This is a genomic window from Pseudomonas sp. SZ40 (assembly GCF_052958135.1).
Window position 1 is genome coordinate 57,267 of the sequence record NZ_JBQWIF010000008.1, and the last position, 57,436, is coordinate 114,702.

The window sequence follows — 57,436 nt, forward strand, 5'->3', positions numbered from 1 at the left end:
GGCGGATCTGGTGGAAACCTGTCGCGATCTTTCCGATCTGGCCGATGCCTGCATCGATCTGGCCTATCGATGGCTCTACCCCAGGCATTGCGAGCAGTTCGGCACGCCGGTCGGGCGCCGCACTGGCGAGCCCCAGCACATGGTCATTCTCGGCATGGGCAAGCTCGGGGCTTTCGAGTTGAACCTGTCGTCGGACATCGATCTGATCTTCGGCTATCCGGAAGGTGGTGAAACCCAGGGGGTCAAGCGGCCGCTGGACAATCAGGAGTTCTTCATTCGCCTGGGCCAGAAGCTGATCAAGGCGCTGGATGCCATTACCGTCGATGGTTTCGTGTTCCGCACCGACATGCGCCTGCGCCCCTATGGCTCTTCCGGCGCGCTGGTCTTCAGCTTCAACGCGCTGGAGCAGTATTACCAGGACCAGGGGCGCGACTGGGAGCGCTACGCGATGATCAAGGCGCGGGTGGTCGGCGGTGATCAGGAGGCCGGCGCGCAGCTGCTGGAGATGCTGCGCCCGTTCGTCTATCGGCGTTACCTGGACTTTTCGGCGATCGACGCGCTGCGCACCATGAAGCAGCTGATTCAGCAGGAAGTGCGCCGCAAGGGCATGGCCGAGAACATCAAGCTCGGCTCCGGCGGCATCCGCGAGGTGGAGTTCATCGCCCAGGCCTTCCAGCTGATTCACGGCGGGCGTGATCTGAGCCTGCAGCAGCGCTCGTTGCTCAAGGTGCTCGATACCCTCAAGGGGCAAGGCTATCTGCCGTCGCAGGCGGTCGACGAACTGCTCGCCGGTTATGCCTTCCTGCGTTACACCGAACACGCCCTGCAGGCCATCGATGATCGGCAGACGCAAATGCTGCCGGACAACGATGAGGACCGTGCACGGGTGGCGTTCATGCTCGGTTTCGCAGGCTGGGAAGCCTTCCACGAACAACTGATGCACTGGCGTGGGCGGGTCGACTGGCACTTTCGTCAGGTCATCGCCGACCCGGACGAGGATCAGGACATCGGCGAGGAACCCATGGTCGGTGCCGCCTGGCTGCCACTATGGAATGACGATCAGGATGAGGAAGCTGCCTGCCGGCAGCTGGGCGAAGCCGGCTTCGCCGACGCCCAGGGCGCCTGGCAGCGCCTGGTGGGGTTGCGCAATGGCAATCAGGTGCGCGCCATGCAGCGCATTGGCCGTGAGCGCCTGGATGCCTTCATCCCGCGACTGTTGGCCGCGACGGTCGAGCAGGAGAAGCCGGACCTGGTGCTCGAGCGCGTACTGCCGCTGATCGAAGCGGTGGCGCGGCGCTCCGCCTATCTAGTGCTGCTCACGGAAAACCCCAATGCACTGCTGCGTCTGCTTACCCTGTGCGCAGCCAGCCCGTGGATCGCCGAGCAGATCACCCGTTTTCCGCTGTTGCTCGACGAACTGCTCAACGAAGGGCGGCTGTTCAGCCCGCCCCAGGCCCCGGAACTGGCTGCCGAGCTGCAGGAGCGGCTGACGCGCATTCCCGAGGAAGACCTGGAACAGCAGATGGAAGCCCTGCGCCATTTCAAGCTGGCCCACGGCCTGCGTGTGGCGGCATCGGAAATTGCCGGTACCTTGCCGCTGATGAAGGTCAGCGATTACCTGACCTGGCTGGCCGAAGCCATTCTCGATCAGGTGCTGGCCTTGGCCTGGCGGCAGATGGTTGCCCGGCACGGTACGCCGCAGCGGCCCGACGGCAGCCTGTGTGCGCCGGACTTCATCATCGTCGGCTACGGCAAGGTCGGCGGTATCGAGCTGGGCCATGGCTCCGATCTGGATCTGGTGTTCATCCACGATGGTGACCCCCAGGCCGAGACCGATGGCGCCAAACCCATCGATGGTGCGCAGTTCTTCACCCGCCTGGGACAGCGCATCATCCATCTGCTGACCGCGCAGACCAACTCCGGCCAGCTCTACGACGTCGACATGCGCCTGCGGCCTTCCGGCGCCGCTGGCTTGCTGGTCAGTTCCTTGGGCGCCTTCCGGCGTTATCAGGAAAGCGAAGCCTGGACCTGGGAGCACCAGGCGCTGGTGCGAGCGCGGGTGCTGGTGGGCTGCCAGCGGGTGGCCGCGGCATTCGCCGAGGTGCGCATCGCCGTGCTGGCCCGTGAACGCGACCAGGCCAGGCTGCAGGCCGAGGTCAGTGAGATGCGCGCGAAGATGCGCGACAATCTCGGTACTCGGGCCACGGCTGCCGGCACTGCGCCGATGGCCTTCGACGCAGCGGCGGCGTTCGATCTCAAGCAGGACGCCGGAGGTATCGTCGATATCGAATTTATGGTGCAATACGCGGCTCTGGCGTGGTCGAAGCAGCACCCGGTACTGCTCGAATTCACCGATAACATTCGCATTCTGGAAGGCCTGGATCGGCTCGGTCTGCTCCGCGATGGCGAGGCGACCCTGCTGCAGGACGCTTACAAAGTCTACCGCTCTGCAGCCCACCGTCAGGCGTTGCAGAAACAGCCCGGGGTAGTGGGTGGCGACCAGTTTCACGAGCACCGACGCAATGTGATGCGTATCTGGCGTGAACTGGGCCTGAATTGATGGCCGCCGCTCGCCGTCGGGCTTCTCTATCGATACTGAGCTTATGAATATTCTGATCATCGGCCCTTCGTGGGTAGGCGACATGGTGATGGCGCAGACATTGTTTCAATGTCTTAAAGTTCGCCATCCCGATTGCGCCATCGACGTGCTGGCGCCGGAATGGAGTCGGCCGATACTCGAACGCATGCCCGAAGTGCGCGAAGCCCTGAGCTTCCCCCTCGGCCATGGCGTACTGGAGCTGGCTACGCGCCGGCGCATCGGCAAGTCGCTGGTCGGCCGCTACGACCAGGCAATACTCCTGCCCAACTCGCTGAAGTCGGCGCTGGTACCGTTCTTCGCGGGTATCCCCGTGCGTACCGGCTGGAAAGGCGAGATGCGCTATGGCCTGCTCAATGACGTGCGCCGCCTGGACAAGGCCCGCTACCCGCTGATGATCGAACGCTTCATGGCGCTGGCCTATGCGCCTGGTGCGGAGCTGCCGCAGCCTTATCCCCGGCCTTCGCTGAGTATCGATCCGGCTACTCGGGATGCGGCGCTGGCCAGCTTCGGCCTGACCCTGGACCGTCCGGTTCTGGCCCTGTGCCCAGGCGCCGAGTTCGGTGAGGCCAAACGCTGGCCAAGCGAGCATTACGCACGTGTCGCCGAGCACAAGATCCGTGAGGGCTGGCAGGTCTGGCTGTTCGGCTCGAAGAAGGATCACCCGGTCGGTGAAGACATCCGTTCACGGCTGATCCCGGGGCTGCGCGAGGAAGTGGTCAACCTGTCCGGCGAAACCAGCCTGGCTCAGGCCATCGACCTGCTGTCCTGCGCGGCTTCGGTGGTCTCCAACGATTCCGGGCTCATGCACGTGGCGGCGGCGCTCAATCGCCCGCTGGTGGCGGTGTACGGCTCGACTTCGCCGCAGTTCACGCCGCCACTGGCCGATCAGGTGGAGGTCATCCGCCTTGGTCTGGAGTGCAGCCCCTGTTTCGAACGCACCTGCCGCTTTGGCCACTACAATTGCCTGGTGCAGCTCGAACCACGCGTCGCCAATGAGGCGCTGGATCGGCTCGACACTCATCCGGTCGAGGTATAGCGCCGGATGCGAGTGCTGTTGATCAAGACTTCGTCGCTGGGCGACGTGATCCACACCCTGCCGGCGCTGACCGACGCGGCCCGAGCCATTCCCGGTATCCGTTTCGACTGGGTGGTGGAAGAGGGTTTCGCCGAGATTCCAGCTTGGCACCCGGCCGTCTCCCAGGTGATTCCGGTCGCCATCCGCCGCTGGCGCAAGCATCCGCTGCAGACCCTGCGCAGTGGTGAGTGGTCGCGTTTCAAGCAGCGCTTGCGCGACACCCGCTACGATCTGGTGATCGATGCCCAGGGCCTGCTCAAGAGCGCCTGGCTGACCCGCTACGTCAAGGCGCCGGTGGCCGGCCTGGACCGCAATTCCGCCCGTGAGCCGATCGCCACACGCTTCTATGATCGCCGCTACAGTGTGCCGCGTGCCCAGCATGCGCTGGAGCGTACACGCCAACTGTTCGGCCAGGCGCTGGGCTACAGCGTGCCCGCCGGTCTGGGTGATTACGGTTTGGATCGCGGCCAGCTTGCAGATCCGTCACCTCGCCCTTATCTGGTATTCCTGCACGGCACGACCTGGGCGAGCAAGCACTGGCCGGAAGCCTACTGGCGTGAGCTGGCCGAGCAGGTCAGCGAACAGGGTTGGTCGATTCGCCTGCCCTGGGGCAACGAGGTGGAAAAGGCGCGAGCCGAGCGTATCGCTGCAGGCATCGAGGGGGCAGCCGTGCTGCCGAAACTCAACCTGGCCGGCGTTGCGAAGGTGATCGCTGGTGCCCAGGCCTGCGTCGCCGTGGACACCGGGCTCGGTCACCTGGCTGCCGCGCTGGATGTGCCTTGCGTGTCGCTGTACGGGCCGACGTTGCCCGGCCGCGTGGGCGCCTACGGCCGTTCGCAGATCCATCTGTGTGCCAGTGGCCCGGATGCCGGCAAGGGCGATCGCGACAAGCCGTGTTTCGATGATTTGCTGCCGCAGCGGGTGTTCACCGAGTTGCACGCGCTGCTGCTGGATATGGGGATAGACTGATGCCACAGAGCGAAGGGCCGATGCGCCTGGCTTTCATCCTCTACAAATACTTTCCTTTTGGCGGCTTGCAGCGCGATTTCATGCGCATCGCGCTGGAGTGCCAGGGCCGCGGTCACAGCATCCGCGTGTACACGCCGATCTGGGAAGGCGAAGTGCCGGAGGGCTTCGAAGTGGTCGTCGTGCCGGTCAAGGCGCTGTTCAACCATCACCGCAACGAAAAGCTCACTGCCTGGGTCCAGGCGGATCTGCGCCAGCGCCCGGTCGATCGCGTGGTCGGTTTCAACAAGATGCCGGGGCTGGACGTGTATTACGCCGCCGACGGCTGTTTCGAAGACAAGGCGCAGACCTTGCGCAACCCGCTGTATCGCCGCTGGGGCCGCTACAAGCACTTCGCCGAGTACGAACGGGCGGTATTCGCCCCCGAGTCGCGCACCGAAATTCTGATGATCTCCGAGGTGCAGCAGCCGCTGTTCGTCAAGCATTACGCCACGCCGGCCGAACGCTTCCATCTGCTGCCGCCTGGTATCTCCCTGGATCGCCGCGCGCCGGCCAATGCTGCCGAGATCCGCGCCGAGTTCCGCCGCGAGTTCAAGCTGGCCGATGACGACCTGTTGCTGGTGCAGATCGGCTCCGGCTTCAAGACCAAGGGGCTGGACCGCAGCCTCAAAGCGTTGGCCGCTCTGCCCACGGATTTGAAAAAGCGCACCCGGCTGATCGTCATCGGCCAGGACGACCCGAAACCGTTCCTGCTGCAGATCACCGCACTGGGCATTGGCGATCAGGTGCAGATCCTCAAGGGGCGCAGCGACATCCCGCGCTTCCTGCTGGGCGCCGACCTGTTGATTCACCCGGCGTACAACGAAAATACCGGTACCGTGCTGCTGGAGGCGCTGGTAGCGGGTTTGCCGGTGCTGGTGACCGATGTCTGCGGCTACGCTCACTACATCCGTGATGCCGATGCCGGTTGCGTGGTGCCCAGCCCCTTCGAGCAGAATGTGCTGAACCGTACCCTCGCCGAGATGCTGGCGGATGCCGAAGGTCGCGCAGCCTGGCAGCGCAATGGCCTGGCATTCGCCGATAGCGCCGATCTGTACAGCATGCCTCAGCACGCTGCCGATGTGATTCTGGCGCCGCGTTCGTGAGCGAATCAGCCGATCTGGCAGCCATTGGCCATGCCGCCGCGTCGTTAGGCGATCGCGGCCGTTTCAACGGGTTATCGTCACCTGCAGCAATCGCCGCGAGCGCGCGGCTCCTACAGGGGGGCTTATGCGCCTGATCCTTGCTGAACCGTTCAAGTCCCTATGGGCCGGCAAGGATGCCTTCGAAGAAGTAGAACGCCTGCAGGGCAAGGTCTATCGAGAGCTGGAGGCACGCCGTACGCTGCGTACCGAGGTCGACGGCAAAGGCTACTTCGTCAAGATTCACCGTGGTGTTGGCTGGGGCGAGATCCTCAAGAACCTCGCCACTGCCCGCCTGCCGGTGCTCGGCGCCGGTCAGGAATGGAAGGCCATCGAGCGCCTGACCGGGGCGGGTGTGCCGACCATGACAGCCGTGGCGTATGGCGAGCGCGGCAGCAACCCGGCGCAGCAGCATTCCTTCATCGTTACCGAGGAGCTCGCGCCGACGGTCGACCTCGAGCAGTTGACCCTGGGCTGGGCGCAGCAGCCACCGCAGCCAGGGCTGAAGTGGCCGCTGATCCGTCGCGTCGCCGACATGACCGGGCGCATGCACGCTGCCGGGGTCAATCACCGCGACTGCTACATCTGCCATTTTCTGCTGCATACCGACAAGCCGTTCAGTGCCGCAGATTTCCGGCTGTCGGTGATCGACCTGCACCGTGCCCAGTTGCGTCCTGCGGTGCCGCGGCGCTGGCGCGACAAGGACCTGGCCGGGTTGTACTTTTCGGCGTTGAATATCGGCCTGACGCAACGCGATTTCCTGCGTTTTCTCAAGGGCTATTTCGCGGCTGCCGGCAGTGCCCGCCCGCTGCGCCAGATCCTGCGTGACGAAGCCGTACTGCTGGCCTGGCTGCAGCGCAAGGCCGAGCGCCTGCTTTCGCGTTATGCACGCAAGTATGAAACAGGGGGCAGCAGCCATGAGTGAGTGGCGCGTTACCGCGCTGGCGACCCCAGAGGCTGCCAGGGCCTTTGCCAGCCTGGATGCCGTGTTTGCCCTGCAGGGCGAACCGATCACCCGTGACCCACTGTCGGACGTGATCCGCGTGGAGTTCGACGGGCTGCGCTATTACGTCAAGCGCTACCATGGCGCGGGTAAGGGCGCTCGACGCTTCATCGGCAGGCCGCGGGTCAAGGCCGAGTGGCAGAACCTCAAGCATTTCGCCGCCTGGGGCATTCCCACTGCGCCGATCGCCGCCTATGGCCTGGAGCGCAAGGGCAGCGCATTCGACCGTGGCGCGCTGATCACCCAGGAACTGGTCGACACCATGGATATGTCGCGCCTTGCCGACAGCAACGACGCGCGCCTGCGTGATCGTGCCTGGGTCGAGGATGTCAGCTGCCAGTTGGCCAAGGCCACGCGTACGCTGCACGACCACCACTTCGCGCACAACGATCTGAAGTGGCGCAACTTGCTGGTCGACGAGCACCGTCGCCTATATTTCATCGACTGCCCAACCGGCGCATTCTGGTGGGGGCCTTTCCTGCGCCGGCGTATCGTCAAGGACCTGGCCTGCCTGGACAAGGTCGCCAAATACCACCTGTCGCGCACTCAGCGGCTGCGTTTCTATCTGCAGTACCGGCGCCGCGAGCGTCTCAACGACAGCGACAAGCAGCGCATCGGCCAGATCGTCCGCTATTTCGAGGGAAGAGAATGAAGGACTACATCGACAGCGAGGATCGCTCGCTGCTCGAACGTCACGAACTGGCCAGTTTCGAGGCGCTGTGGGCGCTCGAGCTGCACGCGGTAGACGAGCCCAACAAGGCGCCCCGTGGCGGCTGGAGCTCGGTGTACCGACTCGATCTGGATGGTCGTGGCTATTACCTCAAGCGCCAGAGCAACTACCTGACGCGCAGCTTGGAACGCCCACTGGGTGAGCCGACCCTGTCGCGCGAATTCCGTAGCATTCGCCGCTACAGCCGTCTGGGCATCCCGGCCATGAGTGCGTCGTTCTACGCCGAGCGGCGCATCGCAGGCGAGCGCAGGGCGATTCTGTTGACCCGTGCACTGGATGGCTGGCAGGACCTCGACAGCTGGTTGCCGGGCTGGACGGCGCTCGCTGCCGAGCAGCGCCTGGCCATCGTCAACGCCTGTGGCGTGCTGGCCCGTCAGGTGCATGAAAAAGGGCAGTTGCACGGTTGCTTCTACCCCAAGCATATCTTTCTGCAACCCTGTGGCGATGGCTTCGCTGCGCAACTGATCGATCTGGAGAAGACGCGTCCGCTGTTCTTTGGCGAGCGTGACCGAATCAAGGATCTCGAACCTCTGTTGCGGCGTACCAATCCCTGGAGTGATGAGGATACGGTCGCGTTCCTGGCTGCCTATTTGGGCAGCGAGCAGAACGTGGATCATTGGTTGCAGCGCCTGACGGCGCGTTTCAAGGACAAGGCTCAGCGCCCATGAAACTCGCTTTTCTGACCGACGCGGGCCGTAGCCCCGAACTGCCGCTGCTGATCGAAGCGCCGGCAGGCCAGACTCTCGAACTGCACAGCCTGCTGCGTGTGCTGCCCGGTCAACGCTATGTGGGCCGGGCGCAATGGCAAGGGCGTGCGGTGCTGGCCAAGTTGCTGGTCGGCGGCAAGGCCGAGCGGCATTACGCCCGCGAACTGCAGGGCGTCCAGTTGCTGGCGCAGCAGGGCCTCAGCACGCCCCCGCTGCTCGAGCATGGATCGATCTCCGGGGAGGGCGGCTGGCTGCTGTTCGAGTTCCTCGAGAGCGCTCGCAGCCTGGCTGACGACTGGCAGGCGGTGGCCGATCAGCCCTGGCTGAGTGATGCTCAGCAGCAGGTGTTGGGCGAGGCCCTGGCAGTGATCGCCGAGCTGCACGGCAAGGGGCTCTGGCAGGAGGACCTGCATCTGGACAACCTGCTGCGTCAGGATGGCCGCCTGTTTTTGATCGATGGCGGCGGAATCCGCGCCGAAACGCCGGGGCAGCCGCTGTCGCGAGACAAGGTGCTGGCCAATCTCGGGCTGTTCTTCGCGCAGTTTCCCGGGACCATCGACGGCTTCGTCGAAGAGCTGCTGGTGCATTACCTGCTGGTCAATGGCGAGCATGCCCTGCCGCTGGAGGTGCTGCTCAAGGCCGTGAGCAAGGCGCGGGCAACGCGCATGCAGGCGTTCATGGCCAAGATCGAGCGCGATTGCACGGCCTTTCGAGCCTCCAGCAGCGCCTCGCGCCTGCAGGTAGTGCGGCGGGAAGACGATGCGCTGCTGGCGCCGTTGCTGGCCGACCCGGACGCGGCGATTGCCGCAGGGCAGCCGCTCAAGCTGGGCGGCTCGTCCACCGTGGCCCGGGTCGAGCAGGCTGGTCGACAGCTGGTCATCAAACGCTACAACATCAAGGGCTTCGGGCACTGGCTGAGGCGCTTCTGGCGGCCGAGCCGTGCCTGGCACAGCTGGTGCGAGGGCAATCGTCTGGATTTCCTCGGCATTGCCACGCCCAAGCCACTGGCCGTGCTCGAGCGTCGTACCCTGTGGCTGCGCCGTCAGGCTTATCTGATTACCGAACACACGCCGGGTGTGGATATAATTGCCCGTTTCGCGCCCTACCAGGCAGACGAGTTGCCGCCCGAGGCGGATCTGCAGGCGCTGGAGAGCGTGTTCGCCGCATTGTTGCGTGAGCGCATCAGCCACGGCGACTTCAAGGGCAACAACATCCTGTGGCAGGCTGGCCGCTGGGCGCTGATCGATCTGGATGCCATGCAGCACCATGACAGCGCCAGCAGTTTCAAGGCCGCCTATGCTCGGGATCGCGCGCGTCTGCTGCGCAACTGGTCGGCACAGAGCGCCCTTTACCAGGAGCTGGACCGGCGTTTGCCGACTATCACCTGAGCCCGCTCCAGGCAGGCTTGGCGAAACCAAACAATCGCGTTTGTCGACGTTCGGCAAGCGCACTAAGAGGCTTTATCCGTGGCATTGACGATTCTTGGCCTTTCCGGCGCCCTCAGCCATGACCCATCCGCGGCGTTGTATATCGACGGCAAGTTGATCGCGGCTGCCGAAGAAGAGCGCTTCGTGCGCGACAAGCACGCGAAGAATCGCATGCCCTACGAGTCGGCCAAGTTCTGCCTGGAGCAGGCGGGCATCAAGCCGTCGGACGTCGACGTGGTGGCGATTCCCTTCGCTCCGATCAGCCTGTTCGGCAAGGAACGCTGGCACTACGCCAAGCGCTACTGGTATGCGCCGGATCGTGCCCTCGACGCCATTCTCATGGGTAACCGTCGCTATAAGCGCTACCGCAAGAAGATCGTCTGGTGCCTGGAGCAGCTCGGCTTCGACGCCAAGAAGGTCAAGATCGAGCCGGTCGAGCATCACCTGGCTCATGCAGCCAGCGCCTATCACTGCTCGGGGTTCACCGAGAAGACCGCGATCCTCGGTATCGATGGCAAGGGCGAGTACGCCACCACCTTCTTCGGCTATGGCGAGAACGGCCGCATCCACAAGATCAAGGAATTCTACGATCCGGATTCCCTTGGTGGCCTGTATGGCGCGGTCACCGAATTCCTCGGCTTCGAGATGCTCGACGGTGAATTCAAGGTCATGGGCATGGCGCCCTATGGCGATGCCAGCAAGTACGATTTTTCCCGTCTGGCCAAGTTCGAGAACGGCGAGCTGGTGATCAACACCGACTACGCCAACGTCATCGGCCTGCGTCGCTACAAGGAAAAGGGCAAGGGCTTCTACTTCTCGCCCAAGCTGATCGAGTGGTTGGGGCCCAAGCGCGAAGGCGATATCGCCGACGATCCCTACATCCACTATGCCGCCAGCATGCAGGCACTGTTCGAGAAGCTGGCGCTGGAGATGATGGATTACTACCTGGGCGACATCATCCGCGAAACCGGCAAGATCGCCTTCGCCGGTGGCTGTGCGCTGAACGTCAAGCTCAACCAGAAGATCATCGCCCGCCCTGAGGTCAAGGAACTGTTCGTTCAGCCGGCTTCCGGCGACGCCGGTACCTCGGTCGGCGCCGCTGCCTACGTTTCTCACAAGCGCGGCGTGCCGGTCGAGAAGATGGAGCACGTCTACCTCGGCCCGGCCTATTCCAATGAAGACGTCATCGCGGCTTGTGCCCGGCACCCGCATGCGCCGAAATGGCAGCGGATCGACGACACGCCGCAGCGCATCGCGCAGATCATGGTCGACGGCAATCCCGTGGCCTGGTTCCAGGGCCGCATGGAGTTCGGCCCGCGCGCCCTTGGTGGTCGCTCCATCATCGGGTGCCCGAGCATCGCGGGCGTGGCCGACCGCATCAACGAACAGATCAAGTTCCGCGAGCGCTGGAGACCCTTCTGCCCGTCGATGCTCGATACCGTCGCCGAGCAGATGCTCAAGGTCGACCACCCGAGCCCGTTCATGACCTTCACCTTCGAGGTCAACGACGAATGGAAGGAGCGCGTCAGCGAAGTCGTGCACGAAGACGGCACTTCCCGTGCTCAGGTCCTCAAGCGCGAATTCAATCCGCGCTGGTACGACCTGATGCTGGAGCTGGAAAAACTCACCGGCAACGGCGTGTCCCTGAACACCTCGCTGAACCGCCGTGGCGAGCCGATGATCTGCTCGCCCACCGATGCGTTGAACATGTTCTTCGGCTCGGATCTGCAGTACCTGATCATGGAAGATATCTTGGTGGTGAAGGACGGCGTCTTGAGTGGCGATACGGTCAGCGGCGAGGAGCGGTAGGGGTGTCCGTTGCCCAGGTGCGATTGAAGGCGCTGCTGTTCAACGATACTTCTTCTGAAAATCACCACGGCTGCCAACTGGTGATGCGGCAGATTTTCACCTTGGCCGGGCAGGCAGGTATCGATATTCAGCGGTCCTGCCCGATGCACCACGATTGGCAGACGGACGCCGATCTGCAGCGCGACATTCGTGCTGCGGATCTGTGCCTGGTCAATGGTGAGGGCACCATGCACGACGATGCACCGCTGGCGATGCGCTATGGAGCGCTTGCCCGATATTGTCAGGAACATGGCGTTCCCTGCTTCCTGATCAATTCGGTCTGGCAGAACAATGACCGGCTCAATGCCCACGCTCACTGTTTTACCAAGCTGTTCGTGCGCGACACGATGAGCAAGGCCGCGCTGGCCGCTGTCGATGTGTCCGCGGAAGTCGTGCCCGACCTGACGTTGTCTTACCGGCACGCTGCGCCTAGCAGGCCCCGTAGCGGCATGCTGGTCAACGGTAGCGTTATCAATGAGCGGCTTGTCGAGGCATGGCGGATAACAAAGGTCAGGCAACACCTGCGTTATGTGAGCATTCGTACTCTTGCCCCTCTGCAACTGGGCAAGGGGTTCGACTTCTATTTGCGCAAGAACCTGCGCAAGCGCCTGAAGGCTTACCGGCGCATTGCCGCTAGTTATTTCCACTCTTACCCCGCCGATCTGCCTGCTTCTCTGATCGACAGGCTGCGCTGGCGTTATGCGGTGCTGTCGACGCGTCGGTTTCTAGGTCTTCTCGGTCGATCGGAGGGGGTGATTACCGGGCGCTTTCACCTGGTCACACTCTGCCTGGTCACCGGTACGCCCTTTTACGCCTTGCCTTCCAATACCCACAAGATCGAGGCCTTGCTGGCACAGGTCGGCCTGGTTGGGCGCCTTCAGCCTTCGTACGAACAGGCTGTCAATGCCGCCGGCCAGATCGCGTTCAGCGAGTCCGAGCAGGTGAGCATCGGGATCTTCCTGCAGCAAGCCCGTGTGCAGGCCGAGGCGATGTTCGCTGAGATGGCGCAGATCGCCAGAGTCGCTCAGCAACACTGAGATCTTTTCATGTGCAGGTGGACTATCCGCCTGCGCAGTCAGCTCATCGCCCCGATGGGCGCCATCTTGCCACCCCCATAGCCGGGTCAAATCCGCCATCCCCAGGCGTAATTTCGTCATTCATCGAAAACATTGAACCTGACGATCTCGTCAGTTTTCTCAACGACGTCAGTCCAAAAGTTTGACTAGGTATTTCGGGCGCCGTGGCTCGGGAATTCAATGCCTGGTCGAACGCTGACTATCGCGCGCACTGCAACGCAGCGCGCTTCGTTACCATGGACAGAGTCGGAATCGATGGATACTAATAAGACGAGTCAGGTATGGGTGCTGCAGATATGCCATGGCTACGATGGGCCGTTTCTTGATTGCGCCCGACAGTACGGGGTGCTTTTCGCGAACACGCCATACAAGGTTTTGACCGTTTACCTGACCGGGGAATACAGCGCCGAAGTGGAAAGAGGTTCTGCTTCCGATGAGGTGGTGTTTCTTGGTTATTCCAGCAGGGCCCTGAGAGGTCTCAAGCTCGGTGCAGTTCGTGCGATTCGTCGCATTGCCGCTGAGCGTAATTTCGCGCTGTGCATTGCTCATCGCTCGAAGCCTGCTTATGTGGCACTACTGGGCACGAAGCTTCCGGTGGTTGGAATCCATCATGCGTTCGGAGATTACGAGCGCCGTTCGCGCCAGCTCTTCGCCAATCTGTTTCGCAAGCGCTTGTATCTGTTCGGCGTCTCCGACGCGGTGCGCGATGACTTGCGCGCCTGTCTGCCAAGCTGGCCATTGCAGCGAATTCAGACGCTCTACAATCGTATCGATTTGCAGGCCGTTGAGGCGGAGCAATTGTCCCGCTCTTGCGCGCGTGAGGCCCTTGGGTTGCCTGAGGGGGCCTGGGTAATCGGCAACGTCGGGCGGCTGCATCCAGACAAGGATCAGGCGACGCTCATTCGTGCTTTCGCCGACGCGTTGCCGACCTTGCCGGGAAACAGTCTTTTGGTGATTGCTGGTAAAGGTAGGCTGGAGGCCGAGCTCAAGGCTTTGGTCGAGACGCTGGGCATCACCCAGCAGGTTCGCTTCCTGGGGCAGGTTCCACACGCCCGGCGTTACTTCACCGCTTTCGATGCATTCGCGCTGAGCTCGGATCACGAGCCGTTCGGCATGGTCCTGCTCGAGGCAATGGCTGCGGGTTTGCCTGTGGTGTGTAGCGATTGTGGTGGTGGGCGTGAGGTGGTTGGCGAAAAAGGCCAATTGTTCGCCTTTGGGGACTGGCACGCGTTGTCCGATAGCCTGCAGAAAGTCGCATCGGTGAGCCAGGGTGAGCTGGATCACCTTCGCGAGGACATGCGTAAGCGGCTGCAAAGTCGATTCGTCGACTCGGCCGTGGCACCGTGTTTCTTCAGCGCGCTCTCTGCGTGGCCTGCGTGTCGGTTGTGAGCGAAACGGTACGCTCCATTCGACCCCTGGTGAGCGTCATCGTGCCTTGCTACAACTACGGTGCCTACGTCGGCGATGCATTGCGCAGCATTTTGCAGCAGGACTACGAAGCCATAGAGTTGATCGTCGTCGACGATGGTTCTACCGACGACAGTGCCTTGCGGATCGAGGAGGCTTTGCAGGACTGGCGCCGGTACCCGAACATTCGCCGTGCCGAGTTTGTCCGTCAGCATAACCAGGGCGTCAGTGCAGCGCTCAACAAGGGGCTAGAGCTGGCTTGTGGGGAGTTCGTGGCGACCTTCGATGCCGATGATGTGATGGTGCCCGGGCGTCTCGCCCTGCAGGCCGATTATCTCATTGCGCATCCCGAAGTCGGTTGTCTCGGGGGGCGTGCCTTGCGAATCGATCAGCAGGGTCAGGCCTTGCCCAAAAAAGACAAGGCCCGCCAGGTGCGCCGTTATGACTTTGCCCAGGCCCTGGCGGCGGCCTTGGTGGTTGGCGGCAATCTGGTTATGTACCGCCGCGATGCGATGATCGCTGCGGGGGGATATGATCCGGCACTGCGCGTACAGGATTTCCAGATGACCCTGAAAACGGCTCATTCTGGTTACCTCATCGATGTGCTTCCTGCTGCGGTCACGCTGTATCGCAAGCATGGCAATGGCTTGTCGGGCAATTATCTGGCCGAATACCGTTATGGCATGCAGTTGCTGGATCTTTATCGTGAACATCCGGCCTACGAGTCGGGCAAAGCCCGTCTGCTCACCAAGATCCTTGGGCCCGCAGTCACTCATGACAAGCGATTCGCCTGGAGTCTGTTTGCCGAAATTCCCCTGCGTCAGTGGGATCGTCAACTGCTCAAGCGCCTTCGCCACCTTCTGTTCAAGCGTCAGCGTGGTTAGGTGGCTGGTGCTTACTTAACGGTTGTCAGTACGGGATGAAAGAATTCGATATGCCTGTAGCGGTCCCTTACCGCTGCGGGCCACTGCTTTTGGATGGATATTGAATCATGCTGGAGATGCCAAGGGCGGGTGCGCCGGTTGCGAGCGAGCGCAAGTACCTGATTATCGATGGAATAGGTGGTGTGCCACTGGGCCGTGAACTGTTCGATGCGTTTTTGCAGGCCGGCAGCCGAGCTGTCCACTGGGATGCGCTGAAACAGAAACCCAGACAGTGGTACGGGTTGTCTTCGGCGCTCTTCAAGGCCCGTAACAAGGCCCGGGATCGGGAGGGTTTCTCGCACTTGCCGCGTCTGTCTCTGGAACCACTGCGCAGAGTGCTGGAGCAGGAGGCACCTACTCATGTCTTGGTGGTCGGTTTCCTCTACAAGCACTATGACGTCGCTCAAGTGGCCGAAATGGTACGCAGCGCTGGCGCCCGCTTCATCCTCTACGATACCGATAGTTGCAACCTCTATTCGAAACGTCGGGAGTTCCTTTATTTCATCGAGCAAGAGCTACCCCGCTATGACCAGCTATTTTCTTTCTCTGAAACGACTACGCGTTTTTTCCGTGAAACACTGGGCCTGAATGCACTGCATTTGCCGTTTGGAGCGGTGGTGGTTCCAGAGTTGGGAAAAGACAAGGATCGCGACGTCCTGTTTGTCGGTAGTGCCGATTTGCGTCGGGTTTTCCTGCTGGAAAACATCCGTGAAAATCTGGCCATACGCGGCAATCGCTGGCGCCGTAACTACTCGCTCATGTCCTCGTCGCTGCGCGAGTGCGTCGATGATCGCCCTGTCTGGGGAGAAGAGCTTCAGACGCTGTTGCAGAGCTCACGGATAGTGCTGAATATCACTCGATCGGATTTCTATGGCGCCGAGACGGGTGTGAACCTGCGAATATTCGAGGCAGTAGCTGCGGGTTGCTTCCTGTTGACCGATTATTGCGAGGAAATCGCTTCGCTGTTCACCCCTGGGCAGGATATCGAGGTGTTTCGTTCTGGTGCGGAGCTGAGCGAAAAGGTCCGTTATTATCTGGCTCATCCGCAAGAGCGCGAGCGCATTGCGCAAAATGGTCGAGCGCGCTTTCTCGAACACCATACCTGGGCGAATCGCGTCGGACGTATTCTTGCCTGTGATTGACCCATGGCTTTATCAGGCTTGCCCTGTATTTCCTGAGATTATGTTTTCTTATGACTGATTCCGTTGCGGGCTCGCCTGAGTTGCCCGCTTGTTTCGATGTGGTAATTCTCAGCTTCGCCAAGGATGAAGCCTTGCGCCAGGTTACCGAGCATTGCCTGGACTCGCTCGTCGCGTCTGAAGACCCGGCGAAGATCCGTTTCCGGGTTTGGGTGCTCGAGTCGAATGCCGACAGCCCTGTGTATCGGCAGCCTGGAGTAACGACGCTGTATCCCAGCACGCCTTTCAATTATCACGCATACATGAATCTGGGTATCAGAGAGGGCCAGGCCCCCTTCGTTGCCATTTGCAACAACGACCTGTCCTTTCATCCCGGCTGGGCATCCGAGCTGCTTCAGGTGTTCGAAAGTGATCTCGGGGTCAGCAGCGCCAGCCCGGCTTGCTCTCTGCATCATCCGCGCAATGGTTTCGCTCTGCGTAGTGGTGTTTATCCCGGCTATGGAGTGTTGCGCGAAATATCCGGCTGGTGCCTGGTGTTTCGTCGTTCGATTCTGGATGTCATTGGCGAGCTGGATGAGCGTTTCTACTTCTGGTACGCCGACAACGACTATGCGCTGACGCTGCAGTCCCATGGGCTCAGGCACGTTCTCGTTACCTCCTCCGTTGTCGATCACCTCGATAGCCGGACCTTGAGTACACATACCTCGGCGCGGCAGTGGCTGATGACCAAGCGTTCCAAGTACACCTTCGAAGAGAAATGGCATGGCAAGGGGCTGGGCTACCTGACCCGTAAAAAACTCAAGCTGTACCTCAAGTTCCCGCTCTACTATTTCGGATTGAAGAAAATCAAATGACCGGCCTTCCACTCGTGCGGAGCATCATTTGATCTCCATCGTCATCTGCAGCGCCCAGTCGGCGCGCTTGCAGGCAGTTGCCAGTAATATCGCAGCGACCATCGGGGTCGAGTACGAGCTTATCGCGGTGGACAACAGCGTCGAGGGCCGCGGGCTCTGCGAGGTCTACAACGAAGGTGCGTCCCGAGCCAGTCACGAGTTCATCTGCTTCGTTCACGAAGACGTCGAATTTCTGAGCGCTGGGTGGGGGCAGCTTGCCATCTCTCATTTCGCGGCTGACACCGAGTTGGCAATGATCGGCCTTGCGGGAAGTCGCTATAAGGCGAGAGTCCCATCCGGCTGGCACAGTGGGGACGAGGACGACCTGTGCATCAATGTGCGCCATGGCGTTTCACGTGAGGGTGCGACACTCGCCTTCGCGAAGCCGGATGCATATGCCGCAGCGAGTTGCGTTCCCGTGGTTGCCCTGGATGGTGTCTGGATGTTCGTCAGGCGCTCGGTCTGGGCCGCGGTTCGTTTCGACGAGCGTTTGAGGGGCTTTCATTTTTACGATGTCGACTTCAGTCTCCTCGTTGCCCAGGTTGGCAAGGTTGGCGTGGCTTTCGATATCGATCTGCTGCACTTTTCCCTTGGCAGTTTTCGTGAGGCCTGGGCGTTGCACGCGCTCGCCTATGCCGCAGATCCACCTGTGCAAATGCCGATGCACAGCGTTTCCGATATGAGCGAGGCGCAGATCCGCCGCAAGGAAGCATTGGCGGTGCGTTACTGGTTGCGTTTGCTGAGGCGGGCTCATCTGCCATTGTCGATTCGTTTGCGATGGCTGAGAGGTGTGAGGATTCGACGATATCCCTCGCTCTGGCGTGTGGCGCTAAGATTCCTGCTGCGCTAATGCCCGGCGTGAGTGATTTCGCGATAGCGAAAGAGCGAAGCGCCGAGGAGGTAATCGGCAAGCATGCTGACATCAACCGTCGATCTGAGCAGGGTGATGAGCTCTCCAGCGTTTGTAAATGCGGGCAGAGCCTGAGTCTCGAGATTCAGGCTCGGAGCACGGTAAACAGCGCAGGGAACACCGAACAGAGTGACTTCGAACAGACTGGTGGTGTTGAATCCCACCGCCAGATCATAGCGCTGAGTGGCTAGCGTCTGCGTAAGCGTTGAGCTGTCGTCGAGTGTCGCGCGTGCAGGCAGTGCTTCGATGAGTGCAGCATTGCCTGCAAGTAGCGGATGCAGACGAATGGTCAACTGGTAATTTTCTGGCAGTTCGGCCAATTCGCTGAGCAGTTTCACGCTGTCCGCGACATAGCGTTTGCCCGGCAGCAGGCAAAGGATATGCGGGCCAGCCGAGGTCGATCGCTCGATGGCAACTGGTTGTTGATGTGGCGGGTTGATATAGCCAGCAACCTGTATCTCGAAATCGGCCGCCTGGCCACGATCACGATGAAATGCATCTATTTCCGCTCGGCAGAACTCGCTCCAGACCAGCAGCGTCTGCGCGGTGACATTTTCATAGTTGATGATGTCGATGGGGCTTTCGTTACGGTAGCGATGATACAGACCATGTTGTAGCGAATAGGTCCTGATACCTCGCTGTCGGCAGGCGCTGACCAGAAAACACTCGGGTATATTGGCGCTGTTGTAGCTTACCAGCGAGGTTATCCGTTCGGTGATTCCATATCTTTCGATGGCTTTCATGTGCTTGATGGTGTAACAGAGCGCGCTGAATATATAGAACCGCTCAACAAAGGGTTGCTTGCAGGTGCGCACTATTTTCAATGCCGTATACATGGCCGACCAGTCCAGAGATTTGTAGGCATCTTCCTTGATGGCCGGTATGTAGCAGGTGCTGAGCTTCCTGTCGGATGCCAGCTCGCGACCGATACCCAGAGCCAGTCGTGTCTGGTCGTCGCGGTCGCAATGCCAGATGTAGGTATCTCCCGTCAATTCGTCGCGGCAGCTGTAGCGCGGCGTCAAACGAATCAACTTGATGGCCCTGCGAATTTTCTTCAGCGCAGGTCGATTATCGAAGAACAGATGGGCGAGTACCGCTGAGGCAGGGTTGCATATACTTTGTCCTGCATAAGTGGCGTGCTTGAGATTTTCTTTCGTTTTAGCGTAGAGGCTGTACATGATTCGACCTGTGGGGCAGCGGTGCGCTGTACTCGAAAAAACCGAAGCGAGAAGCAGAGCCTGTTCTTTCCTGCGAGATATGGATGCGTCGCAAGGAGGTGCGGTGTGGGGAAAACAGTAGTTTTTCAGAAGGGCAGTCTCGGGCGCAAACAAATCAATGCATTGCTGGCGCTTTTCGAGGGGCTGGTCGAGTTCGCGCCAGGCCGGGCCGTGGCGAAGATATATCGCGAGGATGATTCGATCTTCGTCAAACGCTACAGGCGCTCGATGAAGCCCTGGTGGAAGCGAATCCTGCGCCGGCCCTATCGTTCTCCGCTGCGAAGCGAGGCGATGCTGCTGTCGAGGCTGCAGGCACTGGCGTTCCCCGCCCCGAAGCCGCTCATGTATGCGGAGTCACGCCATCCCGGGTTTCATGAGAGCCTGCTGCTGACCGGTTTCCTGCCAGGTGTGCCTTTGGCTACCCTCAGCGGAGACCGGCTGCTGACAGGGGCGCGTCAGGCCCTTGCTCTCTTGGGGCGGTTGCATGCCCACGGCATCGTGCACGGCGACTGCAACCCATACAACTTTCTGATTGCAGAACATGCTTATGTTCTGGATTTCGAGCGGGGCGGAGATTACAGCCAGCAAGGCGCCGTGGAGGATTTCAGGAAGATAATGCTACGGTTGGACGATCTTGGGCTCGATGCGTCTGGCTTGTCCGAGGTTGCAGGCGCTTATGGTGACGCAGCCGGTACGCCGTCATTCGATGTGCAGGCATTGCTCGATGAGCTGCGTGGCATGGCCTTTGTGCGTAAGCCGACACGCTGGCGCCCGCCTCAGGAGCTGCATCTCGCTCGTTCTGTCGACTGAGCCTGCAAGGCATTTTGTCGCTCGCGGTGCGGTGCTGTTCAGCTCTGGGCTGGACGAGTCGGGTGACCGGCTTCCATGTCGATTTGGTTGCAGGGTCCCTGATGGTACAATCCTGCGCTTCGCCCCAGAGCCTCCATCTCATGCCTGATCCAAGCGCTAATCCATCGTCCATCTCCAGCTTCAAGCTGTATATGCGGCTGTTGAGCTACATGAAGCGTTACTGGTTGATGTTCGGGATCAGTATGGTCGGCTACATCATTTTCGCCTCTACCCAGCCAATGCTGGCAGGCTTGCTCAAGTACTTCGTCGACGGGCTCGCCGCGCCTGAAGCCGGGGCTGTCGAGCTGCCACTGCTGGGTAGCATGCAACTGCTTTATGGCGTGCCGCTGGCGTTGCTGCTGATTACCATATGGCAGGGCATCGGCTCCTTTCTCGGCGGCTATTATCTGGCACGGGTTTCACTGGGGCTCGTTCAGGACCTGCGCATAGCGCTTTTCAACAACCTGTTGACCCTGCCCAATCGCTATTTCGACAATCACTCCACGGGTTATCTGATTTCCCGTATCACCTACAACGTCGGTTCGGTTACAGGGGCGGCCACCGACGCGCTCAAGGTGATGGTGCGTGAAGGTCTCACGGTTGTATTCCTGTTTGGCTACCTGCTGTGGATGAACTGGAAACTAACCATGGTCATGGTGGCCATTCTTCCGCTCATCGCTCTGATGGTGAAAAGCGCCAGCAAGAAGTTTCGCAGCCAGAGTCGAAAGATTCAGAGTGCCATGGGCGAGTTGACACATGTTTCGTCCGAGACGATTCAGAATTATCGCGTGGTACGCAGCTTCGGTGGTGAGCGCTATGAGCGAGAGCGCTTCCATGAGGCGAGCGAGGACAGCACCCGCAAGCAACTGCGCATGACCCGTACCAGCGCCATCTACACCCCCAGCCTGCAGCTCGTGAACTATGCTGCGATGGCGTTTCTGATGTTTCTGGTGCTGTTCCTGCGGGGCGATGCCAGCGTCGGTGACCTGGTGGCCTACATCACCGCGGCGGGCTTGCTGCCCAAGCCGATCCGTCAGCTCTCGGAAGTCAGTTCGACCATCCAGAAAGGTCTGGCTGGTGCTGAAAGCATCTTCGAGCAACTGGATGAACAGCCGGAGCCGGATCAGGGCACGGTCGAGAAAGAGCGGGTTACCGGGGCACTTGAGGTGCGGCAACTGAGCTTCACCTATCCGGGGACCGAAAAGACCGTACTACAAGACATCAGCTTCACCGTCGAGCCAGGTCAGATGGTCGCTCTGGTCGGCCGCTCGGGGAGTGGCAAGTCGACATTGGCCAATCTGATCCCGCGTTTTTACCAGCATGGCGAAGGGAAAATTCTTCTCGACGGTACACCGGTAGAGGAATACCGCGTGGAAAATCTGAGAAAACATATCGCCCTGGTCACTCAGCAGGTCTCGCTTTTCAATGACACCGTATTGAACAACATCGCTTACGGTGACCTTCGGCACTTGCCCCGTGAGGACGTCGAGCAGGCTGCGAGTGCGGCCTATGCCAGTGAGTTCATTGAGCTGCTTCCGCAGGGGTTCGATACCAAGGTGGGTGAGAACGGTGTCATGCTTTCCGGTGGTCAGCGGCAGCGTCTGGCCATTGCCAGGGCGCTGTTGAAAAGCGCCCCCCTATTGATTCTGGACGAAGCGACTTCTGCTCTCGACACGGAGTCGGAGCGCTATATCCAGGCTGCTTTGGACAAGGTCATGGAGGGGCGTACAACGCTGGTAATTGCCCATCGGCTGTCCACTATCGAGAAAGCCGACCTGATTCTCGTGATGGATCAGGGCCGTATTGTCGAGCGAGGCACCCATGAGTCACTGCTGGCGAACAACGGGTACTATTCGCGCCTGCACGCCATGGGACTTGATGACGAAGAAAAGGATGATGCTGAGGTTCCTGAACAGCCACCGCGTTAACCCGGTGCGCCGGTTGCAGGCGGCGGGTCGTTGGGAGGCGTTCTGAGTGATGCTTTATTAGCGCATCACTATTGCTGCAAATCCTTGCCGACATGTTGAGCCTTTTTGGCCTCCATCTTTGGGATAATGCATTCTTTGTTGTTGGCTACGTACGTACGATAGGCGCCGTGCGGCGCGTTGATCTCATCGTGTCGGGCTGAGTTCGCAGACAGATGTCGCGTGCTCCATCTGGAAACGGGAAATTAGGCCCGCCCTCAAATTTCACGTGGAATTCACAATGAGTTACTCACTATCGCCACTGTTTTTGATGAGTACGGTGATTTCTGCGTACAGCCAAGCGTCGATATGGCTTCGTATGGCCCTGTTCCAATCCGAGCCGAGCGGCGGCGCGAGTGTTCAACGGATAACTGATCATGGTTTCTCGCGTGCCTGGCCAAGTGGGAGCGATGCATTGCAATTTTCATGTCCTGAGGCTTTCAGGGCGCTTCACAAGAAAAATGGCAGCGCTGCTGCGCGCAGTTGCAGAACGCTCAGCTACGGCCTGAGCATGTTCTTCTGCGCGCGTGCGCGCCCGATCATGGACGATATTCGGGTTATCAAGGAGTTCTGATGGCTGATGTTATACAAGAGGCCAGTACCCGCTTGGCCGCATTGCCGGCTGACTGCAGGCTTGCCCTGGTCCCGTCGATGGGGCTTGGCGACGGGTGCATTTATCTGGTTCTGGCTGCCAATCTCGCCAGAGCCGGCTATAACGTGACGGTACTGAGCAACCACTTCGGCGCACTCAATGAATGGTTGCCACTCTTCGAGGCGCGCTGTCTGCCCGCTCCTGACGAGACGTTCGCCGTCCTGGACGATTTCGATCTGGTTATTTCCGACCTGGGCAGCATGCTTACGCGTCACGGTGAGGCTGCGAGTGAACTTGCGCGACGCTATGTCTTCGTTGGCACGCTGCGTGTGGACCCTCGTTTCATCGAGCAACCTGCAACTGAGGCGTTGGCGCGGCTGCCCGCGGAAAAGTCGCTTTTGCTGGCGCCCTTGGCTGCGGCTGCGGGCCCGCTGCGTTGCCTGCCTGATGACCATGCCAGCATGGTCGAGCAGGCCGTAGCCTTTTGCCGCTCTCGCTTGGGGCTGGCTCACGCCTGCGACGATATCGGCATGCAGGTGCCTTCGACGCTAGCGCACCGTCGCCACGCGCAGCGCGTGATGCTTCATCCGCTCTCCTATAACGCAAAGAAGAACTGGCCCGCTGAGAAATACCTGGCGTTGGCCCGGCGATTACGTGCTGCTGGCTATCAACCGCAGTTCGTTCTGTCGCCTAAAGAAAGGCACGAATATCTGCATGTATTCGAACCTGAATTCGACGTGCCTGAATTCTCCGACGCCAAAGCCCTTGCCGGTCATCTCTATGAGTCCGGTTATGTAATTGGCAATGACTCCGGAGTGGGGCATCTGGCTTCTGCTCTTGGCATCCCCGTCCTGACGTTGTACCGCAAGCGTAGCGATGGGTTTTGCTGGCGTCCGGGGTGGGGGCGAGGCCGGGTTGTGCGCCCGGCCTTTTCGTTGAGTTTTCTGCGGAATCACTGGGCTTTTTTCATGAGTGTCAATCGCGTCGCTCGCGGCTTTCGAGCATTGAGCCAGCAGGTTAAGGTGGGGCAGAAATGAGTGGCTTTGCAGCGATCACTATCGTCATTCCTGCCTATAACTATGCCTCTACCCTGGCCAGGACAGTTCGCTCCGTCATGTCTCAGCTGGGCGAAGATGATGAGCTATTGATCATCGATGATGGGTCGACGGATAACACGCCACAGGTCGTCGAGGCTTTGGAGGCGGAGTTTCCCGGACGGTTCAGGTCACTACGCAAGAGCAATGGTGGATTGGCATCTGTGCGCAATCTCGGGATCGAGCTGGCGCGTCATGACTGGTTGGTATTTCTCGATGCGGACGACGAGATGGCACCGGATAGCCTGTCGCTGATCCGTGCGCACTTGGCCTTGAATGAGCAGTCTCGCATGGTCATCGGCGGACATTGGTCGGTTGATCAGGAAGGTCGCCGTCGCCGGCATTCTCCCGAGCGTCTTCCTGATGCCCCCCTGCTGCGTGTGCGGGCCTACCTGCTGGACAAGACACTGAGCATTTCCAATGGCGCCTGCGTGATGCATCGCTCGATTTTTCAGGCGGGAAATTATCCCGAGCGCTTCCGTAATGCCGAAGATATTCCGGTCTTTGCGCAAACACTGGCGACCTATCCCGTTTCGCTTTTGCCAGAGCCGCTGGCGATGATTCACAAGCACAGCGACAGTCTTCGCCACGACTTCGTGTCGAGCCTCGCGGGAGGCGTTGGGCTGGTCGATGAGGTTTTTGATCGACTGCCGGCGGCGCTGCAGGAGCTACGCGCGCCTTTCTATCAGCAGCGTTGCCTTTCCCTATTTCGTAGTGCCTACCTGGCCGGAGATTTCAGGGCAGCGAAGCAGTTCTACTGCCAGGCCGTGAGCAGTGATTGGAAGGTGCTATTCAAGCTCTCCTACTCCCGAAAGGCGCTTCGCCTCTGGATGGGGCGACCTTATGGCTAAGGTTCTGAAAGTCCTGCAACTGCAGACTCGCTATAACGCTGCGGATACCAACTCCGATCTGGGGGAGCAGATTCTGCAAGGCTTGCCAGCCGAACGTTTCGATGTGGTCAACGCTTATCTCGAGGGACGGCCGGCGGAAGATGCGCAACATTCCGGCCGACGCCAGGTGTTCTTCGAATTCACTGAAAAGGACATGAGCGGGCTGCGTCTCAAGGTACGCAGGCGCTTGCTGGCGTTCTGTCAGGAGGAGGGCTTCGATGTGGTGCTGTTGCATCGCTTCAAGACCGTCAACCTGTTCATGCACCTCAACAAGACATTGCGCATCCCGCGATGCATCGGGGTGTCACACGGTTTTGGTGAATACGATCGCTTCTATCGGCGCTGGCAGGCCAGGCGATCGATCGACGAGTGCTGGCGCTTCGTTGGCGTGTCGCCGGCTGTAGCCGATTATCTGATCGCGTTGCGCTGTGGTTTTACCAGCGCCAATACGGTGGCGATAACCAACGCCCTGGATATCGACCTGGCTGAATCTCTTCAGCTGTCGCGCGACCAGGCACGGCAAGCTTTGGAGCTACCATCCGAAGCCCTGATCATCGGTGCGATAGGTCGGTTGGTGCCCATCAAGGGACACGTGTATCTCATTCGGGCATTTTCCGCCCTGAGTGACGAGTACCCGCACGTGAACCTGGCAATCATCGGTGGTGGCCGCGAAGCTGACAACCTGGCGGCGTTGATTGCCGAGCTTGGGTTGCAAAAGCGCGTGCATCTCTGTGGTACTCGGCCAGATGCCATGCGTTATGTGAAGGCATTCGACGTTTTCGTCATGCCCTCGCTGCAGGAGGGGCTTGGTCTTGCGTTGCTGGAAGGCATGTGCGGTCGATTGCCGGTACTCGGCTCCGACATTCCTGCGATGCGGCCCTTGCTGAGCGGGGCCGGTGGGCGTTCGTTCGCGCCTGGCGATGTCTCCTCCCTGACCGAGCAACTGCGTGCCTGTCTTGCTGACAGCGAGGCTGCGCGTGCCGAGGATGGGGAGCGTGCTTATCAGTACCTGCGGCGTGAGCACGACATCGAAGATTTTCGTAACAAGTACCGTGCGCTCCTCGAGGGTGATCGGCCGGTCGAAGGAGCGTTTACATGACAGAGATTCAGACCGGGCTGCCGCTGGTTTCAGTACTGATTTCCTCCTACAACCATGCTGACTTCATCGAGGCGAGCATCCGCAGCGTCTATGCGCAGGATTATCCCAATATAGAGTTGCTGGTGGTCGACGATGGCTCGCGCGACGACAGTGTGACGGTGATCAGGCAGCTGCAGGAAGAACTCGGGTTCGATTTCGTGGCCCAGGCGAACAAGGGGCTCTGTAGCACGCTCAATGAGATGATCGCTCGCAGCGCAGGTCGCTATATCGCTCCGCTGGGCTCGGATGACGTCATGCTCCCCGAGCGTCTGTCATTGCAGATCGCATTCATGGAGCAGCATCCAGAAACCGGCATCTGTGCCGGTGGTATCGTTCTGATCGACGGTGACGGAAAGCCGCTGCCTGACAAGAAGCAGCGTCATCGCCCCGCTCGGCGGCTCGATTTCGATGATCTGTTCATGGATCGAAAGCCTGGGCCACCTGCGCCAACCTTGCTATTTCGTCGCGACGCGCTCGAGACGGTTGGTGGTTTCGATCCATCCATTCGCATCGAGGATTACTACGTAGAGCTTCGTATCGCTCACGCCGGGTACTTCATCGACATATTGGCAGAGCCGCTCGCTCTCTATCGCGTGCATGGCAGCAATACTTACAAGAACCGCCGATTGATGATCGAGACCGAGCTCGCAATCTACAAGCGTTTCGAGGAGCATCCGGGCTATGAAGCGACTCGGTTGCGCTATCTGAACGCGATGTTTGCCAAGGTCGCGAATGAAGATAGGGCGTTGGCAGGTGAGTTGTTGGCTCAGATTCCTTGGCGCTCGCGCAATCTCAAGACGCTCAAGGGGCTCTGGCGCTACTGTTTCACACGGACTGCCTGACACCTGCACTTGGCGGCAAGTGCGGGATGTCCGTCATCCTTCACTGCGTCGCCGACAGCCATTTTTTCAGGTCGCGAGAAAAGCGCTCGGCGCTGCGAGTGCTGACGCTCTTTGCGTAGCCTGCTACCCAGTCTGCGCGGTGTTGCTCGGTTAGCCAGCCGATATCTTCCGGGTATCTCAGGATGTGCTGCAAATTGCGGCGGCGCTTCCAGGGGGCCAATGCATTGCGCTCGAGTTTCATGTCCGACAGGTCGATCAGGCCGAAGCTCCCGTCTGGCAGCAGCAGCACATTTCCCAGGTGCAGTGAGCGAAAGTACACGCCGCACTGATGCAGTTCACCGAGAAAGCTTCCGAAGCGCATCACGTCTCGAGAGCGTGTCGCAGCATCTGATTTGCGCAGGTGATTGCGCAGCGTGTCGCCAGGCAATGGCTGATAGCGCACCGCGCTGAGGCGGCGTTCACTGATCATCAGCACCTCGAGAACCTTAGGGGCGGAGATACCCAGGTTCAGCAGGCCGTTTGCATTGTCTGCGAACCGTTGCGCAGGCAGATCCCACAGATCGGAAGACAGCAGCCGCTTGCGCCGGTACAGTTTGAGGAAGTCGCCCTCCTTGAGTTCGGCGACCTTTATGCCCAGGCCATCCTCTTCAATGGTTCTGGCGTCCTTGAGCAGTCCGTCCAGCTGTGCGGGTTCGATACGCTTCATGCTTGCGACTGCCTATGCCGAATGGAAAGAGCGCATAGCAGCGCCAGTGGTATCCAGATCAGGAACCAGCTCTCGTTGGGACGTGAAAGATAATTGCCACCCTCGGTCAGTCCGGCACACAGTCCGTAGATCAATAGCGCCGATGCGATCTGGAAGTGCGGCTCTGCACGCAGGCGCAGGCAACGCGAAAGCGCGAATGCATACATGGCAGTCCACAAGCCAAGACCGATAAGCCCCAGTTCGAGGAGTACCGCGAGCTCGACATTGTGCGGGTCATGCAGCAGGTAGCCAACCCCGGCAATGTCGAAAACGAATTTGCTCTCATAGCCCGAGCCAAGCCAGAGGTGCTGGCCCGCCTGACGTACCGCGTCGGCCCAGAGCTCGGGTCGATATGACATGCCGCGCTGGAGAAGTATTTCCGGAAATGCCAGGTATGCGGCACTCGCCCCGATCAGCAGGGCGCCTAGCAGAAGGATCGCGCGTTTTCCGCTCATCAGCAGCATCCAGACGCTGGTCAAAGCCAGGCCCATCAATGGGGTCCGCGAACCTGTGGCGAGCAGCGCGGCCAGGAGGGGAAGAGCCATGAGAATTGGCAGCCAGTCATGGCGCTCACTGCGTGATAACCAGGCGGCCACCCAGTAGGTGCATAGAAACCCCAGCACATGGGAGGTCAGCAATGGATTGCGCAGAGCCCCGCTACCGATCAGCCGCTCACCTGGGGTTGCGTGCTGCAGGAACCACACGATATTGACGAGAGCCGCCAGTGCGCCCAAGCCGGCGCCGATGCGCAATGTTTTCAAAAGCAGGACTTCGCTCTTGAGAGCGATCAGCGCGCAACCTGCGAATAACATGAACACGTAGAGAGGCCGCTTGGCCAAACTGCCGAGGTCGTCTTCGGCACGGGTCCAGCCCATGCTGATCAGCAACCATGCAGTCAGCGCCAGGAAACTCAGCAGGACTGGCTCGCTCAGAATCGGTTTGATCTGCCTGGGTGCAAGTACGAGTCCTAGCAAAGCTGGGGCTGCGAACATGACGTAGTAGATTTTTTTGTAATGGCTGCCGTCACTGACCCAGAACAGACCAGTGAGTAAAACTAGATAGCCGAAGACGAGCCAGCGTCCAGCAATGAAATCGTGTATCCGGATGCATATGAGATGCGGCTGCGAGTTCGATACCTGCACTAGGGGTTCCAGCATGTCTACAAAAAGGGCGTTATCTTAATCCATCACCGCACAACTACCAGCGAATGCTGTGCTAGTCTTTCGCGCTTTTTTGACGGTACGCACATGCAGGTGAGTCTCTGGAGAGCCAAACAGCCCTTCTGCTCGGACATCAGCCTGCTGGCCAATGTTTCGGTCGGGCCAGTGCGTGAACCGTATGTTGCGCTATTCAATACCACTACGTCGGAGCAGGATGCCTGATGTTCAATCCCTTTCAGCGCTGGCGCGAACGCGGCTGGCGTTCGATCAGTGCCGAATGTTACAGCGAGATCTGGTCCCGTCTGGGGGGGAGTGTCGCGACCCATCCTGAGGTGGTCTCGCGGCTTTCTGCCATGGCTGGCATTCCCGTACGGTATCTGGGCTGGCCTCTGGAGGGGCAACTGCAGGCCGCTGTTCCCGTATGGGGTGGGCGCTTGGCTTTATCTCGCGATGTGCTCAAGCGCCGCGGTCAGCGTGACCTGTTCGATCTCGGCAATGCCGAAGTGATTTTGCCGATTGCCAAAGGGGCGATGGCGCCTGTGCGGCAACGCATGCGCTACCTTTCGGCTCTCCATCAGGGCAGCATCTCGACGCTCTGCAAGCAGCCCGAAGAGCTGGCTATCGCCCGGGAGCCGGAGGAATACAGCAAGAAGTTTCGTTACAACCAGCGCCGTGAATTGCGGATGCTGGAAGAGGCCGGCGGGCAGGTTTTGCCGGTTTCGCAGCTGTCTGCAGGCGAACTGGCAGCTATCTATACCGAGTTGTTCGAGAGCCGCTGGGGCTTCGCGGTGCCAGGTAAAGGGCATCTCGCCGAGGTCTTCGAAGCGTTGCGGGACTTCCTGTGGGGAAGCTATCTGCAACTCGACGGCAAGCCTGTTGCCGTTCAGGTCTTGTACAGAGTCGAATCGCCAGAATGGATCAGCATCGAATACATCAATGGTGGAGTTGACCCCGCTTCCCGTGATTTCAGTCCGGGCAGCGTGCTCAGCTTCATCAACACGCAGTCTGCGTGGGAAGAGGCTCGCTTGAAGGGAAAGGCTTTACGTTACTCGTTCGGCCGCGCCGATGTTGAATACAAGGATCGTTGGTGCAATCGCCAACCTGTTTTTCGAGTGTAAGTGTATGGAAGCACGCAAGCAGCAGTTGTTACGTCGGCATCGGCGTAACAAGCGCATTCTCATGGTCGTTGCCTTACCGGTTCTGGTCGCCCTCGACTGGTTCGGCTCATGGGGGACGGCGCCGGTCGTTCTCGTTCTGGCATGGATTGCCCACGAAGCCTGGTTTTCCGACCATCTGTTCTATTCGCCCAAAGACGACTATCGCTACGATTTTCCGGCAGACAGCCTGAGCCTGTCGGTACGCATCGGGCGCGATGGTCGTGTTGCGCCCGCTACTGCCGCATTGCCTGACAGTGCCGAAACACTGGTGCTGGCCGTTCACGTTCGCAGCAGTTGGCTGGGACGCTGGCTGGACCCGAATGTGCTGATCGGGGAAGGCGCGCATCTCGATCGACAGGACTTCGAAAGAGGCGTCAACGGGGTACGCTTCGTCAACCTGTCCGGTTGCCTTGCGGCGCTTCGTGATGGGCGACTGAGGGTGCGCGGGCGGTTCTGCAGGCTGTCCAGCGAGGCGACTCTGCATTGCTTCAGCAATCCCGACTATGCCGGTCGTCGGGTGATGGTCATCGCTCCGCATGCCGATGACGCCGAACTGGCCGCATTCGGGCTTTACAGCCGTTGTATCGAAGCCTCCATCGTGACACTGACTCAGGGCGAGATCGAGGCGAAGTTCTATCGGCGTCTGGGCCTGAGTGACACGGCGGCTGCGCGGCTAAAAGGTCGCCTGCGCAGTTGGAGCAGCCATACCGTGCCGCTGTGGGGAGGCGTGCCGCCGAGTCACTGCGTGCAGTTGGGCTACTACTGCATGCAGCTGACGAAAATGGAGGGCGAACCCAGCATGCCCTTCGTGTCATTGGAGTCGGGCGATTCGGATATCCGTAGCGTGCGACGTTTCAATCCGTTCAGGTTGCCTGGGGATACCGATGGGTTGCCTACCTGGAACAATCTGGTGGCCGATATGGCGGCGCTGCTGCAGCATTTTCGGCCCGAGGTCGTGGTCTTGCCTCACCCGCAGCTGGATCCGCATCCCGACCATGTCCAGTCCAGCAGGGCGCTGCACCAGGCAATCGAGCTCGGTGGCTGGCGCCCGGATGTACAGCTGCTTTACGCCAACCATCTCGCCGACAATGATCGCTGGCCCATGGGCCCTGCGGGCAATGGCGTAGCATTGCCGCCCTGTATCGAGCCGTTGCCTGCCGACAAGCTTTGGAGCCCGCTACTCGATGATCAGGAGCTGGTCGACAAGAGCCAGGCGCTGGCGATGCAGCACGATCTGCAAACGCCGCTACCCTTCAAGAAGCGTTTGCGTCGCTTCATTCAATGGTGTCTGGCGGCGCGGCGCTGGCCTCAGGCGGGCGAAGACGAATTCTTCCGCAAGGCGGTACGTCGGCACGAGCTTTTCTGGGTGCGACCGCTGGATCGCTGAACGTCGCTACCAAGGCCTGACGGCGGAGTGGCCATGGCCAATGTGCTATTCTCCGCGACGATTTTGCATATCCGGAGTTTCCGCATGAAGTTATCCATGCCCCGTTTCGATCAGGCCCCCGTTCTCGTGGTGGGCGATGTCATGCTTGATCGTTATTGGCACGGCGCTACCTCGCGTATTTCGCCAGAGGCTCCGGTGCCCGTGGTCAAGGTCGAGCAGATCGAGGACCGACCAGGCGGCGCGGCCAACGTTGCGCTGAATATCGCCGCGCTCGGTGCGCCTGCTGTGCTGGTGGGTGTCACCGGTGAGGACGAGGCGGCGGAAAGCCTGCGTCAGAGCCTGGAAGCCATTGGTGTGAAAACCTACTTCCAGCGCATCGAGAGTCAGCCGACCATCGTCAAACTGCGGGTCATGAGTCGTCATCAGCAGTTGCTGCGCATGGACTTCGAAGAGCCCTTCCATACCGACGCCGATGCGCTGGCACGGCAGGTCGAGCAGTTGCTGGATGAGGTCAAGGTGCTGGTGCTGTCCGATTATGGCAAGGGCGCCCTGCAGAACCATCAGGTGCTGATTCAGGCCGCACGGGCGCGAGGCATTCCTGTGCTGGCCGACCCGAAAGGCAAGGACTTCTCCATCTATCGCGGCGCCAGCCTGATCACCCCGAACCTCAGCGAGTTCGAGCTCATCGTCGGGCGTTGCGAAGACGAAGCCGAGCTGGTCAGCCGTGGTGCTCGCCTGATGCGTGAGCTTGATCTGGGTGCTTTGCTGGTGACCCGCGGCGAGCATGGCATGACCCTGCTGCGCCCGGACCATGCGCCATTGCACCTGCCCGCCCGCGCGCGGGAAGTGTTCGATGTGACGGGGGCCGGGGATACGGTAATTTCGACACTGGCAGCCTCCATCGCGGCAGGTGAAGAGCTGCCTCAAGCCGTTGCACTGGCCAACCTGGCTGCGGGTATCGTCGTCGGCAAGCTGGGTACGGCGGCGATCAGTACTCCCGAGCTACGTCGTGCGGTACAGCGTGAGGAGGGCTCCGAGCGTGGTGTGCTGAGCCTGGAGCAACTGCTGCTGGCCACTGAAGATGCTCGCGCTCATGGCGAGAAGATCGTATTCACCAATGGCTGTTTCGACATCCTGCATGCCGGTCATGTGACCTACCTTGAGCAGGCGCGTGCCCAGGGTGATCGTCTGGTCGTCGCGATCAACGACGATGCTTCGGTCAGTCGCCTGAAGGGGCCCGGCCGTCCGATCAATGCCGTGGATCGGCGCATGGCGGTGCTGGCCGGCCTAGGTGCCGTGGACTGGGTGGTGAGTTTCAGCGAGGACACGCCCGAGCGCCTGCTCAAGCAGGTTCAGCCGGATGTGCTGGTCAAGGGTGGCGACTACGGCATCGATCAGGTGGTTGGCGCCGATATCGTGCTGGCCTGCGGCGGCGAAGTGCGCGTCCTGGGGCTGGTCGAGAACAGCTCGACCACCGCCATCGTCGAGAAGATACGCAGCCGTTGAGCATCAACCCCGCCATTCGGCGGGGTTTTGCTATGCGCTCTGTAATCCTCGATAGTAGGATCCGGGCGGGGCGAGGTGCACATGCCCGCATGTCAGACCGCTGCAGCGGTATCCAGGCGAACTCTCGGTACCTGTGCCGTGCCGGCGCGGTTGGTGCCAGGGCCAGATTTGTGGGCCTTCGGCTTGACGTTCTGCAGCGCCAGCCAGTCCTTCCAGCGAATGCGTTCATCGCGCACCAGCCAGCCATCCTGGGCAGCAAAGCTCTCGGCCAGCCACAGGCCACGGGTGTTGGCAGGCACCAGTTGGCCCTGGCGCAGGGTCATCAGCTCTGCCGTCGGCCGGCCCTGTTCAAGGGGAATCAGATAGAGGTCCGGGCGGCTGTGATCCAGCCGCGCGATCAGCTTGCCGTTCTCCAGATGCTCGTCAACGTGCAGCAGGCTGGGCTGTTTGGCTTCCTTGGGCAGGTCCAGGCGCATGTCGTAGACCAGCTGCAACGAAGCCGTTGGCACGTGCACGTAAGCGCGGGGGCGTTCCAGCAAGGTCAGGTTACCGCACTGCACGGGGCGCGCTGCGCCGGACAGTGGGCTTAGCTGGAAGTGCACGCCATCGCGGTACCTGAGCGTCCCCTCGTAGGGTGCTGGTAGCCAGGTATCGCCGAAGCGTCCGTGCAGCCAGCCTTCGCTGGTTTCCAGCAGGCACTCTTCGGCCACTTCCTGAATTGCGGTCAGCAGCGGCAGGTTGAGTTCATGAGCCGGCACATAGCCTGAGATCAGCTTGAGCACGACGTCGCCACGATCGAGGCGTCGCTGACGCACCAGCAGCCAGTATTCGCGGCCTTGCCAATTCAGGGTCAGGCGCACCGAGACGCCCAGGTTGGCCAGCTCGACGGCGAAGCGCTGACTGTCGTTGAGCTCGACCGGCTTGCGGCGTTCCAGCACTTCGCTGAAGTTCAGCGGGCGGCCAAGGCTCTGATAGACGATACCGTCGGTCGAGGCTTCGACGAACAGCGGCATGGTCTTGAACGTGGCAGGGTCTTTCCGGGAAATGATACGCGGCATGTCGGCTCCTTCTTGCGTCGGGGTCGGCCGCATAAGCGGCGTCAATGGCGTGCCAAACACGCCAGTTCATCACTCTCCTGATTCTTTGTTACCGGTGTTGGTGCCCGCGATCACTTCAGCGGCCATGGCGACGTTGTGAGCCAGGTGCAGCGGGTTGATCGTGCCGACGATGGCACTGCCGACCCCAGGGTGAGCAAAGATCAGCTCGAAGCTTGCCCGCACCGGATCGACACCGCTTTCCAGGCAGACATGCCCGCTGGCCAGGGCTTTCTTGATCAGGATGCCTTTGGCGTGACTGGCAGCATAGTCCAATACCGGGCGCTCATGCTGCTCGCCCAGGTTGTAGGTCACCATCGCGCAGTCACCCCGCTCGAGGGCCAGCAGACCGCCTTCTGCCGTCTTGCCAGAGAAGCCGAAGCCTCGGATCAGCCCGGCCTGCTTGAGTTCGGCAAGGGTGTCGTAGACGGCTTCGTCGCGCAGGATCGACAGATCATCACCGTTGGAATGCACCAGGACCAGGTCGATGTAGTCCGTTTCCAGACGTTTCAGGCTGCGCTCCACCGAGCGGCGGGTATGGGCGCTGGAAAAGTCGAAATGCGACTGACCGTTGTCGAACTCCTCACCGACCTTGCTGACGATCACCCAGTCCTGGCGTTGGCCGCGCAGCAGTGGGCCGAGGCGTTGTTCGCTGATGCCGTAGGCTGGTGCGGTGTCGAGCAGGTTGATGCCCAGCTGGCGGGCGAGATTCAGCAGTTGGCGAGCCTGATGATCGTCAGGAATGGTGAAGCCGTTGGGGTATTTGACGCCTTGGTCGCGGCCCAGCTTGACCGTGCCCAGGCCCAGAGGGGAAACGCTCAGGCCGGTCGATCCTAGCGGGCGGTGCAGACCTTGCAGATCACGTATCAAAACGAGGTCTCCCAGGCGGTGCGGCCGATGACCGGGCGCGGCAGCTCGGGCAACGGCGGATGAACGGCGGGGCGGATGCCATCCCGTTCCAGGTGGCTCAGCACACGATCAGCGAAGTCCGGCGCCAGGGCCAGTTTGGTCGGCCAGCCGACCAGCAGTGCACCCTGGTCACTGAGAAAGGCGTTGTCGGGGCGAACCAGGCCGCTTTGCGCGGGTTCGGCGCGCTCCACCCGCAGCGTCGCCCAGCGGGCTGTGGACAAGTCCACCCAGGGCAACAATTGAGAGAGCTCCTTGCGCGCCGCCTCGATCTGCGCCGCTTCGTCGCGCGCCACGCCATCGGCTTCGGCAAGGTCGCCGCCGAGGTACCAGACCCATTCGCCATCGGCCCCTGGATGGCTGGTAACGGTGATACGCGGCTTGGGGCCGCCGCCCAGGCAGTGGGCGTACAGCGGCTTCAGCGTCGGCCCCTTGACCATCACCATGTGCAACGGGCGCAACTGCTGACTGGGCTGTGCGACGTTCAGGCTGGCCAGCAGTTCGGCATTGCCGCGACCTGCGCTGAGCACGATACGCTGCGCACGGATCTCCCGGCCATCGACGCGCAGGCCAACGAGTTGCCCGTCTTCGTGCAGGGGCTCGATAGCGTCGGCGGCGAGCAGGCTGTCACCGGCGAGATCGGCCAGGCGCGCAATCAGGCTGGGTACGTCCACCACCAGCTCGGCCAGGCGATAAACCTTGCCCTTGAATTTCGGGTTCTGCAGCGCGGGCGGCAACTGCTCGCCCTTGACCTGATCGACACGGCCGCGCACCGCCTTGCTGGCGAAGAAGCTGGTGAGGTTGCCGGCCAGGGTGCCAGGCGACCACAGATAATGAGCGTCGGAGAGCAGGCGTACGCCAGACAGATCCAGCTCGCCGCTGCCGTCCAGCGCCTCGCGCCAGCGTCGCGGCATGTCTGCGATGGCTTCCGAGGCGCCGCTCAGGGCGCCGTGCAGGGCATATTTGGCGCCGCCGTGGATGATCCCCTGGGACTTGACGCTCTGACCGCCGCCCAGGCTTTCCCGCTCCAGCAGCAGCGTGGCATAGCCGTTGGCACGCAGGCGCGCATTCAGCCATAAGCCGGCGATGCCGCCGCCGGCGATCAGGACGTCTGTGCTCAGAGTTTGGGACATGCGGGCGCCTCTAGGGAAAACAGGTGCGCAGTATAACCCTCGTGAGAGCGGCAAGCTTCAAGCGCCTGCCTCAATGCCCAGTGACACGGGAGAACAACTGGATCACCACCACGCCACTGACGATCAGGCCCATGCCCAGGACCGCGGGCAGGTCCGGTTTCTGGTCATAGACGAACATCGCCGCGATGCTGACCAGGACGATGCCCAGGCCGGCCCAGATGGCGTAGGCGATGCCCACCGGAATGGTGCGCACGACCAGGATCAGCATCCAGAACGCGATGCTGTAGCCGGCGATCACCAGCAGCAGCGGCAACGGTTTGTTGAAGCCATCGACGGCCTTCATGGACGTGGTTGCAACCACCTCGGCAGCGATGGCCAGAGCGAGATAGAGATAACCATTCATCGGCAGCACTCCTATTAACAGGGGACCGATTTTACGGGTTCATTCTGTTAGGTAAACTCATTACCTATCTTGATTGGAGATAGGTTGTGCGCTGGACTCTCGAGCAGCTCGAAGTATTCGTAGCCGTTGCCGACGGCAACTCCTTTTCTGCAGTGGCGCGGCGTTTCGGCCGGGTGCAATCTGCGGTCAGTACCGCCGTGGCTGCGCTGGAGGATGATCTGGGGGTGCGCTTGTTCGAGCGCAGCAGCGGGCGTCAGCCGCGCCTGACCGAAGCCGGCCAGGCGTTACTCGAAGAGGCCCGCGAGTTGCTGCGTCAGTCCGAACGGCTGGAGGGGCGGGCTTTGGGGTTGTCGCAAGGCGAGGAGGTGTGTTTGCGCCTGGCTCAGGATGAGGCGCTGCCGATGCCGCCGATACTCGACAGCCTGGAGGCCTTGGCCCAGGCGTTCCCGCGGGTCGAGGTGCAGATGACCAGCGGCGGCCAGGGCGTGGTGGCGCGCCAGTTGCTCGAGCGGCGTGCCGACCTGGGCCTGCTGTTTCACCATGAAGGCATGCCCGCCGAGCTGGAGCGTCGCCGCCTGGGCATGGTGGATATGGTCATGGTCTGCGGGGCTGCTCATCCGCTTGCCCAGGGGCGCTCCGTCGACCGTCGTGAGTTGGCCCAGCACCGGCAGTTGCTGATTACCCTGCAGGACAGCCACTACCCGGGTAACGAACGAATCAGCCCGACGGCCTGGCGCACCGACAGCTTTTATGTGATGGCTGAGTTGCTGATGCGTAATCTGGGCTGGGCGTGCCTGCCTAGGCACGTGGCGCAGTACCCAACTTATCAAGGGCATTTGATCGAGCTGAGCAGCGACTGGATCGCGCCGCCACTGCCGGTGGAACTGGTGTTTCGCCGTGATGAAACCTTGGGCCCGGCCGCGCAGTGGCTGGTACGCTATCTCGGTGATCGGCTGCGCATACTGGAGCCTTGATGCGTACGCTTGTGGCCGGCGCTCTGTGCCTGCTTGTGCTGCAACGTCGGCATCCCTAAGCTTCGCCGCCATGAACCGATATCTCTATAGCCTGCTGTTTCACCTCTGCCTGCCGTTGATCGGTCTACGTCTGATCTGGCGAGCCTGGCGCGCACCTGCTTATACCAAGCGTGTCGGCGAGCGCTTTGCTTTAGGTCTGCCGCCATTGCGCCCAGGCGGTATCTGGGTCCACGCGGTATCGGTCGGTGAAAGCATCGCGGCAGCGCCGCTGGTGCGCGAGCTGCTGGCGCGCTATCCGGATCTGCCGATCACCCTGACCTGCATGACACCGACCGGCTCCGAACGCATTCGCGCGCTGTTTCCCGACGCGCAGTTCGCCGGTCGCGTCCAGCACTGCTATCTGCCCTATGACCTGCCCTGGGCAGCGTCGCGCTTTCTCGAGCGAGTACGTCCGCGCCTGGCGGTGATCATGGAAACCGAGCTGTGGCCCAACTACATCCACCAATGTGCCCGTAGAGGTATTCCGGTGGCACTGGCCAATGGTCGACTGTCCGAGCGCTCGGCCAGAGGCTACGGGCGCTTTGCCAAGCTCACTGCGCCGATGCTCGCTGAGCTGAACCTGCTCGCGGTGCAGAGCCAGGTCGAGGCGCAGCGTTTCGTCGCCCTCGGAGCACGGCCTGAAACGGTCGAGGTGACCGGCTCGATCAAGTTCGACCAGCAGGTGGATACCGACGTGTTGGCGCGCGCCACGGCGCTGCGTGAGCGGTGGCAGGCGCAGCGACGACCGGTATGGATCGCCGCCAGTACCCGTGAGGGGGAAGATGCGCTGGTCATCCAGGCACACCAGCAACTGCTCGCCACGCAGCCGGATGCGCTATTGATTCTGGTGCCGCGTCATCTCGAGCGTTTCGACAGCGCCGCTGCGCAGTTGCGTGAGGTCGGCCTCACCTTCGTGCGTCGCTCCTCGGGCGAGGCCGTTGACCCTGGTGTGCAGGTACTGCTCGGCGACAGCATGGGCGAACTGATGTTTCTGTATGGCTTGGCCGATGTCGCTTTCGTGGGTGGCAGTCTGGTCGAGACGGGCGGGCACAATCCGCTGGAGCCAGCGGCGCTGGGGCTTCCGGTAATCATGGGGCCACATCGCTTCAACTTCCAGGAGATCACCGCGCAGTTGCTCGAGCGTGGCGCGCTCTGCGAGGTGGCGGATGCCAAGGCGCTCGGTGCCCAGGTCGCGGTACTGTTGCACGAGCCACCACGTGCGGCGGCCATGCGCGAGGCCGGGCTGGCAGTGCTCAAGTCCAACCAGGGCGCGCTGCAGCGTTTGCTGGATGGGTTGGGAAGGCTGATCGTCTAGAGTCTGCCCGTCTGCCCTGAGCTTCGCTGCAACGCTGCGGGCGTGGGCCAATCTCTATTCATTGTGGGAGCGGGCCATGCGCGCGAGATCGCGGGCATGGCCCGCTCCCACAATCGGTGGGCCTGATCCGGTATCCCAGCAGATTGTCCATTCTACCTGCGCTTACTCGTCGCCTTGCAGGCGTGCTTCGGCGGCCTTGGCCAGATCCGTGGGCAGGAAGTCGCGGTCCGGGTTGTAGTCCGGCTTCAGGTAACGACCCAGAGCGTCCAGATCTGCAGGGCTGAGGGTGCCGGCAGCCTGTTTCAGGCGCAGGTTGTTGAGGATGTAGTCGTAGCGCGCGTCGTTGTAGTTGCGCACTGCGCTGTACAACTGGCGCTGGGCGTCCAGTACGTCGACGATGTTGCGCGTGCCTACCTGATAACCGATTTCCGTGGCTTCCAGCGCGCTCTGGTTGGAGATGATCGACTGGCGGCGAGCCTGTACGGTTTCCACGTCGGTGTTCACCGCGCGATAGAGGTTGCGGGTGTTCTGTACCACCTCACGGCGCAGCCCTTCACGTTGTTGCTCGGACTGACTGAGGCGCTGGTAGGCCTCGCGGGCCTGGGAGCTGGTGAGGCCGCCGCTGTACAACGGAATGTTCAGTTCCAGGCCAATGCTGCGTTGCGACACGTCGCTGCCATAGTTCTGCCCGGTGTAGTTGGGGTTGCTCAGGCCCAGTGCGTCGTTGTCTCCGCGCTCATAGCGGGCCACGGCATCCAGGGTCGGCGCGTGCCCGGCCTTGCGCTGACGCAGGGTTTCCTCGGCCGCATCGACGGCAAAGTTGCTGGCCTGCAGGTTGAGATTCTGCGCGGCCGCGGTGTTGACCCAGGCGGTGGCGTCGTTGGGCACGGGGGTAAGAATCGGCAGGCTGTGCTGGATGCCTTCGATGCTCCGGTATTCGCGGTTGGTCAGGGTGATCAGGGCCTGGAAGGCGTCGTCGACCTGACGCTGGGCAATGATGCGATTGGCCCTTGCCGTATCGAAACCGGCCTGGGCCTGAAGCACGTCGGTCTTGTCCGAGAGGCCAACGTCGAACCGCTCGTTGGCCTGGTCGAGCTGGCGATTGAAGGCCGCTTCTTCGGCTTTGGTGGAGGCCAGGTTGTCCTGGGCGCGCAACACCGAGAAATAGGCCTCGGCGCTCTGCAGGATCAGGTTCTGCTCATTGGCGGAAAGCTCCAGGGCGGCCTGCTCGCTGACCGCTTCGGCCGCCTGCAGCTGGAACCAGCGGTCGGCGCGAAACAGTGGCTGGCTGAGGTTGGCCTGGTACAGCGTACCGCTGCGTGACTGGGTGGCGGAGGGCTGTTGCAGGGCGGTGCGGGTGTCCGTCGTCCGGGCGCCGGCACTGAGGTTCGGCAGCAGGCCTGCGCGGGCCTGCGGTACGCCTTCGCGGCGGGCCTGGTAGTCGGCTCGGGCGGCGGCCAGATCGGCATTGTTGGCGGCGGCCTCCTGATACACCGACATCAGGTCGGTGCGTACCGACAGCGGGGCCGGATCTGCCCAGGCCGTGGCGGTTGAGGCAGCGGTCACGGCGACGGCCAGGGAGAGTCTGCGCAGCATGTCAGCGAATCCTAGAGGGGGCAGTAGTCGGCGAGACTAAGCCCGGCCATCGGGGTGGTCAAGGCGCGCGGTGATGGGCAGGCAGGCGTCACTATCCGACCTGCGGGTCCTGCCGGCGTTGCTGCGGCGGGCAGCTGTCAGTAGACTGGCCGAGTTCTTGTCGGGGTGCCTCGAATCGGAGGCTGAGATCGGATAGTTCCGGATCCCGTTGAACCTGATCAGGTTAAGGCCTGCGTAGGGAACAAGAGGTATCCACCTCTACAGATCGTTTGAAAACGTGTGCGATGGCACGCGGATAGTTTTCAGCGACCTGCATGGTGGAAACCCCCGCACCGCGTTCGCGGTGCGCCCGCGCCCTGGCTGTTCGATCATGCCGGCGCTCTCACGAATCCTGCATGTTCAAACAGCCACGGCGTGGTGTTGCTTCATCACGTCCATCAGGTTCGCTCCGACATCAAGCCGAGGAGCCAACCGATGAGCGTCAAACAACAACAGAACCTCAGTGAGTCCGCCCAGGTCGACGAGCAGTCGATCCAGCCCTTTCCCCGCTCGCAGAAAATCTACGTCCAGGGCTCGCGCCCGGACATTCGCGTGCCGATGCGCGAAATCAGCCTGGACGTGACGCCGACAGACTTCGGTGGCGAGATCAATGCCCCGGTCACCGTCTACGACACCTCCGGCCCTTACACCGACCCGAGCGTGACCATTGACGTGCGCAAGGGCCTTGCCGACGTGCGCAGCGCCTGGATCGAGGATCGTGGCGATACCGAACGCCTCGATGGCCTGTCCTCTGAGTTCGGCCAGCGCCGTCTGGCCGATGCCGAGCTGACCAAGATGCGCTTCGCTCATGTGCGCAACCCGCGCCGCGCCAAGCCCGGCAAGAATGTCAGCCAGATGCATTACGCGCGACAGGGCATCATCACGCCGGAGATGGAATACATCGCCATCCGCGAGAACATGAAGCTCGCCGAGCACCGCGCGGCCGGGCTGCTCAAGGAGCAGCATGCCGGCAACAGTTTTGGCGCCAGCATTCCCAAGGAAATCACCGCCGAGTTCGTTCGTGACGAAGTGGCCCGTGGCCGCGCCATCATTCCCGCGAACATCAACCACACCGAACTGGAGCCAATGATCATCGGCCGCAACTTCCTGGTTAAGATCAACGGCAATATCGGTAACTCGGCGCTGGGTTCGAGCATCGAGGAAGAAGTCGCCAAGCTGACCTGGGGCATTCGCTGGGGGTCGGATACGGTGATGGACCTGTCCACCGGCAAGCACATCCACGAAACCCGCGAATGGATCATCCGCAACTCGCCGGTGCCGATCGGTACCGTGCCGATCTACCAGGCGCTGGAGAAGGTGGGCGGCGTGGCCGAAGACCTGACCTGGGAGCTGTTCCGCGACACCCTGATCGAACAGGCCGAGCAGGGTGTCGACTACTTCACCATTCACGCCGGCGTGCTGCTGCGCTACGTGCCGCTGACCGCCAAGCGGGTTACCGGCATCGTCAGTCGCGGCGGTTCGATCATGGCCAAGTGGTGCCTGGCGCACCACAAGGAAAACTTCCTCTACACCCACTTCGAAGACATCTGCGAAATCATGAAGGCCTACGACGTCAGCTTCTCGCTGGGTGACGGCCTGCGCCCGGGCTCCATCGCCGATGCCAATGACGCCGCGCAATTCGGTGAGCTGGAGACCCTTGGCGAGCTGACCAAGATTGCCTGGAAGCACGATGTGCAGTGCATGATCGAAGGCCCGGGCCACGTGCCGATGCAACTGATCAAGGAGAACATGGACAAGCAGCTGGAGTGCTGCGACGAGGCACCGTTCTATACCCTGGGCCCACTGACCACCGATATCGCGCCAGGCTACGACCACATCACCAGCGGCATCGGTGCGGCGATGATCGGCTGGTTCGGCTGCGCCATGCTCTGCTACGTCACCCCCAAGGAGCATCTGGGGCTGCCCAACAAGGATGACGTGAAGACCGGCATCATCACCTACAAGATCGCCGCCCATGCGGCCGACCTGGCGAAGGGGCACCCGGGGGCGCAGATCCGCGACAACGCGCTGAGCAAGGCGCGTTTCGAATTCCGTTGGGAAGATCAGTTCAACCTCGGCCTGGACCCGGATACCGCGCGTGCCTTCCATGACGAAACGCTGCCGAAAGACTCGGCCAAGGTCGCCCACTTCTGCTCCATGTGCGGGCCGAAGTTCTGCTCGATGAAAATCACTCAGGAAGTGCGCGAGTACGCCAAGGTCAACGGTCTGTCCGACGACAGCAAGGCGGTCGAGGCCGGCTTCAAGGAGCAGGCCGAGCGCTTCAAGGAAGAGGGCTCGGTGATCTACCGGCAGGTGTGACGCTCAGCCGGGTGGACGGCAGGGCTGCCGCTCACCCGGCCTTCTCTCAGCGTGCCGCGGCGCCGGGCATGTAGGCCGGGCGCAGGATCCCCTGCAGCTGGCTGTAAGGGATCTTGATCTCGGGGTGGCCGTCGGAGTAGGGCGCCAGGCGGGCGACATCGTACTTGAGCATCACCGCGTCGGGGTTGAGGGCGATATTCGCCGTGCGCTCGAAGGGCCAGGTCTTGCGGAATTCCACATCGTCGCCGTGCCCTTGGGCGATCAGCCAGGCCTGGTGAGCGCGCTGGGCGACCTGCCAGAACGCGGCCTCTTCGCCAGGGACGATGAAGTCCTGCAGGCTCAGCACCTTGTTCAGCTCACGGTCATAGTTCAGGTAGGTACGACCCGGAACGCCATGGGCACCACCGATGAAGTGGTAGCTGGACAGTTCGATCACCACCAGGCGGTCATGCTGGCTGATGACCTTGTCCTGCAGATAGCTGACCCAGCCAGGTTTGCCGTTGGCGAGAAACTCACGTTCATGATCGGCCAGCGATTGCGGTCTGGCGCCGGTGGCGGTGCCCACCAGGCCAAGCAGAGTCGACTCGATCCGTGCATTGAGCTCGGGGTGGTCGGTTACCCGCTGCAGCTCGATGTTGACCAGCGGGCAGTCCTGGGCGGCGCAACCCGGTGCCTTGTGCTCCCAGCGCTCGTTGCTGGTGGCGAGGGCGGCTGGCGTGTCCGGCCCGGACAGGCTCTGGCAGGCGCCGAGCAGCAGGCCCAGGCTGAGGATGGCGCCGAGGCGGGCAATGGAGGATGTTTTCATGCAGGAAAGCCATTGGCGAAGGACGGGTGTTCGACTGCCTGACGGCAGTGGAGTTCGCGATTATTCGTCAATGCGAGCGGATCGGCCAGGGTTTCGATGCGTCGCTTGCGGGAGAGGCTTAACAGCCCCTAGGATGCATTCAATAAGCAGGCAAACGAGAGAAAAGCAGATGACCGAAACCTTTACCCCCGGCCCGGATGCGGTGGAAATCATCGAACGTGAAGAATGCTTCCGCGGTTTCTACCGTCTGGATCGCTTTCACTTGCGCCACCAGCAGTTTTCCGGCGAGATGGGGCCAGTGCTCCGCCGTGAACTGTTCATCCGCCACGATGCCGTGTGCGTGCTGCCCTACGATGCGGTGACCGACAGCGTAGTGTTGGTCGAGCAGTTCCGGGTTGGTGCCATGCACAAGGCCGCCAACCCCTGGCTGGTCGAACTGGTAGCCGGGCTGATCGACAAGAACGAGGAGCCCGACGAAGTCGCGCTGCGTGAAGCCGAGGAAGAGGCCGGGCTGACGCTGACCTCGCTGTGGCCGATAACGCGCTATTTCCCGTCGCCGGGCGGCTCCGACGAATTCGTGCACCTGTTCCTCGGTCGCTGCGACAGCGCCGGTGTGGGCGGCATACACGGCCTCGAGGAAGAGGGCGAGGACATTCGCGTGCAGGTCTGGCCTTTCGAGGATGCCTTGCAGGCGGTCAAGGATGGGCAGATCAACAACGCGGCGAGCATCATCGCCTTGCAATGGCTGGCGCTCAATCGCGCCGAGGTAAGGGGCCTATGGGGGTAAATCTGCTGCGTGAGCGCTACCGGGTCGATCTGATCGAACTGCAGGCTGCTTGCGAGGCCAATTACGCGCGGCTCATGCGTTTGCTGCCCGGCATGCGCGAAGCTCACGCTGCCCGCCGTGTGGCGCTCAGCCAGGGTGAGCGGCAGCTTGGCGTGCTGGCGCTGGAGGTGGTGGAGTGCTGCCCGTACACCTCCACCGTCCAGGTACGTCAGGAGCACAGCCTGCCGTGGCTGCCCGTGCCGCAGTTGGAGGTGCGTGTCTATCACGATGCGCGCATGGCAGAGGTCACCGGTGCCCAGAGTGCACGGCGCTTTCGCGGCATCTATCCTTATCCCAATGCCGCCATGCACCAGCCGGACGAGAAAACCCAGCTCAACGTGTTCCTCGGCGAATGGCTGAGTCACTGCCTGGCATGTGGGCACGAAACCGAACCTTTGCTGTGAGATGGCGTCTTGCTATCAAACTGCTTCGGATTTCTGTGAACTAGTCCCTATTAGTGGGTTTACCGGGCCCACGCCGCGCTTCCATAATTTGCACTTGCCCTCTATGGAGAAGCACCTTGTCGAGTGCGTCCGTGTCCACCCCCGCCGATTCTTCGGTACTGCTCGTGCAGCTTACCGATAGTCACCTGTTTGCCGCTGCGGACGGCAAGCTGCTGGGCATGGATACCGCCGACAGCCTGCGCCTGGTGGTCGATCTGGTGCTTCAGGAACAGTCGAACATCGACATGATCCTGGCGACTGGCGATCTGTCTCAGGACGGCAGCCCTGCCTCCTATGGGCGCTTTGTCGAGCTGAGCGCCGCGCTGAATGCCCCGGCTCGCTGGATCCCCGGCAACCACGACGAGATCCCGGCCATGAAGGCGGCCTGCGTGGGCACCGACCTGCTCGAGCCTGTCGTGGATATCGGCAACTGGCGGTTGGTCATGCTCGACTCCTCGATCCCCGGTGCTGTGCCCGGTTACCTGCAGGATCCGCAACTGGCGCTGCTCGAACGGGCGCTGAGCGAGGCCCCCGATCGCCACCATCTGATCTGCCTGCATCACCATCCGGTGGACATCGGCTGCCAATGGATGGCGCCGATAGGCTTGCGCAATCCCGAGGCGCTGTTCGCTGTGCTGGACCGTTTTCCGCAAACGCGGGCGGTCCTCTGGGGGCACGTCCATCAAACCATCGACGAGATGCGCGGCAAGGTACGCCTGCTTGCCTCGCCATCGACCTGCGTACAGTTCACTCCCGGCAGCGAAGAGTTTCAGGTCGACAGCACGGCGCCCGGCTACCGCTGGCTGCGCCTGTACGATGACGGTCGTCTGGAAACCGAGGTGTCGCGGGTCAGCGGGATGGTTTTCGAGCCCGACTACAGTGTCGGCGGTTACTGAGCGATCCGCCTACGCTCCAGCGCAAGCCGCGTTGCCGCATGAAATCCGCTATGGCTGGGGGCGATCCGCCAGCCGCAGGGCTTGCCGCTGATGGGGCGGCGCTAGTAGCCTCCCGTTATGACTACCAGCATTCTTTATATCCATGGGCTCAACAGCTCGCCGGCTTCCACCAAGGCCAGCCAGTTGATCGCTGCCATGACCGCCATGGGGCTGCAGGCGCAACTGCGCGTTCCGGCCCTGCATCATCATCCACGCCAGGCCATCGCCGAGCTCGAGGCGCTGATTGCCGAGCTCGGTCGCCCCGTGCTGGTCGGCAGCTCTTTGGGCGGCTACTATGCGACCCACCTGGCCGAACGGCATGGCCTCAAGGCGCTGTTGATCAACCCTGCGGTGTGCCCGCACCGGCTGTTCGACGGCTACCTCGGCCCGCAACGTAACCATTACAGTGGCGAAACGTGGGATCTGACTGCCGATCACGTGACGGCACTGGCGGAGCTCGAAACGCCCCCGCCCACTGATCCGGCCCGTTATCAGGTATGGCTGCAGACTGCCGATGAAACCCTCGATTACCGGCACGCCCAGGCGTATTACCGGCATTGCGCCCTGCGCATCGAGGCTGGCGGCGACCATGGTTTTCAGGGCTTCGCCGAGCGCCTGCCCATGCTGTTTGCCTTCGCCGGCATCGCGCCCGTGTCCTGACCGGTCGCGCCCGAACCCCGATTAATCAGAGCATTTCAGAGACCTATGGCCCAGCAAAACGCCTACAACGCAGATGCCATCGAAGTCCTTTCCGGCCTTGATCCGGTACGCAAGCGGCCGGGGATGTACACCGACACCAGCCGCCCCAACCACCTGGCCCAGGAAGTCATCGACAACAGCGTCGACGAAGCCCTCGCGGGGCACGCCAAATCCATCCAGGTGATCCTCCACGAGGACAATTCCCTGGAGGTCAGTGACGACGGCCGCGGCATGCCGGTGGACATCCATCCGGAAGAGGGCGTGCCTGGGGTCGAGCTGATCCTCACCAAGCTGCACGCTGGTGGCAAGTTCTCCAACAAGAACTACCAGTTCTCCGGCGGTCTGCATGGCGTGGGTATCTCGGTGGTCAACGCCCTGTCGACCCGGGTCGAAGTACGGGTCAAGCGCGACGGCAACGAGTACTCCATGGCGTTCGCCGATGGTTTCAAGGCCAGCGATCTGGAAGTGATCGGTACGGTCGGCAAGCGCAACACCGGCACCAGTGTGCATTTCTGGCCGGATGGCAAGTATTTCGATTCCCACAAGTTCTCGGTCAGCCGCCTCAAACACGTGCTCAAGGCCAAGGCCGTGCTGTGCCCCGGCCTGGCGGTGAGCTTCCATGACAAGGCCAGCGGCGAGCTGGTCGAGTGGCTCTACGAAGACGGCCTGCGCTCCTACCTGGTCGATGCGGTCAGCGAATACGAACGCCTGCCCAACGAACCCTTCTGCGGCAGCCTGGCCGGCAACAAGGAGGCCGTGGACTGGGCGCTGCTGTGGCTGCCGGAAGGCGGCGATTCGGTGCAGGAAAGCTACGTCAACCTGATTCCCACTGCCCAGGGCGGTACCCACGTCAACGGACTGCGCCAGGGCCTGCTGGACGCCATGCGTGAATTCTGCGAGTTCCGCAACCTGCTGCCCCGTGGAGTCAAGCTGGCCCCGGAAGACGTCTGGGAGCGGATCGCGTTCGTCCTGTCGATGAAGATGCAGGACGCCCAGTTCTCCGGGCAGACCAAGGAGCGCCTGTCTTCCCGTGAGGCGGCCGCATTCGTCTCCGGCGTGGTCAAGGATGCTTTCAGCCTGTGGCTCAACGCCCATCCGGAGTTCGGCCAGCAGTTGGCCGAACTGGCCATCAGCAATGCCAGCCGCCGCCTCAAGGCGGGCAAGAAAGTCGAACGCAAGAAGATCACCCAAGGCCCGGCGCTGCCCGGCAAGCTGGCCGATTGCGCTGGCCAGAATCCGATGCGCTGCGAGCTGTTCCTGGTCGAGGGTGACTCCGCCGGTGGCTCCGCCAAACAGGCGCGGGACAAGGAGTTCCAGGCGATCCTGCCGCTGCGCGGGAAGATCCTCAATACCTGGGAAGTGGACGGCGGTGAAGTGCTGGCCAGCCAGGAAGTGCACAACATCGCCGTGGCCGTCGGCCTCGACCCCGGCTCCAGCGATCTGAGCCAGTTGCGTTACGGCAAGATCTGCATCCTCGCCGACGCCGACTCCGACGGCCTGCACATCGCCACGCTGCTCTGTGCGCTGTTCGTGCAGCATTTCCGCCCGTTGGTGGACGCCGGGCACGTGTACGTGGCCATGCCGCCGCTGTATCGCATCGACCTGGGCAAGGAAATCTACTACGCCCTGGATGAGCCTGAGCGTGACGGCATCCTCGACCGCCTGGTGGCCGAGAAGAAACGCGGCAAGCCGCAGGTGACCCGCTTCAAGGGTCTTGGCGAAATGAACCCGCCGCAACTGCGCGAAACCACCATGGACCCCAACACCCGGCGCCTGGTGCAACTCACCCTCGACGACTACGACGGGACTCGCGAGGTCATGGACATGCTGCTGGCGAAAAAGCGTGCTGGCGACCGCAAATCCTGGCTGGAGTCCAAGGGCAACCTGGCGGAGGTGCTGCTCTGATGCGGCGACTGCTCGGCGTCGTGCTGTTTTCGGCTCTGACGCCGGTGCTGGCGGATACCCCGCCACTCGAGGAACTCAAGCTGCTCAGCGAGCACCCGGTCGCCGGCATGGAGTCGGGCAATCTGTCCGGCCTTGCCTGGTGCGGCGATGCGTTGTGGGCCGTGTCCGATCGTGACGATGATCGCCTCTATCGTCTCGACTCGTCCGCGCGGATCTGGCAGGCCGAGGCCGAGCGTTTCGTGGCGCCGCCGGCACCCGTGATGCCGCTGCCCTGGGGCCTGCGCATGCGCGCCTGGGTGTCCGGCCTGGTGCGCGGTGGTCATCTGGATTTCGAAGGTATCGCCTGCGACGCCAAGGGCAATCGCTACCTGGTCAGCGAAAGTCGTGCCGCAGTATTGCAGGTGCCGCCCGCCGCCGATGCGCAGTGGCTGGCATTGCCCGAGGGCATGGTGCGCCAGGCACGGGCCAGCGGCATGCTGCTGCATTTCAACTCGCAGTTCGAGGGCATCGCCGTCGATCCGGCTGGTGAGCGCCTGTGGCTGGCCGCCGAGAAAGAGCGGCGTGGCCTGGTGGTGGTGCATCACCGTCGTGCCACCTGGCGCTGCGAAGGGGGCTGCGTGCTGCTCAGCGAGGGCGGCCAGGAGGCTTCGCCCGACGCCCTGGGCGGCGCACCGGCCCCCGTCGACTTCTCCGGCCTGGCCTTTCACGAGGAAAAACTCTTTACCCTGGAGCGACAGGCCCACCGTATCTGCCGCCGCACACCGGCGAGCGGTGACGCCGAGCGCTGCTGGTCGTTCGCCGCGGATGCGCTGACCGACGAACGTCGCTATCCGGTCAGCTACGGCGTTGCCGAGGCGCTGTCGGTGGATGCGGAAGGTGCCTGGATCGGTCTCGACAACGGTGGCCACGCCCGTGCGGACGGCGAGAGTCGGCCGGTGGTCTGGCGTTTCGCGGCGCCTGCCGGTGGCTGGGGTGCGACGCGGTGAGCGAGCAGACCGCCGGCCGTCGTGCCGGCCGGGTGATGCTGGTCCTGGCCTGGGGGGCGGGGCTGCTGCTGGCCACGCATTTCTTCGGCAAATGGGAAGAGGACAAGCGCCATCCCAACCGTCAGCCGCAGTCGGTGCATGGTAGCGACTATGTCGAGGTGCGCCTGGCCAGCAGCCCCGGTGGGCATTATCTGGTCGATGGGCAGATCAACGGTGACTCGGTGACCTTTCTGCTCGACACCGGCGCCACCCAGGTCGCGATCCCCAGCCAGGTTGCCCGCAGCCTGGGCCTGCAGTCGGGGGCACCTGTGCAGATCAGCACCGCCAACGGCCGCGCCACGGCGCATCGCACGCGTCTGGAGCGCTTGCAGCTTGGCGATATCGTGCTGCATGACGTATCCGCGCTCATCGCGCCAGGCATGGATGGCGACGAAATCCTGCTGGGCATGAGCGCCTTGAAACAACTTGAATTCAGTCAGCGCGACGGCACCTTGATGCTGCGCCAATCAACCTTGCAATGAGGCACGCATGAGCGAAACCCTCGATCTGAGCCTGGACGGTGTCGAACGCCGCTCCCTTGCCGACTTTACCGAGCAGGCTTATCTCAATTACTCGATGTACGTGATCATGGATCGCGCGCTGCCGCACATCGGCGACGGCCTCAAGCCCGTGCAGCGGCGCATCGTCTATGCCATGAGCGAACTGGGTCTGGATGCCGACTCCAAGCACAAGAAGTCGGCGCGTACCGTCGGTGACGTGCTCGGCAAGTTCCACCCGCACGGCGACTCGGCCTGCTACGAAGCCATGGTGCTGATGGCGCAGCCGTTCAGCTACCGCTACACCCTGGTCGATGGTCAGGGTAACTGGGGGGCGCCGGACGATCCCAAGTCCTTCGCCGCCATGCGTTACACCGAGGCACGCCTGTCGCGCTATTCCGAGGTGCTGCTGAGCGAGCTCGGCCAGGGCACGGTGGACTGGGTGCCGAACTTCGATGGCACCCTGAACGAGCCGGCGACGCTGCCGGCACGCCTGCCCAACCTGCTGCTCAATGGCACCACCGGCATCGCCGTGGGCATGGCCACCGATGTACCGCCGCATAACCTGCGTGAGGTCGCGGCCGCCTGCGTGCGTCTGCTCGACGAGCCCAAGGCCACGGTGGAGCAACTTTGCGAGCACGTGCTCGGCCCGGATTATCCGACCGAGGCGGAGGTCATCACCCCGCGTGCCGACCTGCTGAAGATCTACCAGACCGGCCGTGGCTCGATACGTATGCGCGCCGTGTACAGCGTCGAGGATGGTGACATCGTGGTCACCTCGCTGCCCCATCAGGTGTCTGGCGCCAAGGTGCTGGAACAGATCGCCGCGATGATGCAGGCCAAGCCCTCGAAGGCACCGCAGATCGCCGATTTGCGCGATGAGTCCGATCACGAGAACCCCTGCCGTATCGTGATCATCCCGACCAACAGCCGCGTCGATCACGAAGCGCTGATGCAGCACCTGTTCGCCAGCACCGACCTGGAGTCCAGCTACCGAGTCAACACCAACGTCATCGGTCTCGACGGCAAGCCGCAGGTCAAGGATCTGCGCACCCTGCTGGTCGAATGGCTGCAGTATCGCGTGGGTACCGTGCGCCGCCGCCTGCAGTTCCGCCTGGACAAGGTCGAGCATCGCATGCATTTGCTGGAAGGCCGTTTGATCGCCTTCCTCAACCTCGACGAAGTGATCCACATCATTCGTACCGAGGATCAGCCCAAGCCGGTGCTGATGGAGCGCTTCGGCCTCACCGAGATACAGGCCGAGTACATCCTCGAAACCCGCCTGCGCCAACTTGCCCGCCTCGAAGAAATGCAGATCCGCGGCGAGCAGGACGCGCTGAGCAAGGAACGCGACAAGCTGCTGGCGCTGCTGGGCAGCGAGACCAAGCTGAAGAAGCTGGTGCGCAAGGAAATCATCGAAGACGCCGAGAAGTACGGTGATGATCGCCGTTCGCCGATCGTCGAGCGTGCCGAGGCCAAGGCGCTGTCCGAGCACGATCTGCTGCCGAACGAAAAGATCACCGTGGTGCTCTCGGAAAAAGGCTGGGTGCGCTCGGCCAAGGGGCACGAAATCGATGCCACCGGCCTGTCCTACAAGGCTGGCGATGGCTTCAAGACCGCAGCACCGGGACGCTCCAACCAGTACGCCGTTTTCATCGACTCCACGGGACGTAGCTATTCGCTTGCCGCCCACACTCTGCCATCGGCCCGTGGCCAGGGCGAGCCGTTGACCGGTCGTCTGACGCCGCCGCCAGGGGCCAGCTTCGAATGCGTGCTGATGCCCGATGACGAGGCGCTGTACGTGATCGCGTCGGACGCCGGCTACGGTTTCGTGGTCAAGGGCGAAGATCTGCAGGCCAAGAACAAGGCCGGCAAGGCCCTGCTCAGCCTGCCCAATGGCGCGCGGGTAGTGGCGCCAAGGCCGCTGGCCAATCGCGAGGAGGACTGGTTGGCGGCCGTCACCACCGAAGGTCGTCTGCTGCTGTTCAAGGTCGCCGACCTGCCGCAACTGGGCAAGGGCAAAGGCAACAAGATCATCGGCATTCCGGGTGAGCGTGTCGCCAGCCGTGAGGAATACCTCACCGACCTGGCCGTGCTGGCCCCGGGCGCGACGCTTGTATTGCAGGCTGGCAAGCGTACCCTGTCTCTCAAGGCCGACGATCTCGAGCACTACAAGGGTGAGCGTGGCCGACGTGGCAACAAATTGCCGCGTGGATTCCAGCGCGTCGACTCCTTGCTGGTCGAGTAGCGAACTGCTGGCAAATGGCCTGCTACTGGAGTTGCAGGCCGGTTTGACGGATGATACAGCCCCTTATGGGCCTGCCTGACGGTGGGCCCTATGCCATCTTTTCGGGTCAAGGCGTTCGGTGGCAGGCGCATTGCATATGGACAGGGATTATTCGACACCTCGCCGGGGTTTGCCGGCGCGGTGATTTACCTATTTTTTGTTTTTGACCCTTTACCTGTAGCCATGGTCGCTGGCGATACTGCCAGCTGGAATACATCGATGATTTTCAAGCGGCTTCCTCTCACGCTACTCCTCGCTGGTCTGCTGACGCTGACTGGCTGTTCGCATTTCATGCCTGTCTCGCTCTATCAGCTCGACGGTGGCCCAAGCGCCGCCAAGACCGCTGACAAGGACGGGATGAGCGTATTGCTGGGCCCCATTACCGTCGCCGATTATCTGCAGCGTGAAGCGCTGCTGCAGCGTCAGGACGATGGCAGCTTGAGCACCGCAGGCGGTGCCCGTTGGGCCGGCAGCCTGGCCACCGACCTGGATCGCCAGGTGCTGCGCCAGCTGTCGAGCCGGATCAACAGTCAGCGCCTGGTGCTCGCTTCGGATAACCCGGGCTTCAAGGCCCAGGTGCAGGTACTGCTGTCCGTAACCCGCCTGGACTCCGGTCCCCGTCAGCCTGCGGTGCTCGAAGCGCAATGGCGGCTGGTCGGTCGAGAAGGGCAATTGCTCGATACCCGGCTGGTGCACCTGGAAGAGAAGCACAAGGGGGCGGTCGCCGATCAGGTGCGTGCCCAGAGCGCGGTGGTGCAGCAACTGGTCGAGCAATTGGCGAGCGCGGTGAAGAACCACGGCAATACGCCGATCGCCGCCGAGGAGCCACGCAAGAAGGCACCGACCCCGGCAGCGCGTCAGGAGCCACCGAAGATGCCGGTGGCCGAGCCGATCCGCATCGATGCGGAAGTCTTCCGCTTCTGATCCTGGCGGGTCAGGCCTTGCCTGACTCGTTCAGCTCGATCCGCTGATACCCTTCCAGCATTCCTGCCGTGCGTATCGCCTCGTCGAGGAATACGGTCACGGCGGGATGCTTGCGCTCGCCCTTGCGGTAGGCGAGGAATATCTTGCGCTGGATGGCCGGTGCGAGTCTTACGGCCGTGACGTTTTCCAGTGGGCGCACCAGGCGCAGGCCCGAAACCACCGAGATCGAATTGCCGGATGCGACCATCGCCGCGACCATTTCGAACCCGGCGCAGTGCGCGTTGATACGCGGCGCGAAGCCGGAGCGGCGGCACAGGTTGCCGATGAATTCACCAAAGGAGCTATTGGTGGAGTCCAGCGCCCATGCCTCGTCCTGCAGGTCGGCGATGGTCAGGGTGCTGCGCGATGCCAGCGCATGGCTCGCTGGCAGCAGCACGTGCAGGCGATCTTCGGTCAGTGGAATCAGCTCGTAGTGTTCCTGGCGCGATTTTGCCGCGCCGGCCAGGTCGTCGATCACGGCGACATCGATCTGCCAGGCACTCAGGGCGCTGAGGCTCTCCTGCGGCTCCAGATCCGCCACCACCACGTCCAGGCGCGGATAGGCCTGGCGCAGGTTGCGTACGATGGGCGCGACCAGCGCTACCGCGATCGAAGGGAAGGCTGCCACGCGCAGCTCTCCGGCTATTTCGCTGCGCATCTGCGCCAGCTCCGAGCGGGCCTCGTCGAGAATCACCAGAATCCGCTCGACGTGCGCCACCAGTCGACTACCTGCGGGCGTCAGCACCACGCCGCGGCCACGCCGCTCGATCAATGCCACGTCGGTCTCGCGTTCCAGCTGAGTGATCTGCTGGGAAACCGCTGAGGGCGTCAGGTGCAGAAACTCGGCGGTGGCTGCCATGGTGCCGCAGCGGGCGAGCTCGCGAAGGGTGCGTAAGCGGATGAGGTCCATGGGCGGAATTCTATAGGTAAGATTTTCTAATCAATGGGGTAAGAATAAATCAGTATACATAACGAAAGTGGGGTCTTAGATTTTTCTCACCGACGGGTGCATGACCGGGCACCTGTCTTCACCTCATAAAAGAAAAATACCGCCATGGCCGTTAGCGTATTCGATCTGTTCAAGGTGGGCATCGGCCCATCGAGCTCGCACACCGTCGGGCCGATGCGTGCCGCGGCGCTGTTCACCCACGCCCTGGAAAATCAGGGGCATATGCCCAATGTCGTGCGGGTGGTGGCCGAGCTGTATGGCTCGCTGGGTGCTACCGGCAAAGGCCACGGCAGCGACAAGGCGGTATTGCTCGGTCTGAGTGGGTATGAGCCAGACACTGTCGATGTCGAGCAGGTTGCAGGCTATATCGAGGCCATTCGCAGCGAGAAGCGTATCGTTTTGCCTGGTGGTCATTCGGTCGCATTCAACGAAAAGACCGACCTGAAGATGATTCGCAAGGCGCTGCCGCTGCATGCCAACGGCTTGCGCTTCGCGGCGTTCGACGCGGCGGGGCTGCAGGTGCACGAGGCCACCTATTACTCGGTGGGCGGTGGTTTCGTGGTCAGCGAGGCGATCCTCGCCGACGGCTCCAAGCACAAGGTCATCGCCCCGGATGCCACGGCATTGCCATTGCCGTTTCGCAGCGGCGCCGACCTGCTGCGCCTGACCCGCGAGTACGGGATCGGCATTGCCGAGGTGATGCGCCGCAATGAGCGCCACTGGCGTACCGATGAGGAGATCGACAGCGGTCTGCTGGCGATCTGGCGCGTGATGCAAGCCTGTGTCGAGCGCGGCTGTCGCACCGAAGGCATCCTGCCTGGCGGTTTCAAGGTGCGCCGCCGCGCCGCCATCCTGGCCCGCAAGCTGGGTGGCTTTCAGCGCAGCTACACGGAAGATCCGCTGCGCATGCTCGACTGGGTCAACCTCTGGGCCCTGGCGGTGAACGAGGAGAATGCCGCCGGTGGCCGCGTCGTCACCGCACCCACCAATGGCGCGGCAGGCATCATCCCCGCGGTGCTGCATTACTACGCCAACGCCATTTCCGGTGCGAGTGAGCGCGGCATCATCGATTTTCTGCTGACCGCCGGTGCGATCGGCATCCTGTACAAGGAAAACGCCTCGATCAGCGGCGCCGAAGTGGGCTGTCAGGGGGAGGTCGGCGTGGCCTGCTCGATGGCTTCCGGCGCGTTGTGTGCGGTACTCGGGGGCACGCCTGAGCAGGTCGAGAACGCCGCCGAGATCGGCATGGAGCACCATCTGGGCCTGACCTGCGACCCGGTCGGCGGCCTGGTGCAGATTCCCTGCATCGAGCGCAACGCCATTGCCTCGGTGAAGGCCATCAATGCCGCGCGTATGGCGCTGTACGGCGATGGCTCGCACCATGTGAGCCTGGACAAGGTGATCAAGACCATGCGCGAAACCGGCGCCGACATGCTGACCAAGTACAAGGAAACCGCACGCGGCGGCCTGGCCGTGAACATTATCGAGTGCTGAGCCGCTCACCTGTCGAACCTGCGTGATGCGCAGCCTGGAGGGCTGCCATCAGGCTCCGATCGTCCACAACAATAACAAGTGAGACCTCCCTGCGTGTCCCCGCAAAGCATCTAGATGGCGCTGATCCCGTCCCCCTCCCTTATAATCGCGTGATGTCTTGGGGTGACCTGCCCGGTTGGCGTGGCTCGTGCCCCTGCTGACCTGTCCCCCAATGCCATCAAGCCTAGAATTCTGGACAGCGTCTATTACATGAATACTCTAAAACGCATCGCCTCCGCCTATTCCAATACCAGCCTGGTGCTACGCATCTTCATCGGTCTGGTGCTGGGCATTCTGCTCGCTTATTTCTCGCCAGATGCCGCCCTCAAGGTCGGCCTGCTGGGTGAACTGTTCATCCTCGCCCTCAAGGCGGTCGCGCCGGTACTGGTGCTGGTGCTGGTGATTTCCTCCCTGGCGGCCCATCAGAGTGGCCAGCCCACCCATATTCGTCCGGTGCTGATGATGTACCTGATCAGTACCTTCAGCGCAGCGGCCCTGGCGGTATGCGCCAGCTTCCTGTTTCCCACCATGCTGTCGCTGGACATCAGCTCGGCCGAGGGCAATCCGCCCGGCAGCATCATCGATGTCTTGCACAACCTGCTGACCAGCATCTTCGTCGGCCCGGTGCAGGCGCTGAACACCTCCAACTACATCGCCATCCTCGCCTGGGCCGTGGCGCTGGGCATCTTCCTGCGGCATGCCGCGCCGAGCACGCGCACCATGCTGCATGACGTATCCAACGCCTTCACCCAGGTGGTGCGGTTCGTCATCAATCAGGCGCCGATCGGTATCTTCGGCCTGGTCGCCAGCACGCTGGCCGACTCCGGCTTCGAAGCGCTGTACGGCTATGCCCGCCTGCTGATGGTGATGGTTGGCTGCATGCTGATCGTGACCCTGCTGATCAACCCGCTGCTCGCCTACCTCAAGATGCGCCGCAACCCCTATCCGCTGCTGTTCACGGTGCTGCGCGAGAGCGCGGTGACGGCCTTCTTCACCCGCAGCTCGGCGGCCAACATTCCGGTCAACCTGCGTCTGTGCGAGAAACTCAAGCTGGACAAGGACACCTACTCGATCACCATTCCGCTGGGGGCCACCATCAACATGGCGGGTGCGGCGATCACCATTTCCGTGATGGCCCTGGCGACCACCCACACCCTGGGCATCAACGTCGATCTGCCGACGGCGCTGCTACTCTGCGTGGTGTCGTCCCTGGCAGCGGCGGGCGTATCCGGTGTGGCAGGCGGTTCGTTGCTGCTGATTCCGATGGCGACCAGCCTGTTCGGCATCGATACGGAAATCGCCATGCAGGTGGTGGCCATCGGCTTCGTCATCGGCGTGGTGCAGGATTCCTTCGAGACCGCTTTGAACTCGCACACCGATGTGGTCTTCACCGCGGCGGTGTCCTATGCGGGTGAAGCGCGTGGCGCTGCCGAGCAGGCCACGCGGATCGACGCCCAAGCCTCTCGCAGCTGATCTTGCGGGCAATGAAAAACGCGCCTCATGGCGCGTTTTTTTGCGAAAGGCGCGCTCAGCGACTACACGAACTGCGCTGCTGCATAACCCGAAGCCCAGGCCCACTGGAAGTTGAAGCCGCCCAGGTGGCCGGTGACATCCAGCACCTCACCGACGAAATACAGCCCGGGTGACTTCAGCGACTCCATGGTCTTGGACGACACTTCCTTGGTATCGATGCCGCCAAGCGTGACCTCGGCCGTGCGATAGCCCTCGGTGCCCGCCGGCACCAGTTGCCAGTCCGCCAGGCGTTCGGCGATGCTCTTGAGCTCGGCCGGGGTGTACTGCTTCATCGGTTTGGACGCGAACCAGTGTTCGGCCAGCAGGCCGGCCATCTTCTTGGTGAAGAGTTCGCCCAGCAGGGTTTTCAGCTCGCTGTTGGGCCGCTCGCGTTGCTGTTCCAGCAGCCACTCCGGCAAATCGATATGCGGCAGCAGATCGATGCTGACTGCATCGCCAGGCTGCCAGTACGACGAAATCTGCAGGATCGCCGGGCCGCTGAGGCCGCGGTGGGTGAAGAGAATGTTTTCCACGAAGCTCTGGCCGTTGCAACAGACCCGGCAATCTTCCACCGAAGTACCAGACAGTTCACTGCACAGGATTTTCAGCTGTGGATCCGTCAGCGTGAACGGCACCAGGCCAGCGCGCGTTGGCAGCAGGGTGTGGCCGAACTGGCGAGCGATCTGGTAGCCGAAGCCGGTGGCGCCGAGGGTCGGAATCGACAGCCCACCGGTGGCGATTACCAGCGACTCGCAGCTGACGGGGCCGAGGCTGGAGCTCAGGCGATAGCCATTTTCGCCGCGCTCGATGGCGC

Annotated in this window: 50 protein-coding genes and 1 riboswitch (2 of these 51 only partly in view); of the genes, 39 read left to right on the forward strand and 11 right to left on the reverse strand. The window is 61.9% G+C overall.

Going from position 1 to position 57,436, the window contains the following annotated elements:
• The 15 genes from glnE to ACT9T4_RS09045 form a co-directional block, all read left to right on the forward strand.
• On the forward strand, positions 1-2,560 hold the 3' portion of the coding sequence (glnE, locus tag ACT9T4_RS08975) for a bifunctional [glutamate--ammonia ligase]-adenylyl-L-tyrosine phosphorylase/[glutamate--ammonia-ligase] adenylyltransferase (RefSeq protein WP_499116557.1). 386 nt of this gene lie to the left of the window's left edge; the window shows 2,560 of its 2,946 coding nt (coding positions 387-2,946); its start codon lies off the left edge, out of view; it ends in the stop codon at positions 2,558-2,560.
• Between the two features lie 43 nt (positions 2,561-2,603).
• Positions 2,604-3,635 carry a lipopolysaccharide heptosyltransferase II gene (gene waaF / locus ACT9T4_RS08980; RefSeq protein WP_499116559.1) on the forward strand — a complete coding sequence of 344 codons (1,032 nt, stop codon included), beginning with the start codon at positions 2,604-2,606 and terminating at the stop codon, positions 3,633-3,635.
• 6 nt (positions 3,636-3,641) lie between these two features.
• The gene (waaC, locus tag ACT9T4_RS08985; protein ID WP_042553898.1) at positions 3,642-4,643 is read left to right on the forward strand and encodes a lipopolysaccharide heptosyltransferase I; all 1,002 of its coding nucleotides are present in this window, start codon (positions 3,642-3,644) and stop codon (positions 4,641-4,643) included.
• Between the two features lie 20 nt (positions 4,644-4,663).
• On the forward strand, positions 4,664-5,785 hold the full coding sequence (locus tag ACT9T4_RS08990; RefSeq protein WP_499116632.1) for a glycosyltransferase family 4 protein: 1,122 nt from the start codon (positions 4,664-4,666) through the stop codon (positions 5,783-5,785).
• A 124-nt stretch (positions 5,786-5,909) separates the two neighbouring features.
• Complete coding sequence (gene rfaP, locus ACT9T4_RS08995) at positions 5,910-6,746, forward strand: lipopolysaccharide core heptose(I) kinase RfaP (protein WP_499116561.1); 837 nt, start codon at positions 5,910-5,912, stop codon at positions 6,744-6,746.
• Entirely contained in the window at positions 6,739-7,476 is a 738-nt protein-coding gene (locus ACT9T4_RS09000) for a lipopolysaccharide kinase InaA family protein (protein WP_042553900.1), read from the forward strand. The genes rfaP and ACT9T4_RS09000 overlap by 8 nt, the downstream gene beginning before the upstream one ends.
• Complete coding sequence (locus ACT9T4_RS09005) at positions 7,473-8,222, forward strand: lipopolysaccharide kinase InaA family protein (protein ID WP_042553901.1); 750 nt, start codon at positions 7,473-7,475, stop codon at positions 8,220-8,222. The genes ACT9T4_RS09000 and ACT9T4_RS09005 overlap by 4 nt, the downstream gene beginning before the upstream one ends.
• On the forward strand, positions 8,219-9,649 hold the full coding sequence (locus ACT9T4_RS09010) for a lipopolysaccharide kinase InaA family protein (protein WP_499116564.1): 1,431 nt from the start codon (positions 8,219-8,221) through the stop codon (positions 9,647-9,649). Before ACT9T4_RS09005 ends, ACT9T4_RS09010 begins: the two co-directional genes overlap by 4 nt.
• A 78-nt stretch (positions 9,650-9,727) precedes the next feature.
• Entirely contained in the window at positions 9,728-11,497 is a 1,770-nt protein-coding gene (locus ACT9T4_RS09015; protein ID WP_499116566.1) for a carbamoyltransferase family protein, read from the forward strand.
• A gap of 2 nt (positions 11,498-11,499) precedes the next feature.
• Positions 11,500-12,573, forward strand: a complete 1,074-nt coding sequence (locus ACT9T4_RS09020) for a polysaccharide pyruvyl transferase family protein (RefSeq protein WP_179539301.1) — start codon at positions 11,500-11,502, stop codon at positions 12,571-12,573.
• 294 nt (positions 12,574-12,867) lie between these two features.
• Positions 12,868-14,001, forward strand: coding sequence for a glycosyltransferase (locus ACT9T4_RS09025; protein ID WP_042553905.1), 1,134 nt, complete (start codon positions 12,868-12,870; stop codon positions 13,999-14,001).
• Complete coding sequence (locus ACT9T4_RS09030) at positions 13,956-14,903, forward strand: glycosyltransferase family 2 protein (protein WP_499116569.1); 948 nt, start codon at positions 13,956-13,958, stop codon at positions 14,901-14,903. Before ACT9T4_RS09025 ends, ACT9T4_RS09030 begins: the two co-directional genes overlap by 46 nt.
• Before the next feature lie 107 nt (positions 14,904-15,010).
• Positions 15,011-16,084, forward strand: a complete 1,074-nt coding sequence (locus tag ACT9T4_RS09035) for a CgeB family protein (RefSeq protein WP_499116571.1) — start codon at positions 15,011-15,013, stop codon at positions 16,082-16,084.
• Positions 16,081-16,935, forward strand: a complete 855-nt coding sequence (locus tag ACT9T4_RS09040) for a glycosyltransferase family 2 protein (protein WP_499116572.1) — start codon at positions 16,081-16,083, stop codon at positions 16,933-16,935. Before ACT9T4_RS09035 ends, ACT9T4_RS09040 begins: the two co-directional genes overlap by 4 nt.
• A 28-nt stretch (positions 16,936-16,963) precedes the next feature.
• On the forward strand, positions 16,964-17,824 hold the full coding sequence (locus ACT9T4_RS09045; protein WP_499116574.1) for a glycosyltransferase: 861 nt from the start codon (positions 16,964-16,966) through the stop codon (positions 17,822-17,824).
• On the opposite strand, the gene ACT9T4_RS09050 is transcribed toward ACT9T4_RS09045, so the two are convergent.
• Entirely contained in the window at positions 17,821-19,062 is a 1,242-nt protein-coding gene (locus ACT9T4_RS09050; RefSeq protein WP_499116576.1) for a hypothetical protein, read from the reverse strand. The genes ACT9T4_RS09045 and ACT9T4_RS09050 overlap by 4 nt on opposite strands.
• Positions 19,063-19,167: 105 nt before the next feature.
• Here ACT9T4_RS09050 and ACT9T4_RS09055 point away from each other — a divergent pair, with 105 nt between their 5' ends.
• The 7 genes from ACT9T4_RS09055 (at position 19,168) to ACT9T4_RS09085 (ending at position 26,470) form a co-directional block, all read left to right on the forward strand.
• Positions 19,168-19,911, forward strand: coding sequence for a lipopolysaccharide kinase InaA family protein (locus tag ACT9T4_RS09055; protein WP_042553909.1), 744 nt, complete (start codon positions 19,168-19,170; stop codon positions 19,909-19,911).
• Between the two features lie 140 nt (positions 19,912-20,051).
• A complete protein-coding gene (msbA, locus tag ACT9T4_RS09060) occupies positions 20,052-21,878 on the forward strand; it encodes a lipid A export permease/ATP-binding protein MsbA (RefSeq protein WP_499116634.1) in 1,827 nt (608 codons plus the stop codon).
• Between the two features lie 277 nt (positions 21,879-22,155).
• Complete coding sequence (locus tag ACT9T4_RS09065; protein ID WP_179539297.1) at positions 22,156-22,488, forward strand: hypothetical protein; 333 nt, start codon at positions 22,156-22,158, stop codon at positions 22,486-22,488.
• The gene (locus ACT9T4_RS09070; protein ID WP_042553912.1) at positions 22,488-23,543 is read left to right on the forward strand and encodes a glycosyltransferase family 9 protein; all 1,056 of its coding nucleotides are present in this window, start codon (positions 22,488-22,490) and stop codon (positions 23,541-23,543) included. The genes ACT9T4_RS09065 and ACT9T4_RS09070 overlap by 1 nt, the downstream gene beginning before the upstream one ends.
• The gene (locus tag ACT9T4_RS09075) at positions 23,540-24,451 is read left to right on the forward strand and encodes a glycosyltransferase family 2 protein (RefSeq protein WP_499116579.1); all 912 of its coding nucleotides are present in this window, start codon (positions 23,540-23,542) and stop codon (positions 24,449-24,451) included. The genes ACT9T4_RS09070 and ACT9T4_RS09075 overlap by 4 nt, the downstream gene beginning before the upstream one ends.
• Positions 24,444-25,589, forward strand: a complete 1,146-nt coding sequence (locus ACT9T4_RS09080; protein ID WP_179540121.1) for a glycosyltransferase — start codon at positions 24,444-24,446, stop codon at positions 25,587-25,589. The genes ACT9T4_RS09075 and ACT9T4_RS09080 overlap by 8 nt, the downstream gene beginning before the upstream one ends.
• Positions 25,586-26,470, forward strand: a complete 885-nt coding sequence (locus tag ACT9T4_RS09085) for a glycosyltransferase (protein ID WP_499116581.1) — start codon at positions 25,586-25,588, stop codon at positions 26,468-26,470. Before ACT9T4_RS09080 ends, ACT9T4_RS09085 begins: the two co-directional genes overlap by 4 nt.
• Before the next feature lie 40 nt (positions 26,471-26,510).
• Here the strand turns inward: ACT9T4_RS09085 and ACT9T4_RS09090 are convergent, their stop codons facing one another.
• The gene (locus ACT9T4_RS09090) at positions 26,511-27,176 is read right to left on the reverse strand and encodes a BUD32 family EKC/KEOPS complex subunit (RefSeq protein ID WP_499116583.1); all 666 of its coding nucleotides are present in this window, start codon (positions 27,174-27,176) and stop codon (positions 26,511-26,513) included.
• Complete coding sequence (locus ACT9T4_RS09095; protein WP_499116585.1) at positions 27,173-28,357, reverse strand: O-antigen ligase family protein; 1,185 nt, start codon at positions 28,355-28,357, stop codon at positions 27,173-27,175. Before ACT9T4_RS09095 ends, ACT9T4_RS09090 begins: the two co-directional genes overlap by 4 nt.
• A gap of 239 nt (positions 28,358-28,596) precedes the next feature.
• Here ACT9T4_RS09095 and ACT9T4_RS09100 point away from each other — a divergent pair, with 239 nt between their 5' ends.
• The 3 genes from ACT9T4_RS09100 (at position 28,597) to hldE (ending at position 32,425) form a co-directional block, all read left to right on the forward strand.
• Positions 28,597-29,493 (forward strand): GNAT family N-acetyltransferase, encoded by an 897-nt coding sequence (locus tag ACT9T4_RS09100; RefSeq protein ID WP_179539294.1) that lies wholly within the window; start codon positions 28,597-28,599, stop codon positions 29,491-29,493.
• Positions 29,494-29,497: 4 nt separating this feature from the next.
• On the forward strand, positions 29,498-30,919 hold the full coding sequence (locus ACT9T4_RS09105; protein ID WP_042553919.1) for a PIG-L deacetylase family protein: 1,422 nt from the start codon (positions 29,498-29,500) through the stop codon (positions 30,917-30,919).
• Positions 30,920-31,003: 84 nt separating this feature from the next.
• On the forward strand, positions 31,004-32,425 hold the full coding sequence (hldE, locus tag ACT9T4_RS09110; protein WP_042553920.1) for a bifunctional D-glycero-beta-D-manno-heptose-7-phosphate kinase/D-glycero-beta-D-manno-heptose 1-phosphate adenylyltransferase HldE: 1,422 nt from the start codon (positions 31,004-31,006) through the stop codon (positions 32,423-32,425).
• Between the two features lie 92 nt (positions 32,426-32,517).
• Here the strand turns inward: hldE and ACT9T4_RS09115 are convergent, their stop codons facing one another.
• From ACT9T4_RS09115 to ACT9T4_RS09130, 4 genes are all read right to left on the reverse strand, one after another.
• Positions 32,518-33,483, reverse strand: coding sequence for a hypothetical protein (locus ACT9T4_RS09115; RefSeq protein WP_042553921.1), 966 nt, complete (start codon positions 33,481-33,483; stop codon positions 32,518-32,520).
• Between the two features lie 69 nt (positions 33,484-33,552).
• On the reverse strand, positions 33,553-34,389 hold the full coding sequence (locus ACT9T4_RS09120; protein ID WP_197077016.1) for an aldo/keto reductase: 837 nt from the start codon (positions 34,387-34,389) through the stop codon (positions 33,553-33,555).
• Positions 34,386-35,558, reverse strand: a complete 1,173-nt coding sequence (locus ACT9T4_RS09125) for an NAD(P)/FAD-dependent oxidoreductase (protein ID WP_499116589.1) — start codon at positions 35,556-35,558, stop codon at positions 34,386-34,388. The genes ACT9T4_RS09120 and ACT9T4_RS09125 overlap by 4 nt, the downstream gene beginning before the upstream one ends.
• Before the next feature lie 70 nt (positions 35,559-35,628).
• Positions 35,629-35,961 (reverse strand): DMT family transporter, encoded by a 333-nt coding sequence (locus ACT9T4_RS09130; protein ID WP_042553924.1) that lies wholly within the window; start codon positions 35,959-35,961, stop codon positions 35,629-35,631.
• An 86-nt stretch (positions 35,962-36,047) separates the two neighbouring features.
• Between ACT9T4_RS09130 and ACT9T4_RS09135 the strand changes: the two genes are divergently transcribed.
• A complete protein-coding gene (locus ACT9T4_RS09135; RefSeq protein ID WP_042553925.1) occupies positions 36,048-36,935 on the forward strand; it encodes a LysR family transcriptional regulator in 888 nt (295 codons plus the stop codon).
• A 70-nt stretch (positions 36,936-37,005) separates the two neighbouring features.
• Positions 37,006-38,289, forward strand: a complete 1,284-nt coding sequence (gene waaA / locus ACT9T4_RS09140; protein WP_499116591.1) for a lipid IV(A) 3-deoxy-D-manno-octulosonic acid transferase — start codon at positions 37,006-37,008, stop codon at positions 38,287-38,289.
• Between the two features lie 162 nt (positions 38,290-38,451).
• Here the strand turns inward: waaA and ACT9T4_RS09145 are convergent, their stop codons facing one another.
• On the reverse strand, positions 38,452-39,885 hold the full coding sequence (locus tag ACT9T4_RS09145; RefSeq protein WP_499116593.1) for a TolC family outer membrane protein: 1,434 nt from the start codon (positions 39,883-39,885) through the stop codon (positions 38,452-38,454).
• A 151-nt stretch (positions 39,886-40,036) separates the two neighbouring features.
• A riboswitch (TPP riboswitch) is annotated at positions 40,037-40,143 on the forward strand.
• Between the two features lie 216 nt (positions 40,144-40,359).
• On the opposite strand from ACT9T4_RS09145, the gene thiC reads away from it, so the two are divergent.
• Positions 40,360-42,243, forward strand: coding sequence for a phosphomethylpyrimidine synthase ThiC (thiC, locus tag ACT9T4_RS09150; protein ID WP_042553928.1), 1,884 nt, complete (start codon positions 40,360-40,362; stop codon positions 42,241-42,243).
• A 46-nt stretch (positions 42,244-42,289) separates the two neighbouring features.
• Here the strand turns inward: thiC and ACT9T4_RS09155 are convergent, their stop codons facing one another.
• Complete coding sequence (locus tag ACT9T4_RS09155) at positions 42,290-43,048, reverse strand: RsiV family protein (protein ID WP_179539291.1); 759 nt, start codon at positions 43,046-43,048, stop codon at positions 42,290-42,292.
• Between the two features lie 169 nt (positions 43,049-43,217).
• Between ACT9T4_RS09155 and ACT9T4_RS09160 the strand changes: the two genes are divergently transcribed.
• The 9 genes from ACT9T4_RS09160 to ACT9T4_RS09200 all read left to right on the forward strand — a co-directional run bounded on the left by ACT9T4_RS09160 (position 43,218) and on the right by ACT9T4_RS09200 (position 52,589).
• Positions 43,218-43,835, forward strand: a complete 618-nt coding sequence (locus tag ACT9T4_RS09160) for an NUDIX domain-containing protein (RefSeq protein ID WP_042553930.1) — start codon at positions 43,218-43,220, stop codon at positions 43,833-43,835.
• On the forward strand, positions 43,826-44,278 hold the full coding sequence (locus tag ACT9T4_RS09165) for a DUF1249 domain-containing protein (RefSeq protein WP_042553931.1): 453 nt from the start codon (positions 43,826-43,828) through the stop codon (positions 44,276-44,278). The genes ACT9T4_RS09160 and ACT9T4_RS09165 overlap by 10 nt, the downstream gene beginning before the upstream one ends.
• A 116-nt stretch (positions 44,279-44,394) precedes the next feature.
• Positions 44,395-45,213 carry a 3',5'-cyclic-AMP phosphodiesterase gene (gene cpdA / locus ACT9T4_RS09170; protein ID WP_499116596.1) on the forward strand — a complete coding sequence of 273 codons (819 nt, stop codon included), beginning with the start codon at positions 44,395-44,397 and terminating at the stop codon, positions 45,211-45,213.
• A 117-nt stretch (positions 45,214-45,330) separates the two neighbouring features.
• Entirely contained in the window at positions 45,331-45,912 is a 582-nt protein-coding gene (locus ACT9T4_RS09175; RefSeq protein WP_042553933.1) for a YqiA/YcfP family alpha/beta fold hydrolase, read from the forward strand.
• A gap of 45 nt (positions 45,913-45,957) precedes the next feature.
• Positions 45,958-47,856 (forward strand): DNA topoisomerase IV subunit B, encoded by a 1,899-nt coding sequence (gene parE / locus ACT9T4_RS09180; protein ID WP_042553934.1) that lies wholly within the window; start codon positions 45,958-45,960, stop codon positions 47,854-47,856.
• On the forward strand, positions 47,856-48,842 hold the full coding sequence (locus tag ACT9T4_RS09185) for an esterase-like activity of phytase family protein (RefSeq protein ID WP_499116599.1): 987 nt from the start codon (positions 47,856-47,858) through the stop codon (positions 48,840-48,842). The genes parE and ACT9T4_RS09185 overlap by 1 nt, the downstream gene beginning before the upstream one ends.
• Positions 48,839-49,363: a retropepsin-like aspartic protease family protein gene (locus tag ACT9T4_RS09190; protein WP_042553936.1), complete on the forward strand. Its 525-nt coding sequence runs from the start codon at positions 48,839-48,841 to the stop codon at positions 49,361-49,363. Before ACT9T4_RS09185 ends, ACT9T4_RS09190 begins: the two co-directional genes overlap by 4 nt.
• 7 nt (positions 49,364-49,370) lie before the next feature.
• Positions 49,371-51,626, forward strand: coding sequence for a DNA topoisomerase IV subunit A (parC, locus tag ACT9T4_RS09195; protein WP_499116601.1), 2,256 nt, complete (start codon positions 49,371-49,373; stop codon positions 51,624-51,626).
• Positions 51,627-51,884: 258 nt separating this feature from the next.
• Positions 51,885-52,589 carry a PqiC family protein gene (locus ACT9T4_RS09200; RefSeq protein WP_042553938.1) on the forward strand — a complete coding sequence of 235 codons (705 nt, stop codon included), beginning with the start codon at positions 51,885-51,887 and terminating at the stop codon, positions 52,587-52,589.
• Positions 52,590-52,599: 10 nt separating this feature from the next.
• Here ACT9T4_RS09200 and ACT9T4_RS09205 read toward each other — a convergent pair whose 3' ends face one another.
• On the reverse strand, positions 52,600-53,538 hold the full coding sequence (locus tag ACT9T4_RS09205; RefSeq protein WP_042554422.1) for a LysR family transcriptional regulator: 939 nt from the start codon (positions 53,536-53,538) through the stop codon (positions 52,600-52,602).
• Between the two features lie 144 nt (positions 53,539-53,682).
• Here ACT9T4_RS09205 and ACT9T4_RS09210 point away from each other — a divergent pair, with 144 nt between their 5' ends.
• Both ACT9T4_RS09210 and sstT read left to right on the forward strand, forming a co-directional pair.
• Positions 53,683-55,071, forward strand: a complete 1,389-nt coding sequence (locus ACT9T4_RS09210) for an L-serine ammonia-lyase (protein WP_042554423.1) — start codon at positions 53,683-53,685, stop codon at positions 55,069-55,071.
• Between the two features lie 249 nt (positions 55,072-55,320).
• The gene (sstT, locus tag ACT9T4_RS09215; protein ID WP_179539288.1) at positions 55,321-56,583 is read left to right on the forward strand and encodes a serine/threonine transporter SstT; all 1,263 of its coding nucleotides are present in this window, start codon (positions 55,321-55,323) and stop codon (positions 56,581-56,583) included.
• Between the two features lie 62 nt (positions 56,584-56,645).
• Here the strand turns inward: sstT and ACT9T4_RS09220 are convergent, their stop codons facing one another.
• On the reverse strand, positions 56,646-57,436 hold the 3' portion of the coding sequence (locus tag ACT9T4_RS09220) for a BaiN/RdsA family NAD(P)/FAD-dependent oxidoreductase (RefSeq protein WP_499116605.1). 394 nt of this gene lie beyond the right edge of the window; the window shows 791 of its 1,185 coding nt (coding positions 395-1,185); the start codon falls outside the window, past its right edge; its stop codon occupies positions 56,646-56,648.

Bases quoted from the DNA above. Each gene is read 5' to 3' on its own strand.
- waaF (WP_499116559.1), top strand. From the start codon at position 2,604: ATGAATATTCTGATCATCGGCCCTTCGTGGGTAGGCGACATGGTGATG.
- waaC (WP_042553898.1), top strand. From the start codon at position 3,642: ATGCGAGTGCTGTTGATCAAGACTTCGTCGCTGGGCGACGTGATCCAC.
- ACT9T4_RS08990 (WP_499116632.1), top strand. From the start codon at position 4,664: ATGCGCCTGGCTTTCATCCTCTACAAATACTTTCCTTTTGGCGGCTTG.
- rfaP (WP_499116561.1), top strand. From the start codon at position 5,910: ATGCGCCTGATCCTTGCTGAACCGTTCAAGTCCCTATGGGCCGGCAAG.
- ACT9T4_RS09000 (WP_042553900.1), top strand. From the start codon at position 6,739: ATGAGTGAGTGGCGCGTTACCGCGCTGGCGACCCCAGAGGCTGCCAGG.
- ACT9T4_RS09005 (WP_042553901.1), top strand. From the start codon at position 7,473: ATGAAGGACTACATCGACAGCGAGGATCGCTCGCTGCTCGAACGTCAC.
- ACT9T4_RS09010 (WP_499116564.1), top strand. From the start codon at position 8,219: ATGAAACTCGCTTTTCTGACCGACGCGGGCCGTAGCCCCGAACTGCCG.
- ACT9T4_RS09025 (WP_042553905.1), top strand. From the start codon at position 12,868: ATGGATACTAATAAGACGAGTCAGGTATGGGTGCTGCAGATATGCCAT.
- ACT9T4_RS09035 (WP_499116571.1), top strand. From the start codon at position 15,011: ATGCTGGAGATGCCAAGGGCGGGTGCGCCGGTTGCGAGCGAGCGCAAG.
- ACT9T4_RS09050 (WP_499116576.1), bottom strand. From the start codon at position 19,062: ATGTACAGCCTCTACGCTAAAACGAAAGAAAATCTCAAGCACGCCACT.
- msbA (WP_499116634.1), top strand. From the start codon at position 20,052: ATGCCTGATCCAAGCGCTAATCCATCGTCCATCTCCAGCTTCAAGCTG.
- ACT9T4_RS09065 (WP_179539297.1), top strand. From the start codon at position 22,156: ATGAGTTACTCACTATCGCCACTGTTTTTGATGAGTACGGTGATTTCT.
- ACT9T4_RS09070 (WP_042553912.1), top strand. From the start codon at position 22,488: ATGGCTGATGTTATACAAGAGGCCAGTACCCGCTTGGCCGCATTGCCG.
- ACT9T4_RS09075 (WP_499116579.1), top strand. From the start codon at position 23,540: ATGAGTGGCTTTGCAGCGATCACTATCGTCATTCCTGCCTATAACTAT.
- ACT9T4_RS09080 (WP_179540121.1), top strand. From the start codon at position 24,444: ATGGCTAAGGTTCTGAAAGTCCTGCAACTGCAGACTCGCTATAACGCT.
- ACT9T4_RS09085 (WP_499116581.1), top strand. From the start codon at position 25,586: ATGACAGAGATTCAGACCGGGCTGCCGCTGGTTTCAGTACTGATTTCC.
- ACT9T4_RS09090 (WP_499116583.1), bottom strand. From the start codon at position 27,176: ATGAAGCGTATCGAACCCGCACAGCTGGACGGACTGCTCAAGGACGCC.
- ACT9T4_RS09100 (WP_179539294.1), top strand. From the start codon at position 28,597: ATGTTCAATCCCTTTCAGCGCTGGCGCGAACGCGGCTGGCGTTCGATC.
- ACT9T4_RS09105 (WP_042553919.1), top strand. From the start codon at position 29,498: ATGGAAGCACGCAAGCAGCAGTTGTTACGTCGGCATCGGCGTAACAAG.
- hldE (WP_042553920.1), top strand. From the start codon at position 31,004: ATGAAGTTATCCATGCCCCGTTTCGATCAGGCCCCCGTTCTCGTGGTG.
- ACT9T4_RS09115 (WP_042553921.1), bottom strand. From the start codon at position 33,483: ATGCCGCGTATCATTTCCCGGAAAGACCCTGCCACGTTCAAGACCATG.
- ACT9T4_RS09125 (WP_499116589.1), bottom strand. From the start codon at position 35,558: ATGTCCCAAACTCTGAGCACAGACGTCCTGATCGCCGGCGGCGGCATC.
- ACT9T4_RS09130 (WP_042553924.1), bottom strand. From the start codon at position 35,961: ATGAATGGTTATCTCTATCTCGCTCTGGCCATCGCTGCCGAGGTGGTT.
- waaA (WP_499116591.1), top strand. From the start codon at position 37,006: ATGAACCGATATCTCTATAGCCTGCTGTTTCACCTCTGCCTGCCGTTG.
- ACT9T4_RS09145 (WP_499116593.1), bottom strand. From the start codon at position 39,885: ATGCTGCGCAGACTCTCCCTGGCCGTCGCCGTGACCGCTGCCTCAACC.
- thiC (WP_042553928.1), top strand. From the start codon at position 40,360: ATGAGCGTCAAACAACAACAGAACCTCAGTGAGTCCGCCCAGGTCGAC.
- ACT9T4_RS09155 (WP_179539291.1), bottom strand. From the start codon at position 43,048: ATGAAAACATCCTCCATTGCCCGCCTCGGCGCCATCCTCAGCCTGGGC.
- ACT9T4_RS09160 (WP_042553930.1), top strand. From the start codon at position 43,218: ATGACCGAAACCTTTACCCCCGGCCCGGATGCGGTGGAAATCATCGAA.
- ACT9T4_RS09165 (WP_042553931.1), top strand. From the start codon at position 43,826: ATGGGGGTAAATCTGCTGCGTGAGCGCTACCGGGTCGATCTGATCGAA.
- ACT9T4_RS09175 (WP_042553933.1), top strand. From the start codon at position 45,331: ATGACTACCAGCATTCTTTATATCCATGGGCTCAACAGCTCGCCGGCT.
- parE (WP_042553934.1), top strand. From the start codon at position 45,958: ATGGCCCAGCAAAACGCCTACAACGCAGATGCCATCGAAGTCCTTTCC.
- ACT9T4_RS09185 (WP_499116599.1), top strand. From the start codon at position 47,856: ATGCGGCGACTGCTCGGCGTCGTGCTGTTTTCGGCTCTGACGCCGGTG.
- parC (WP_499116601.1), top strand. From the start codon at position 49,371: ATGAGCGAAACCCTCGATCTGAGCCTGGACGGTGTCGAACGCCGCTCC.
- ACT9T4_RS09200 (WP_042553938.1), top strand. From the start codon at position 51,885: ATGATTTTCAAGCGGCTTCCTCTCACGCTACTCCTCGCTGGTCTGCTG.
- ACT9T4_RS09205 (WP_042554422.1), bottom strand. From the start codon at position 53,538: ATGGACCTCATCCGCTTACGCACCCTTCGCGAGCTCGCCCGCTGCGGC.
- ACT9T4_RS09210 (WP_042554423.1), top strand. From the start codon at position 53,683: ATGGCCGTTAGCGTATTCGATCTGTTCAAGGTGGGCATCGGCCCATCG.
- sstT (WP_179539288.1), top strand. From the start codon at position 55,321: ATGAATACTCTAAAACGCATCGCCTCCGCCTATTCCAATACCAGCCTG.